This is a genomic window from Ktedonobacter sp. SOSP1-52 (assembly GCF_016587395.1).
Genome location: NZ_BNJH01000007.1, coordinates 341,001 through 395,953, shown reverse-complemented (window position 1 = coordinate 395,953; position 54,953 = coordinate 341,001). Strand labels below are relative to the sequence as shown.

61 protein-coding genes and 4 pseudogenes (2 of these 65 cut by a window edge) are annotated in these 54,953 nt (G+C 54.1%); 33 read left to right on the top strand and 32 right to left on the bottom strand.

Going from position 1 to position 54,953, the window contains the following annotated elements:
- Positions 1 to 61 carry the final stretch of a hypothetical protein gene (locus JMJ16_RS51390; protein ID WP_201394300.1) on the top strand. Its footprint begins 140 nt before the window's first position, so the window shows 61 of its 201 coding nt (coding positions 141-201); its start codon lies beyond the left edge, outside the window; it ends in the stop codon at positions 59 to 61.
- Between the two features lie 148 nt (positions 62 to 209).
- Here JMJ16_RS51390 and JMJ16_RS51385 read toward each other — a convergent pair whose 3' ends face one another.
- Together JMJ16_RS51385 and JMJ16_RS51380 are read right to left on the bottom strand one after the other, a co-directional pair.
- Positions 210 to 626 carry a cytidine deaminase gene (locus JMJ16_RS51385; RefSeq protein WP_201394298.1) on the bottom strand — a complete coding sequence of 139 codons (417 nt, stop codon included), beginning with the start codon at positions 624 to 626 and terminating at the stop codon, positions 210 to 212.
- Between the two features lie 93 nt (positions 627 to 719).
- Positions 720 to 1,274: a GNAT family N-acetyltransferase gene (locus JMJ16_RS51380; RefSeq protein WP_201394296.1), complete on the bottom strand. Its 555-nt coding sequence runs from the start codon at positions 1,272 to 1,274 to the stop codon at positions 720 to 722.
- A gap of 290 nt (positions 1,275 to 1,564) precedes the next feature.
- Between JMJ16_RS51380 and JMJ16_RS51375 the strand changes: the two genes are divergently transcribed.
- Positions 1,565 to 2,470, top strand: a complete 906-nt coding sequence (locus JMJ16_RS51375; RefSeq protein WP_201394294.1) for a C39 family peptidase — start codon at positions 1,565 to 1,567, stop codon at positions 2,468 to 2,470.
- 45 nt (positions 2,471 to 2,515) lie between these two features.
- Here the strand turns inward: JMJ16_RS51375 and JMJ16_RS51370 are convergent, their stop codons facing one another.
- Complete coding sequence (locus JMJ16_RS51370) at positions 2,516 to 5,359, bottom strand: tetratricopeptide repeat protein (RefSeq protein WP_201394292.1); 2,844 nt, start codon at positions 5,357 to 5,359, stop codon at positions 2,516 to 2,518.
- Between the two features lie 222 nt (positions 5,360 to 5,581).
- Between JMJ16_RS51370 and JMJ16_RS51365 the strand changes: the two genes are divergently transcribed.
- The 4 genes from JMJ16_RS51365 (at position 5,582) to JMJ16_RS51350 (ending at position 8,588) form a co-directional block, all read left to right on the top strand.
- Positions 5,582 to 6,019, top strand: a complete 438-nt coding sequence (locus JMJ16_RS51365; protein WP_201394290.1) for a CU044_2847 family protein — start codon at positions 5,582 to 5,584, stop codon at positions 6,017 to 6,019.
- Positions 6,020 to 6,174: 155 nt separating this feature from the next.
- Positions 6,175 to 6,594, top strand: a complete 420-nt coding sequence (locus JMJ16_RS51360) for a VOC family protein (protein WP_201394288.1) — start codon at positions 6,175 to 6,177, stop codon at positions 6,592 to 6,594.
- Positions 6,595 to 6,847: 253 nt separating this feature from the next.
- Entirely contained in the window at positions 6,848 to 7,165 is a 318-nt protein-coding gene (locus JMJ16_RS51355) for a PadR family transcriptional regulator (protein WP_201394287.1), read from the top strand.
- Positions 7,166 to 7,283: 118 nt separating this feature from the next.
- Positions 7,284 to 8,588 carry an amidase gene (locus JMJ16_RS51350; RefSeq protein WP_201394286.1) on the top strand — a complete coding sequence of 435 codons (1,305 nt, stop codon included), beginning with the start codon at positions 7,284 to 7,286 and terminating at the stop codon, positions 8,586 to 8,588.
- Positions 8,589 to 8,678: 90 nt separating this feature from the next.
- On the opposite strand, the gene JMJ16_RS51345 is transcribed toward JMJ16_RS51350, so the two are convergent.
- From JMJ16_RS51345 to JMJ16_RS51330, 4 genes are all read right to left on the bottom strand, one after another.
- Entirely contained in the window at positions 8,679 to 11,780 is a 3,102-nt protein-coding gene (locus JMJ16_RS51345; protein WP_201394285.1) for an FtsX-like permease family protein, read from the bottom strand.
- Between the two features lie 34 nt (positions 11,781 to 11,814).
- Positions 11,815 to 12,294, bottom strand: a complete 480-nt coding sequence (locus tag JMJ16_RS51340) for a YbaK/EbsC family protein (RefSeq protein ID WP_201394284.1) — start codon at positions 12,292 to 12,294, stop codon at positions 11,815 to 11,817.
- Between the two features lie 179 nt (positions 12,295 to 12,473).
- On the bottom strand, positions 12,474 to 13,883 hold the full coding sequence (locus JMJ16_RS51335) for a CUAEP/CCAEP-tail radical SAM (seleno)protein (protein WP_201394283.1): 1,410 nt from the start codon (positions 13,881 to 13,883) through the stop codon (positions 12,474 to 12,476).
- A gap of 17 nt (positions 13,884 to 13,900) precedes the next feature.
- Positions 13,901 to 14,506, bottom strand: coding sequence for an oxidative damage protection protein (locus JMJ16_RS51330; protein ID WP_236602137.1), 606 nt, complete (start codon positions 14,504 to 14,506; stop codon positions 13,901 to 13,903).
- Positions 14,507 to 14,573: 67 nt separating this feature from the next.
- Here JMJ16_RS51330 and JMJ16_RS51320 point away from each other — a divergent pair, with 67 nt between their 5' ends.
- From JMJ16_RS51320 to JMJ16_RS51315, 3 genes and pseudogenes are all read left to right on the top strand, one after another.
- Entirely contained in the window at positions 14,574 to 15,521 is a 948-nt protein-coding gene (locus JMJ16_RS51320) for a methionyl-tRNA formyltransferase (RefSeq protein WP_201394276.1), read from the top strand.
- Between the two features lie 66 nt (positions 15,522 to 15,587).
- Positions 15,588 to 15,734: pseudogene (locus JMJ16_RS57765) on the top strand (class I SAM-dependent methyltransferase); the annotation flags it as partial.
- A gap of 215 nt (positions 15,735 to 15,949) precedes the next feature.
- Entirely contained in the window at positions 15,950 to 16,423 is a 474-nt protein-coding gene (locus JMJ16_RS51315) for an SRPBCC domain-containing protein (protein ID WP_201394274.1), read from the top strand.
- Between the two features lie 92 nt (positions 16,424 to 16,515).
- On the opposite strand, the gene JMJ16_RS51310 is transcribed toward JMJ16_RS51315, so the two are convergent.
- From JMJ16_RS51310 to JMJ16_RS51290, 5 genes are all read right to left on the bottom strand, one after another.
- Positions 16,516 to 16,977: an SRPBCC family protein gene (locus JMJ16_RS51310; RefSeq protein ID WP_201394272.1), complete on the bottom strand. Its 462-nt coding sequence runs from the start codon at positions 16,975 to 16,977 to the stop codon at positions 16,516 to 16,518.
- A gap of 66 nt (positions 16,978 to 17,043) precedes the next feature.
- Positions 17,044 to 18,684 (bottom strand): FAD-dependent monooxygenase, encoded by a 1,641-nt coding sequence (locus JMJ16_RS51305; RefSeq protein ID WP_201394270.1) that lies wholly within the window; start codon positions 18,682 to 18,684, stop codon positions 17,044 to 17,046.
- A complete protein-coding gene (locus JMJ16_RS51300; RefSeq protein WP_201394268.1) occupies positions 18,681 to 18,938 on the bottom strand; it encodes a hypothetical protein in 258 nt (85 codons plus the stop codon). The genes JMJ16_RS51305 and JMJ16_RS51300 overlap by 4 nt, the downstream gene beginning before the upstream one ends.
- Positions 18,939 to 19,040: 102 nt before the next feature.
- Positions 19,041 to 21,893 (bottom strand): LuxR C-terminal-related transcriptional regulator, encoded by a 2,853-nt coding sequence (locus JMJ16_RS51295; RefSeq protein WP_201394266.1) that lies wholly within the window; start codon positions 21,891 to 21,893, stop codon positions 19,041 to 19,043.
- A gap of 799 nt (positions 21,894 to 22,692) precedes the next feature.
- The gene (locus JMJ16_RS51290) at positions 22,693 to 23,925 is read right to left on the bottom strand and encodes an ISAs1 family transposase (protein ID WP_201381902.1); all 1,233 of its coding nucleotides are present in this window, start codon (positions 23,923 to 23,925) and stop codon (positions 22,693 to 22,695) included.
- Between the two features lie 294 nt (positions 23,926 to 24,219).
- Here JMJ16_RS51290 and JMJ16_RS51285 point away from each other — a divergent pair, with 294 nt between their 5' ends.
- The 7 genes from JMJ16_RS51285 to JMJ16_RS51255 all read left to right on the top strand — a co-directional run bounded on the left by JMJ16_RS51285 (position 24,220) and on the right by JMJ16_RS51255 (position 29,288).
- A complete protein-coding gene (locus tag JMJ16_RS51285) occupies positions 24,220 to 25,302 on the top strand; it encodes a phosphotransferase family protein (RefSeq protein WP_201394264.1) in 1,083 nt (360 codons plus the stop codon).
- Positions 25,303 to 26,163: 861 nt separating this feature from the next.
- Positions 26,164 to 26,715 carry a hypothetical protein gene (locus JMJ16_RS51280; RefSeq protein ID WP_201394257.1) on the top strand — a complete coding sequence of 184 codons (552 nt, stop codon included), beginning with the start codon at positions 26,164 to 26,166 and terminating at the stop codon, positions 26,713 to 26,715.
- A 41-nt stretch (positions 26,716 to 26,756) separates the two neighbouring features.
- A complete protein-coding gene (locus JMJ16_RS51275) occupies positions 26,757 to 27,080 on the top strand; it encodes a hypothetical protein (protein ID WP_201394255.1) in 324 nt (107 codons plus the stop codon).
- Between the two features lie 71 nt (positions 27,081 to 27,151).
- Complete coding sequence (locus tag JMJ16_RS51270) at positions 27,152 to 27,367, top strand: hypothetical protein (RefSeq protein ID WP_201394253.1); 216 nt, start codon at positions 27,152 to 27,154, stop codon at positions 27,365 to 27,367.
- A 72-nt stretch (positions 27,368 to 27,439) separates the two neighbouring features.
- Complete coding sequence (locus JMJ16_RS51265) at positions 27,440 to 27,604, top strand: VOC family protein (RefSeq protein WP_236602136.1); 165 nt, start codon at positions 27,440 to 27,442, stop codon at positions 27,602 to 27,604.
- 421 nt (positions 27,605 to 28,025) lie between these two features.
- Positions 28,026 to 28,274, top strand: a complete 249-nt coding sequence (locus JMJ16_RS57760; RefSeq protein WP_374229194.1) for a Tn3 family transposase — start codon at positions 28,026 to 28,028, stop codon at positions 28,272 to 28,274.
- Positions 28,275 to 28,529: 255 nt separating this feature from the next.
- Positions 28,530 to 29,288, top strand: coding sequence for an alpha/beta fold hydrolase (locus JMJ16_RS51255; protein ID WP_201394251.1), 759 nt, complete (start codon positions 28,530 to 28,532; stop codon positions 29,286 to 29,288).
- On the opposite strand, the pseudogene JMJ16_RS55665 reads toward JMJ16_RS51255, so the two are convergent.
- The 3 genes and pseudogenes from JMJ16_RS55665 to JMJ16_RS55655 form a co-directional block, all read right to left on the bottom strand.
- Positions 29,268 to 29,690: pseudogene (locus JMJ16_RS55665) on the bottom strand (ISAs1 family transposase); the annotation flags it as partial. The gene JMJ16_RS51255 and the pseudogene JMJ16_RS55665 overlap by 21 nt on opposite strands.
- Positions 29,691 to 29,708: 18 nt before the next feature.
- Positions 29,709 to 29,867 carry a hypothetical protein gene (locus JMJ16_RS55660; RefSeq protein WP_236602134.1) on the bottom strand — a complete coding sequence of 53 codons (159 nt, stop codon included), beginning with the start codon at positions 29,865 to 29,867 and terminating at the stop codon, positions 29,709 to 29,711.
- Between the two features lie 129 nt (positions 29,868 to 29,996).
- Positions 29,997 to 30,242, bottom strand: a complete 246-nt coding sequence (locus JMJ16_RS55655; protein ID WP_236602133.1) for a transposase family protein — start codon at positions 30,240 to 30,242, stop codon at positions 29,997 to 29,999.
- 137 nt (positions 30,243 to 30,379) lie between these two features.
- Here JMJ16_RS55655 and JMJ16_RS55650 point away from each other — a divergent pair, with 137 nt between their 5' ends.
- Positions 30,380 to 30,694: a hypothetical protein gene (locus JMJ16_RS55650; protein WP_236602132.1), complete on the top strand. Its 315-nt coding sequence runs from the start codon at positions 30,380 to 30,382 to the stop codon at positions 30,692 to 30,694.
- Positions 30,666 to 31,004 (top strand): hypothetical protein, encoded by a 339-nt coding sequence (locus JMJ16_RS55645; RefSeq protein WP_236602131.1) that lies wholly within the window; start codon positions 30,666 to 30,668, stop codon positions 31,002 to 31,004. Before JMJ16_RS55650 ends, JMJ16_RS55645 begins: the two co-directional genes overlap by 29 nt.
- Positions 31,005 to 31,105: 101 nt before the next feature.
- Here the strand turns inward: JMJ16_RS55645 and JMJ16_RS51240 are convergent, their stop codons facing one another.
- Positions 31,106 to 31,255, bottom strand: a complete 150-nt coding sequence (locus tag JMJ16_RS51240) for a hypothetical protein (protein WP_201394249.1) — start codon at positions 31,253 to 31,255, stop codon at positions 31,106 to 31,108.
- A 1,145-nt stretch (positions 31,256 to 32,400) separates the two neighbouring features.
- Between JMJ16_RS51240 and JMJ16_RS51235 the strand changes: the two genes are divergently transcribed.
- Positions 32,401 to 32,901, top strand: a complete 501-nt coding sequence (locus tag JMJ16_RS51235) for a VanZ family protein (RefSeq protein WP_201394247.1) — start codon at positions 32,401 to 32,403, stop codon at positions 32,899 to 32,901.
- Positions 32,902 to 33,423: 522 nt separating this feature from the next.
- Here JMJ16_RS51235 and JMJ16_RS51230 read toward each other — a convergent pair.
- The 3 genes from JMJ16_RS51230 to JMJ16_RS51220 all read right to left on the bottom strand — a co-directional run bounded on the left by JMJ16_RS51230 (position 33,424) and on the right by JMJ16_RS51220 (position 34,891).
- Positions 33,424 to 33,603, bottom strand: a complete 180-nt coding sequence (locus JMJ16_RS51230; RefSeq protein WP_201394244.1) for a hypothetical protein — start codon at positions 33,601 to 33,603, stop codon at positions 33,424 to 33,426.
- Between the two features lie 14 nt (positions 33,604 to 33,617).
- Positions 33,618 to 34,157 carry a site-specific integrase gene (locus JMJ16_RS51225; RefSeq protein ID WP_201394242.1) on the bottom strand — a complete coding sequence of 180 codons (540 nt, stop codon included), beginning with the start codon at positions 34,155 to 34,157 and terminating at the stop codon, positions 33,618 to 33,620.
- A gap of 131 nt (positions 34,158 to 34,288) precedes the next feature.
- A complete protein-coding gene (locus tag JMJ16_RS51220) occupies positions 34,289 to 34,891 on the bottom strand; it encodes a response regulator transcription factor (RefSeq protein ID WP_236602130.1) in 603 nt (200 codons plus the stop codon).
- Here JMJ16_RS51220 and JMJ16_RS51215 point away from each other — a divergent pair, their 5' ends adjacent.
- A complete protein-coding gene (locus JMJ16_RS51215) occupies positions 34,892 to 35,668 on the top strand; it encodes a S41 family peptidase (protein WP_201394238.1) in 777 nt (258 codons plus the stop codon).
- 419 nt (positions 35,669 to 36,087) lie between these two features.
- On the opposite strand, the gene JMJ16_RS51210 is transcribed toward JMJ16_RS51215, so the two are convergent.
- Positions 36,088 to 36,426 carry a hypothetical protein gene (locus JMJ16_RS51210; RefSeq protein ID WP_201394236.1) on the bottom strand — a complete coding sequence of 113 codons (339 nt, stop codon included), beginning with the start codon at positions 36,424 to 36,426 and terminating at the stop codon, positions 36,088 to 36,090.
- A 69-nt stretch (positions 36,427 to 36,495) separates the two neighbouring features.
- The gene (locus tag JMJ16_RS51205) at positions 36,496 to 36,873 is read right to left on the bottom strand and encodes a hypothetical protein (RefSeq protein ID WP_201394234.1); all 378 of its coding nucleotides are present in this window, start codon (positions 36,871 to 36,873) and stop codon (positions 36,496 to 36,498) included.
- Between the two features lie 763 nt (positions 36,874 to 37,636).
- On the opposite strand from JMJ16_RS51205, the gene JMJ16_RS55640 reads away from it, so the two are divergent.
- Genes JMJ16_RS55640 through JMJ16_RS55630 form a run of 3 tightly spaced genes read left to right on the top strand, consistent with a single transcriptional unit; the run spans position 37,637 to position 38,642 of the window.
- Positions 37,637 to 37,942, top strand: a complete 306-nt coding sequence (locus JMJ16_RS55640; RefSeq protein ID WP_236601631.1) for a helix-turn-helix domain-containing protein — start codon at positions 37,637 to 37,639, stop codon at positions 37,940 to 37,942.
- Positions 37,939 to 38,136 (top strand): winged helix-turn-helix domain-containing protein, encoded by a 198-nt coding sequence (locus JMJ16_RS55635; RefSeq protein WP_236601630.1) that lies wholly within the window; start codon positions 37,939 to 37,941, stop codon positions 38,134 to 38,136. Before JMJ16_RS55640 ends, JMJ16_RS55635 begins: the two co-directional genes overlap by 4 nt.
- A 26-nt stretch (positions 38,137 to 38,162) precedes the next feature.
- Positions 38,163 to 38,642 (top strand): transposase, encoded by a 480-nt coding sequence (locus JMJ16_RS55630; RefSeq protein WP_236601122.1) that lies wholly within the window; start codon positions 38,163 to 38,165, stop codon positions 38,640 to 38,642.
- A gap of 83 nt (positions 38,643 to 38,725) precedes the next feature.
- Here JMJ16_RS55630 and JMJ16_RS51195 read toward each other — a convergent pair whose 3' ends face one another.
- The 7 genes from JMJ16_RS51195 to JMJ16_RS51165 form a co-directional block, all read right to left on the bottom strand.
- Entirely contained in the window at positions 38,726 to 39,358 is a 633-nt protein-coding gene (locus JMJ16_RS51195; RefSeq protein ID WP_201394232.1) for a transposase, read from the bottom strand.
- A 139-nt stretch (positions 39,359 to 39,497) separates the two neighbouring features.
- The gene (locus tag JMJ16_RS51190; RefSeq protein ID WP_201394230.1) at positions 39,498 to 39,824 is read right to left on the bottom strand and encodes a hypothetical protein; all 327 of its coding nucleotides are present in this window, start codon (positions 39,822 to 39,824) and stop codon (positions 39,498 to 39,500) included.
- 46 nt (positions 39,825 to 39,870) lie between these two features.
- Entirely contained in the window at positions 39,871 to 40,221 is a 351-nt protein-coding gene (locus tag JMJ16_RS51185) for a hypothetical protein (RefSeq protein ID WP_201394228.1), read from the bottom strand.
- A 291-nt stretch (positions 40,222 to 40,512) separates the two neighbouring features.
- A complete protein-coding gene (locus tag JMJ16_RS51180) occupies positions 40,513 to 41,238 on the bottom strand; it encodes a VC0807 family protein (protein WP_201394226.1) in 726 nt (241 codons plus the stop codon).
- 51 nt (positions 41,239 to 41,289) lie between these two features.
- Positions 41,290 to 42,153 carry an SDR family NAD(P)-dependent oxidoreductase gene (locus tag JMJ16_RS51175; RefSeq protein WP_201394224.1) on the bottom strand — a complete coding sequence of 288 codons (864 nt, stop codon included), beginning with the start codon at positions 42,151 to 42,153 and terminating at the stop codon, positions 41,290 to 41,292.
- 51 nt (positions 42,154 to 42,204) lie between these two features.
- Positions 42,205 to 42,735, bottom strand: a complete 531-nt coding sequence (locus tag JMJ16_RS51170; protein ID WP_201394216.1) for a hypothetical protein — start codon at positions 42,733 to 42,735, stop codon at positions 42,205 to 42,207.
- A gap of 30 nt (positions 42,736 to 42,765) precedes the next feature.
- Positions 42,766 to 43,257, bottom strand: coding sequence for a hypothetical protein (locus JMJ16_RS51165; protein WP_201394214.1), 492 nt, complete (start codon positions 43,255 to 43,257; stop codon positions 42,766 to 42,768).
- A gap of 749 nt (positions 43,258 to 44,006) precedes the next feature.
- Here JMJ16_RS51165 and JMJ16_RS51160 point away from each other — a divergent pair.
- The 3 genes from JMJ16_RS51160 (at position 44,007) to JMJ16_RS51150 (ending at position 45,615) form a co-directional block, all read left to right on the top strand.
- On the top strand, positions 44,007 to 44,243 hold the full coding sequence (locus JMJ16_RS51160) for a hypothetical protein (protein ID WP_201394212.1): 237 nt from the start codon (positions 44,007 to 44,009) through the stop codon (positions 44,241 to 44,243).
- Positions 44,240 to 44,677: a hypothetical protein gene (locus tag JMJ16_RS51155; protein WP_201394210.1), complete on the top strand. Its 438-nt coding sequence runs from the start codon at positions 44,240 to 44,242 to the stop codon at positions 44,675 to 44,677. The genes JMJ16_RS51160 and JMJ16_RS51155 overlap by 4 nt, the downstream gene beginning before the upstream one ends.
- A 221-nt stretch (positions 44,678 to 44,898) precedes the next feature.
- Positions 44,899 to 45,615 (top strand): IS6 family transposase, encoded by a 717-nt coding sequence (locus JMJ16_RS51150; RefSeq protein ID WP_201394208.1) that lies wholly within the window; start codon positions 44,899 to 44,901, stop codon positions 45,613 to 45,615.
- A 76-nt stretch (positions 45,616 to 45,691) separates the two neighbouring features.
- Here JMJ16_RS51150 and JMJ16_RS51145 read toward each other — a convergent pair whose 3' ends face one another.
- Entirely contained in the window at positions 45,692 to 47,446 is a 1,755-nt protein-coding gene (locus JMJ16_RS51145; RefSeq protein WP_201394206.1) for a PEP/pyruvate-binding domain-containing protein, read from the bottom strand.
- Complete coding sequence (locus tag JMJ16_RS51140) at positions 47,443 to 48,180, bottom strand: TetR/AcrR family transcriptional regulator (protein ID WP_201394204.1); 738 nt, start codon at positions 48,178 to 48,180, stop codon at positions 47,443 to 47,445. The genes JMJ16_RS51145 and JMJ16_RS51140 overlap by 4 nt, the downstream gene beginning before the upstream one ends.
- A 699-nt stretch (positions 48,181 to 48,879) precedes the next feature.
- On the opposite strand from JMJ16_RS51140, the gene JMJ16_RS56360 reads away from it, so the two are divergent.
- Positions 48,880 to 49,014, top strand: coding sequence for a hypothetical protein (locus JMJ16_RS56360; RefSeq protein ID WP_255553335.1), 135 nt, complete (start codon positions 48,880 to 48,882; stop codon positions 49,012 to 49,014).
- A gap of 281 nt (positions 49,015 to 49,295) precedes the next feature.
- Here the strand turns inward: JMJ16_RS56360 and JMJ16_RS51135 are convergent, their stop codons facing one another.
- The gene (locus JMJ16_RS51135; protein WP_201394202.1) at positions 49,296 to 50,177 is read right to left on the bottom strand and encodes an alpha/beta fold hydrolase; all 882 of its coding nucleotides are present in this window, start codon (positions 50,175 to 50,177) and stop codon (positions 49,296 to 49,298) included.
- 440 nt (positions 50,178 to 50,617) lie between these two features.
- Here JMJ16_RS51135 and JMJ16_RS51130 point away from each other — a divergent pair, with 440 nt between their 5' ends.
- The 3 genes and pseudogenes from JMJ16_RS51130 to JMJ16_RS57755 form a co-directional block, all read left to right on the top strand.
- Positions 50,618 to 50,956 (top strand): hypothetical protein, encoded by a 339-nt coding sequence (locus JMJ16_RS51130; protein ID WP_201394200.1) that lies wholly within the window; start codon positions 50,618 to 50,620, stop codon positions 50,954 to 50,956.
- A 192-nt stretch (positions 50,957 to 51,148) separates the two neighbouring features.
- Positions 51,149 to 51,866 (top strand): annotated as a pseudogene (locus JMJ16_RS51125) (IS6 family transposase).
- Between the two features lie 101 nt (positions 51,867 to 51,967).
- A pseudogene (locus tag JMJ16_RS57755) lies at positions 51,968 to 52,099 on the top strand (Tn3 family transposase); the annotation flags it as partial.
- A gap of 51 nt (positions 52,100 to 52,150) precedes the next feature.
- On the opposite strand, the gene JMJ16_RS51120 reads toward JMJ16_RS57755, so the two are convergent.
- Positions 52,151 to 52,642 (bottom strand): Rrf2 family transcriptional regulator, encoded by a 492-nt coding sequence (locus JMJ16_RS51120; protein ID WP_201394198.1) that lies wholly within the window; start codon positions 52,640 to 52,642, stop codon positions 52,151 to 52,153.
- Between the two features lie 127 nt (positions 52,643 to 52,769).
- Here JMJ16_RS51120 and JMJ16_RS51115 point away from each other — a divergent pair, with 127 nt between their 5' ends.
- The 3 genes from JMJ16_RS51115 to ltrA form a co-directional block, all read left to right on the top strand.
- Positions 52,770 to 53,258: an alcohol dehydrogenase catalytic domain-containing protein gene (locus JMJ16_RS51115; protein WP_201394196.1), complete on the top strand. Its 489-nt coding sequence runs from the start codon at positions 52,770 to 52,772 to the stop codon at positions 53,256 to 53,258.
- Positions 53,259 to 53,304: 46 nt separating this feature from the next.
- Positions 53,305 to 53,718 (top strand): zinc-binding dehydrogenase, encoded by a 414-nt coding sequence (locus JMJ16_RS51110; RefSeq protein ID WP_201394194.1) that lies wholly within the window; start codon positions 53,305 to 53,307, stop codon positions 53,716 to 53,718.
- A gap of 726 nt (positions 53,719 to 54,444) precedes the next feature.
- A protein-coding gene (gene ltrA / locus JMJ16_RS51105) for a group II intron reverse transcriptase/maturase (RefSeq protein ID WP_201394192.1) crosses the window boundary here: on the top strand, positions 54,445 to 54,953 show its 5' end (the start). 1,270 nt of this gene lie beyond the right edge of the window; only the first 509 of its 1,779 coding nucleotides appear in the window; it begins with the start codon at positions 54,445 to 54,447; its stop codon lies beyond the right edge, outside the window.

The window sequence follows — 54,953 nt, the reverse complement described above, 5'->3', positions numbered from 1 at the left end:
AGGGCAAAGGCCTGATGGAACCCTGGGCCGTGGTGCCCCTCTACCGTATAGTCAACGTTAAATTGTGCCTGAAGCTAATCAAGCATGTGTTGGAGGAAGAGGCATGGAAGCTGTAGCGGAGTAGGATTTTTCATTCTCGCTCAGCGCCAGGACTGTACGCTCCTACATGACCCGTAGGAGCGTACAGTCCTGGCGCTGAGCTTCATCACTTATTGCTCTGTTGTAAAGACCTTAAACCAGTAGTAGGGTTGGACTTCGGCGAGCTTTTTGGCTATCCATTTGCTCGTATCCTTTGGATCTGGTACAGCAACTTCAACATCAGGTCCCCACATGAATAGGCGTTCCTGACAAATTCCGCAGGGTGTGAGAATGCGAATCGTCTCAGCATTGGCTGCTCTGTTGACACAGACCGAAGCGGTTACCTTCTTGTCTAGTTTATAGGCCTCGCAGAGCGCTCCTGTCTCATGGCATAATGCTGCAGCCCCATTAGGGATATCGGGCGAAACACTGGTGAGTATCTCCCCATCTTCGGTATACATAGCTGCGGCACCTGCCTCCTCATCTTTAGGAAAACGTTTGTTCATTAATTCTATGGCGGCATCAACGAGCCTTTGATCAAGTTTCATATATGCTCCTGAGAAGTTTTTGCTGATATAGAATTAGAGGCTTTGAGGGAGGTATGTTGGAGTATCTCCCTTATCCTGACAAAAGTAGTGTTTTTAGCGAGAAGATTGTTCGCGCCATTCCTGTGCTAGCAAGGAATAGGTCGCGATGTCGATAAGTTGGCCCTTATACTCCAAACTTTGGCGACGGATGCCTTCAAAGGTAAAGCCCAGGCGCTCCGCGACGGCACGTGAGCGGCTATTGCGTACATCGGCCTGGAGACCTATGCGATTGACATGGAGGAGATCAAAGGCATAGTGTAGCATTGCCTTAAGCGCCCGTGTCATCAAACCATGGCCAGTCGCACGTTGACCAAGCCAGTAACCGACCTCAGTTGAGTGGACGCGGGGATCGATGGGAGAAAAGTGAATACCACCAACCATACGCCCGTTGAGCCAGATTCCCACCCAGGGAATGCCGTCATCGCTGAAGCGCGAGAGGCCTCGTTTAATGAAATTCTGTGCATCCTCTAGCGTCTGCATAGTTGTGTCCCAGCTCATCCATTCACCAAGGTAAGCACGATTTTCATCAACAAATGCAAGAAAATCAGGAGCGTGACGCATCTCAAGAATCTGCAAGGACGCTCCGTCACCTAAATCATATATAAACATAAGGCTTCCCTCCTTAAAATAAATATTGTGCTTTTTACTGCCTGCTTAGTATCGCACATTTTAGTTGGGCGAGTGCTATGCCAGTTGTTGCTCGAAGGCTACGCGGGCCGCGGCGGTGCGTGTGGTAAAGATGCCCAAAAAGAAAATAGTTCGAACGTCTTATTTACAGCGATATATACTTATCTTTTTATATAAGCGCTAAACGCCTAAACTAAGATCAAGCACCTTTTGAAAAACGCTCAAGCCAATCTTCAGCGCTGGCAACTCACAGTTTTCCTGAAAGGAGAAATATGTCTGAATTAAAAGGATTTCCGTTTCTTTCCCAGTTGAACATCTGGAATACCACCAACGATAGGCCTAGTGAGAACTCTAAATTCAATTGCGTGCCCACCAGCATTGCGGCGGGTATCCAGTATCTCACTGGCAAGCACTTGTCACCTGATGCGATGAAGGACGAAGTATATGGCGAGGGCTGGGTAGACATGGGGACGGCTGCCAGTGCTTTCGTGAGTATCGCTGAGCGCAACGGCGTGAAGCTTTATGCTCACGGGGGCGATTGCGTGACTATCGCGCATGAAGAACTGGCGAAAGGGCATCCAGTCGTCTTCACGCAAGTGGATGACTATGCGCCCGGACATCCAGAGTGGACTCATGTTGCGGTCTGGTATAAGGATGGCCCTGGTTGGTTATCAGCCATGGATCCCTTTGGTGGCAAGGAAGTGCGCTTTGATGACGCAACATGGCGCAAGCGTATGCGTGCAAATGAAGTATGGATATTGGCTAGGAAAGACGAAGGAGACGAAGGAGACGACATGGCAATTGATATTAATAGCCCCGACGTCAAAAAATACTTTAAGGAGAGTGATCATTCCCACTGGGCATGCACCAATGGACAAAACATTGCCTTTGGGATTCTTGGATACTACAAACGGACCAATGGCTTGCTCATATACGGGTTACCACTTACTAGCGAGATCTATCCCAACCCGGGAACTGCCTTTCAGGTCTTTGAGCGGGGTATCATCGTGTATGACCCCAAGAAGCAACTAGACAACCCTCCTGGATCGGGAGATTGTTACCCTATGCATATCAACCAGGGCCTGGGTTTCGAGGTGCTCACGAAATCGCTTAGCGAGAAGATCGCTGCTCAACAGACACAGATTGATGCTCTTAAGCATCAACTCCACCCGGCGTAAATAGATGCCATATTCACAACACCAATCTTTCTGGCTGTGTGAGCGCTATGCCAGCTGTTGCTCGAAGGCCACGCGGGCAGCGGCAGTGCGTGTAGTGACGCCGAGCTTTGCGTAGATGGAGCGCAGGTGCGTGTTGACGGTGCGGCGACTAAGTACCAGTTCCTGGGCGATGCGCGCATCGGGATGCCCCTGGGCCAGCAGATGCAGGACCTCACACTCGCGGGCCGTGAGATGGAATGCATTGGCGGCAGGAGGTGTGAGGGATGGCGTTTTCGTGGTGTCTTGCGCGGAAATGGTGATGTGCGAGACGAGGTCAACGACCTGGGCTAGCAGGAGGGCGCAGCCGACATTCCAGGACTCGCTCCACGTCTCCGGGCTGATCTCTTTTTTTAGGTTGGCATAGAGCTGCTGGTGCATGGCCTGGTGAATGGGCGGGAGTGGGGTCTGGAGCTTCTCGCGCAGGCTATGAGCGCTGGCGAGAAGCTGGACTCCCAACTCGGGCTGGCGCGTGTCGAGGCAGAGTTGGGCCACGCTCTCTAGCTCGCCCGCGAGCGCGACATGGTTGCCAGTTTGCCACGCGAGCTGAATACTCTCCTGAAGCAGTGTGCAGGCGAGTTGATATTCTTTTTGTTCAAGAGCCAGCCTCCCTTGCGCGCAAAGGATCCGTGTACGTGTGAGCTTATCGTTCATACGTTGGGCCAGCTCCAGACACTGGCTGTAGTATGTCTGGGCGCTCTGGCGGTTGCCGTGCAGACGTTCAACCTCGCCCAGAGCCAGGAGCACATAGGCTTTGCCGGGCAGATTCTTGAGCTGGTTGGCGAGATGCAGGCTCTCTTTCAAGGTTGCAGCGATCTCACTCAGTTGCTCCTCCCCCTCCTGCCACTGGTTAAGCCGGGCCATAGCCAGGTAGCTCAGGGCGCTGGCCTGCCCTTCGCGGTCGCCTAATTGCTGGGCAAGCGTGAGTGCCTGCCCCAGGTATTGCTCGGCTTCGGTGTAGGCCCCTTGTGCGCTGTAGGCGGCTCCCATTCCATTGAGACAGCGTACTTGTCCCCAGCGATCCTCCAGGGCTTCAAAGTAGGTCAATCCACGTTGATAGAGGTAATGTGCGCTGCGTAGCTTGCCACGCAGGTGCATGATCGTAGCCAGGCTGATGTAGACCTCGGCTAGTCCGCGTTTCTCTCCTACCTCGCGCAGTAGCATCAGGCTCAGCAGGTAGTGCGTCTGGGCCGCGTCGACATCGCCCTGCTTACTGGCGATATTGCCGTAGATACGGTGCAGGGCGGATTTGCCCCATTTGTCGCTGGTCGTGCTGAGCGCCTGTATGCCCTTCATGGCCAGTTCGCGTGCCTGGACGTAATCTCCCCGCTGCATGGCGAGCATGCCCATCTCGCCCAGGGCCAGTGCCTGTGTACGCAGATCGCTAATCTGTTTGGCAAGCTTAAGGCAATCTTCCAGGAGCTGATTGGCGCGAGCAGTGTCTCCTTGTAAGCGTGCCTGGCAGCCCGCGCTATAAAGGATGCGCACTCGGTAGGGGAGTAACTCCGCGCTCACGTCGAGGATCAGGATCTCTTCCAGCCAGTTATGCTGTGTATTCTGTGTATGGCGCAAGAGGAGGTAGTCACTCAGGGCGCTCCCAAGGCGCAGAGCTAACTGCGCATCCTGCCAGATAAGGACGCGGCGCAGGGTCAGGAGCAAGTTGGGTGACTCCTGATCCAGTTTTGCCAGCCAGCGTTGTTGCTCTGGATCGCGCAGGTTGGAGTCGGCCTCCTCCGCCATCCGCAGATAATAGTTGGCGTGCCTGCGTTCGCTCTCTTCCTGTTCTCCACTCTGCTGGAGGGAGGCAAAGGCGTATTCGTGGAGGGTTTCTAGCAGCATAAAGCGCGGCTCGTCTTCCTCTGATGTCAGGGGGCGCACCAGGCTCTTATCCACCAGGGAGGAGAGCATATCCAGGGCCTCACTCTCTTTGCCTATAGCCATACATGCCGCCGCTGCCCCCAGGTCCCAGGTGCCGATCAGGCAGCCCAAACGGCGGAAGGCACGCCGCTCTTCCTCGCTGAGCAGGTCATAGCTCCAGTCAAGGGCATTGCGCAGGGTTTGCTGGCGCTGTGGCAGGTTGCGTGGTCCCCCGATCAGTAGTGTAAGGCGACTGCTCAGGCGGGTGAGGAGGGCCTGGGGACTCAGAATCTTGATGCGGGCCGCTGCCAGCTCAAGCGCCAAAGGTAGGCCATCAAGGCGCTGGCAAATCTCGGCCATGACAGCATAGTTCTCCTCAGTTAGTGTGAAGGAAGGCTTAACGGCCCTCGCCCGCTCAACGAAGAGGTGCAGGGCAGCGCTTTCTTCTCCCGGTACAGATACACTCTCCGACTGGCGTGGTAGTGGCAGTGGAAGTACCTCTATCTCTTGTTCACCATATAGATGGAGCGATTCGCGGCTGGTCACCAGGATTTTAAGCTGAGGAGCCGCAGTCAATAGCTCGGCAACGAGGTCCGCGGCCTCAAGGAGGTGCTCAAAGTTATCGAGGATCAGGAGACAGCGGCGTTCATGCAGGTAGGACTCCAGGCGCTCCGTTAGCGCCTCCTTGCCCCCCTCATGGACGCCAATAGCGCTGGCAATTGCTAGTAGAATCTGTGTGCGCTCGCGGAGAGGGGCGAGCGAGACGAAGAAGATCGCGTCAGGGAAGGCGTGGTGCAGGGTGCGCGCAACCTCCAGGCTCAGGCGCGTCTTTCCCACGCCCCCAGGGCCAGTCAGCGTCACCAGGCGTGTGTTCTCCATGCACACCAGGCGGCTGACGGCACAAATTTCTTGTTCCCTGCCAATGGTAACCGTCATTTGTAAAGGCAAGCGTGCAGACGCTATCAATTTGAGGTTGGCGTGGCCATTTCTATCCATATGCGCATATCCCGCATCGTTTTTCGCTTATTGTTCTATACAAATTATAGCTGAGAGAGGGGGTACCTATGCAAGAGGCAGAGGTATGACAAAAATCAATGTAGTTGTATTGTTCGCGAAGAGAAGCATATAATTGTGGTAATAGCAGCAGAGAGCGATGTTTGGTTGTCGTGTGACCTGTGCGCTAATGCAGGTACAAGTGAGATGCTGGGTGGAGGATGTATGGCTATCATTCGTGATACGGTGCAATGTAATGGGCAGGAGATTGAGGTCTTTATCGAGGTGGGGGACCCGGTAGATACACAGACCCTTCTGTCGAGGCATGATGGGGCATTCCCTCCTGATCCATTGGGCGCGGTGCAAGGGGGTGTCCACCAGGTGAAGAACGCCTTTGCCAGCGCCCGGGATTTGATCGAAGCCTGTGCCTCGAATGTGAGCGAGGCCGTATTAAAGATGACGGAGAAAACACGCCCAAGCGAGTGGGAGGTTCAGATTGGTATCAAATTTAACTCGGAGCTCAACGCCATTCTGGCGAAGTCGCAGGGCGAGGCACAACTCGAGGTCACCCTCAGGTGGCAGCCAGGAATGATGCATGGTGGCGCCTTTTGTAGCGCCATGATGAGTCCAATAGCGAACCCGGTGACGGACCCGAAGGAATAGAGCCTGCCCATTGGGACAGGAGGCTACGTAAGCGTTTTCTGTCCCAATGGGCGGAGAGGATATTCCTCGTATGCTTTATACTCAAGGCGCTTGCTAAAACTGGCTTGATATTGGCATCGGCAGGCATATTTCCTGTGGGAACGAGGAAAATTACCTTGAGTGAGCATTGGCCTTCTGATCTACCAGTTGCCCGGGTGCGGGTGGCGCGCCCAACGGATCGCCTGGGCGAGGTAGTCGCTTTTTACCGAGATGGTGTGGGCCTCCCCTTTATCGAGCGCTTTGAGGGCGCGGGCTACACTGGTGTTCTCCTTGGATTGCCGGGGACTGATTACCACCTGGAGTTTACCCAGCACGTGGATGGGAGTCCCTGTCCCGCCCCCTCGCGTGATAATCTGTTGGTGCTATATATGCACGACAGAACGGCGATGGACCGCGTCGTGGAGCGGCTGGCTGGAATGGGATATGGCTCTGTTTCGCCAGAGAATCCCTACTGGAGCCCCGACCGCAGCGTAACCGTGGAAGATCCCGACGGCTGGCGCGTCGTCTTGATGCAGATCAAACAGCCAACAAATTAATCTTCTTTGTGTGTGAACGAGAGAAAAAGCAACCTGCTGTGACATGCTCACAGCAGGTTGCTTTTTCTTATAGCGAATTCAGGTTATAGTAATAATAAGTTGGGCAAGCTTTATCAGTTCCTGTTATATGTTTGGCCTTGAGGTCTCCGCCGTTTTGATTGGCTATAGCTTTTTAAGCAAGCAGCTCGGTCTTTTTCGCCGCAAGGCGTAAGGGGTGTTCACGAAATCCAGAGAGTGCAAAGAGGTGCATTGTATGAGTGGTATACTCGACCTTGGACGGTTTTCTGACCCATCTATTCTGATCCTGGCAAGCCTGGTTGGCGGGAAAAAGCATGGCTACGCCATTATGGAAGACATAGAGACGATGGCCCGTGTTCGCCTGGGAACGGGAACACTCTATGGAGCCATCGCGCGATTAGAAGAATATGGCTTGATTGAGGCGTTGCCCTCCGAGGAGCGTGGGCGACGCCCATATTGCCTGACATCTGCGGGAATCGCCTTCCTCCGCGAACAGCTCACGAGTATGGAGACCTTTGCAGCGCTTGGTTTACGGAGGTTGGCAACGCTATGAACGTTTATAAGCTACTGCTTCTCCTCTATCCCCGTGGCCTGATCAAAAAGATCAGCCACTAGAAAAGAATCAAAATGTAATACCAAAGAGTGAGCACCCTATTTAGAAAGGCAGATCCTTGACTATATCACCTCTTATTGCCCCACTCTCGCTGGCTGGACTTCGCTCCGGCCAACGAGATTTGCTGACATTCATCAGTGAAGTATGCGATCGTATTGATGCGCTTGAGCCACAAATTCAGGCGCTTTTGCCTGAGCCTGGGCGCCGTGAGCGACTTCTGGCGGAGGCTGCCAGTTTGCAGCGGCGTTTTCCCGATCCTGCGTTGCGCCCGCCGTTATATGGTGCCTTGCTGGGAGTCAAGGATATCTTTAGGGCCGATGGTTTTTTGACGCGGGCGGGATCAGGATTGCCTCCGACTCTCTTTACAGGCCCGGAGGCAAGTAGCGTCTCCAGGCTGCGTGAAGCGGGAGCGCTCGTCCTTGCCAAAACGGTTACAGCGGAGTTCGCTTCCGATGAACCGGGGCCGACGCGTAATCCTCATCATCTAGCGCATACTCCTGGCGGATCGAGTAGCGGTTCTGCCGCCGCCGCCGCCGCTGGCTTCTGCTCACTGGCGTTGGGCACTCAGACTGGAGGCTCCATCATTCGTCCAGCCGCTTTTTGTGGCATTGCTGGTTTTAAGCCTACCTATGGTCGTATTGCCATAGATGGTATTATTCCCTACGCTGCCTCGCTTGATACCATCGGTCTCTTTGCGCAGGACATAGCTGATATAACCATGGCAGTCTCGTTGCTCTGCGATGACTGGAGAGCAACGCCGGAGACCAATATCCTCCCGGTGTTGGCTGTTCCAGATGGTTCCTATCTTACTCAGGCCTCGCCAGAGGCCCTGGCATGCTTTGAGCAACACCTGGCGTGGCTGGCGAAGGCCGGGTATACGCTCAAGCGTGTGCCTGTGCTTAACGATATTCACGTCCTCAACAGAATGTACCGAGAGCTTGCTAGCGCGGAGCTGGCCCAGGTCCATATGAACTGGTGCGCAACCTATGAAGCACTCTATCGTCCACGCACAGCCGCGAAAATTCGCGCCGGACAGCAGGTGGGCCTGGAGCAGGTTGTACAGGCTCGTGAGTACCGCGAGATAATCCGTGCCGAACTGGAGACTTTGATGAGCCAGGAAGGGATCGACCTCTGGGTATGTCCCGCTGCCACTGGGCCTGCGCCAGAAGGCCTCAACAGTACCGGGGATACCGCCATGAATCTCCCCTGGTCATACATGGGTATGCCCGCGTTGGCACTGCCTGCAGGACGAGCCAGGAATGGCCTACCGCTGGCCATACAGGTTGTTGCCCCGGCGATGACTGATGAGCAACTCCTGCTGTGGGCAGCACCACTGGCCAACGTGCTGCTGGAACAGGTTTAGGTAAAGGCGCTTTAGTAGGTAAATAATGCTACCAGCCTACCATTTCTGGCTGCAAAAACTTCTCCTGGCTTACACATTTTCTTGTAAGTGCTAATCCTTATTCAAGCGCAGTGCTTGCGCGGGTAGCAGGTGTAGCACGTGACGCGTGACGAGGAAGATAATGAGTACGCAGACAAGAACAAAGGCCAGGAAGGCCAGGAGCAGCGAAGTGGGCGCCTGAACCTGGACTTGAATGGTACGTTGCAGCATGTAAAAATCCAGGCTCGTGACGTTACCCAGGGTGTTATTTATTGGCGTACTGCTGATCATGAGCTTGGGAATCAGGGTAAAGGTAAAAAGCAGGCCGAAGACGACCCCGAAGAAGAGTGCGACCAGGTGCATAACTCCCTGTTCCCAGATGAGGATGCGTGCCACCAGGGGCGGCTCTGTCCCCAAGGCCCGCAAGACCGCGAAACTAAGTTGCCGCTCGTGAATGCTATTCCAGGTAATTAGTATGTTTCCACATAGACCCAGCAGGAGCGCGATAGCCGTGCCAAGTGCGAGGAGCAGCAAGAGATCCAGGGTCAGTGGGTCTGTACGGAGCGCCTCAAGGAGCGCGCGCCGATCCTGAAGGTTCGCCAATCCTACTTCTTCATTGGAACCGTTCAATTGCGCACGCAGGCGAGCCAGGAGAGCAGGATTATCGCTTGTTCGCAACCACGCGCGTGTGAGAGGAAGTGGCTGCTTATCGGTATGCGCGTGATAAGCCGCGAGTGTCTGGTAGTCCACCAGGAGCGCTGGCCTCGCAGACTGATCGGTAGAGGAGGGTGAATCGTACATCCCTTCAATCATATTGACGCGTGCAAGTGCTTTATAGGTAGTGGTATAGGCGTGACCAGAATCATACGAAGTCAGCGTAAAGGTCTTGCCTGGCGAAAGATGCAACTGCTCCCAGCTCAGCGTATCAACCAGGGCAGGCACCACTTGAGGGGAGCCTGCTGCGGGCCGTTGTCGTGCGAGCTCACGCGTCAGAGCCTCAAGAGGTTGCTCGGAGTTTTGCGTGCTCCAGTAGGTGGCTCGCGCGTAGGTTGTGGCATCGACGGCGCGAATGTGGAAGGAGTGGCTCTTATCCTGAAAACTGACGATCTCGCTACCAAGCGAGACAGAGCTGACTCCTGGAAGCGCGTTGTATGTCTGGTATGCACTTATGATTGATGGTGTGACCTTTCTCACAAAAGAGCCACTGAAGTCAGCGACGCTTTCATAGCGGGCAAGTTCCGTGAGCCGTTGCTGCTGTGAATCGTTAAAGATAAGCGTCAGCATGATGAATGAAGATGCGAGTGCGAGCAATAACGTGATCTGCAAGGGCCGTCCTGGCGAACGCGTCATCTGGGCCAGCGCGAGCATGGGGGGAGCAGTTCTCCCGCGATGGGCTAGCCGGGCCAAAAGATTGAGTCCACGAGGCGCGAAGCGCAGGAAACAGAAGAGGATGCTGAGCATGAAAAAGAACGGTGCTAGCAGAGCAACAGGGGTAGCAATGGCGTAAATCGTGTCATCTAAAAGCAAGCCCTGGAGTTGAAAGACATAGTTCGCTATGAGATAGAGTACCAGCGCGATAACTGCGGAGATGGCATCCAGGTAGAAGCGTTCCCAGTAGGGGCGTTGCGTTACGCGTGCGCTCTCGTATCGCTGCGTGAGCACGTTCAAACGCAAGCTTTGCGCCAGGGTGAAGAGCATACTCCCCATCCCCGCGAGCAGCGCGAGGAGCGCATATGGAATGACGCTTTGCAATGTCACCATTGGCTGTTGCCAGAGGATCATTGCGGTGTCTTGAGCCAATGATGGCAAGAGTGGCCGGGTAATCGTGCTTACTACCAGGGGAGCGAGCAGTATCCCAACAATCAGAGCCATAAGTGATACTATCAGGCCTTGTAGTGAAAAGGCACCTATGATCTGAAAGGAACTCGCTCCCCGACTGCGAAGAAGGGCGATGCCCGATGATTGGCGCTCAATGAGCAGCGAAATAAGTACGCTCATGAAGAAGAGGTCAAGCAAGATGGTAGGAAGCGAAATAATGAGAACCGGGACGTGAGAGAGCGTTATATGCGTGCTCAACTGGTTGAGTACTGAGGGACCAGTGCCCACCAGGGGACTACTATAGCTCAAGTTCAGTAAGTAGGGCGATGGCAGAGTATATAACGTATAGCTCTGTAATGCAACTCCATTGTAGAAGTCCAGGTCCGTGCTTCTCAACGCCTCGCGAAAACTGGTATAGCGATCAATAGACAGGTGCGAAGGATCAATAAACAGGTCCCAGTAAGCGAAGACGGTGGAATCAAAGACAAACGCCTCTGGCGAGTAAGGCTGGGAGTTCGTTGTGTCAGCCGCTTGCGCCTGCAAGAATTGCTCCTGGCACCAGGCGCCCAGCGCATCGCTTGAGAGCAACAGGGGGAAGCTTAAGGGTCTGGTATAGTTAGGGATGAGAGGCGTGGGTAGAAAGCTTGTCCCATGCCAGAAAATGTCGCTTGTATTGGCTGCGATAAGGCCCACGACGCGTAGCGTTAGCGAGGTCGTACGCTTATAAGAAGTATCGCTGAAAGGTGTCTCCTCCTTCGCTTCCACGCTGGTATAGTAGCCTACGCTGGTCGTTATGATTGAGCCAGGCGATACGCGCAAAAGCGCGGCGGACTCCGGAGTCAGAAGAACTTCAATCTCGCTATGCTGCTGACTGGAAGGGAATCGCCCACTGAGCAGGCGTATATGCGAGCGCATCTGCTGGATACTGGTAGAGATGAAGCCGAGTTGATCCTCGGGGTCGGGTCCAGTCGGTGTCACGAGCGGGAAGCCATGCACCAGGTATTGCGCCGACTGATCCTGTGTCAGGTAGGGGGCAAGATGCTCTTTAAACGGGGCTGTGCTCGCTGATGGCATTGAAGCCAGCAATTGAGGGGAGAGAGCCTGTGCCTCCGCACTGATTGTAATGCGTGTATTTTCGGGCGAGACGCGCAGGGCCTGGCGCAGACTGGCTGTGCCTGTGACTTGTTCAAGGAGCGGAATCGCGCATAGCAAAAGCACCGCCGCGCTCATACCCAGGCACATTGTCAGGAGCAGTAATCTATTTGGGCGCCAACTCCACCGCGCCAGGCTGAGTGCCAACAATATACTCTGATACACGGAATGAATAGGAGGCCTGAGCCTGGATGTGAAGCGCATGATAGATAGTCCTTTATCATTTCTCTATGCGTAGTTATTTGACGTCAATAATCTCGCCGCCGGTCATCTCCTTCAAATCCTGGGGTGTAAGGCGGAAGACAGCGTTGGGCGTGCCTGCCGCAGCCCAGATCTCTTGATACTGGAAGAGGTCGGCGTCGATAAAGGTCTTGAGTGTAGAGGTGTGACCGATAGGCGCAACGCCCCCAATGGCGAACCCTGTGCGCTCGCGTACAAAATCGGCGTTGGGCTTCTCAATACCCTCACCGACAGTGGCCTTGAGGCGCTTCTCATTGACGCGATTGGTACCACTGGCAACGACGAGGATGGCCTGGTCGCTCTCCTTGCCCCGGAAAATAAGGGATTTGACGATCTGCCCTACGGTGGTGCCAATAGAGTCCGCGGCCTCCTGCGCGGTCCGCGTGGAGTTGGGAAGTTCTAGAACCTGGCAATCAAAGCCACGCTCGCTGAGGATATCCTGTACACGTTGTGCGCTTGCACTCAATGTTTGCGTCATGCTATAAAATTCTCCTTTATTTGATGACTTCTCGCGCCTGCGGCGCTCGCCTGGGGAAGTGGTATGTGGATGCTGGCGGCCAGTGACCGCCAGCATCCACATACCACTTCCCCAGCTAAAGGGTTGTGACACCAACTCGTGAAAGGTTATAGGGCCAACTGGTCCTTGGTGGGCTCTGCTCAGCAGAACCAGGATTCGGTCAGGTGGGGGAGGATATCGCGGGGCCCGTAGGCGCTGAGCGCCTGTGCAGGTGAGAAGTCTTGTCCTAGCATCGCGAGGGCCTGGGCCTTGACATTAAAGAAGGTCTCGCTAGAATCGGCCTGGCAGTTCTCGCCCTGCGCGACAATGGCGGAGACTCGTTCGTGTAGTTCATCCATGCGTGGATCGGGATGTTGCCAGCGATAGGTATAGTTCTCGGCATCCAGGTCGCGCAACCAGTTCTGGCTCTCCTCCTGCGCTAGGAGCGCGGACCCGGGTGGGATGAGCAGGCGAATCGAGAGATGAACCGGGTCGAGATGCTCGATGGCGTGCTGCTGCTCAAAGAAGTCAAGGAGTTCGATATAGCTCTCCAGCGTCTCCCAGGGGGAGAAGGGGAGCAGCGAGGGACGCAGCACGATATCGGCCTCCCGCGTCAAAGCAAAGGCGCGTCGCACATCGGCAGCTGTATGCCCCTTATCGAGCCGCAGCAGTGCCGTATTATTGAGTGACTCCACGGCGGAGACGATGAAGACACAGCCCAGTTCGCGCATCTCAGGCAGCAGTGATGCATGCTTGAGCAGGTGCTCAATCTTGATCGTGGCGTCGAAGGTTACCTCGGGGAACTCAGCGTGGAGTGCGCGAGCGATGCGTATCGCGTGTGTGGGACCGTTCCAGAAATCGGGATCGCCAAAGGTGATGTGGCGCGCCCCCTGTTCCACCTGGGCGCGGATGTCGGCCAGGACAATTTGCTGGGGGATAGCGAAGAAGCGTCCCTGGTAGACGGGTGTGACGGGGCAGTGCAGGCAGGTATGTTTGCAGCCACGTGTGCTCTCAGTATAGCCTACGATGCGCAGATCATCTCCCCATTGCAGACGCGCATAGCGGTCCAGGGTGGGAAGCTGGTGGCGCTGTGGCACCAGGAAGGGCGTGCGCGTAATCCAGGCTCCACTGACATGTTCTCGTGTGTGTACGCCGGGAATAGCTGTGTCTTGCCCCTGCTCACAGGCCTGCACGAGGCGTAAGAGTGGCTCTTCATATTCGCCACCAATTGCCGCATCGATAGTTCCTTGTAGCAGGTGGTTGGCATTGAGCAGGGCATAGAGACCGTAGAGGCAGATAAATGCCCCTGGATTGACTGAGCGTACGCGGCGCGCCACGGCCTCGCCCAGGCGCAACGCCGTGTGCATGGGAACGGATATGGCGATAAAGCGGGCCTGCTGTATGGCCTCGTCGCTGAGCGTATCGATAGCGGTATCCACGGCGTGGGGCGCGAAGCCATCCTGTTGCAGGATGGCGCTCAGCGAGGCGAGGTGGAAGGGCTGATGTCCCTGCTCATAGCAGGAGAGCAGCAGAATGGCCCCTGGTTGTCGCCAGTTTGATATTGCTGACATTGTTCCCTGTCGCTTCCTTACTTTTTGCGTGCCGCGCCACCGCCGCCGCCCTTACGGCTGGCGCCACCTCCTCCTGCGCCTGCGCCGACCTCTTCAGGTGCCCAGCCCTCGGGCATGCGCGCATCCTTGCCGAAGAAGAAGTCCTCCATCTGCTCGCGCAGGATCTTGCGTGACTCGGGATCGGCCATGTTCAGGCCATAGTGGTTGATGATGAGCGTGCTTTGCGCAGGCCACATATCCCAGGCCTGTTTGGAGATACTCTCATAAATGCGCTGCCCCAGGGGACCAGGGAAGGGTGGCTTATCCAGGCCGGGAAGCTCGCGTTGCAGCTTAGCACAGAAGACGAGGTGCGGACCAGCCTGCCCGGCTTGAGCGGGTTTGGCCTGCTCACTCTCGCCGAAGAAGAACTTCTCCATCTCCTGGCGCATGGCTTTGCGGGCCTGGGGATCAGCCATATTCAGACCCCGGTCGGCGATAATCTGCATACTGCGGTTGGGCCACATCTGCCATGCCTGCTGCGAGACATTATCATAGATACGCTGCCCAAGCTCGCCAGGGAAGGGCGCTTTGTCCAGGCCAGGGAGTTCCTGCTTTAGTTTGACACAATAGACCATTCGTGGCATGATGAAAACTCCTGTTACGCACAAACGAGACTGAATGATATTGAGATACTACAAGATGCAATCGACGATGTCAAATAGCTTTGAGCAGGGAACGGCGCCGCGTGTGCTCTTTTTCGGTATGCAAGGAACATTCTCGGCTCTGGCGCTAAACGCGCTGCTGGAGGCGGGAATCGACGTCCGCGCCGTGGTGCTACCTATCAATGCCGTCCCTGGGAGAGCCGTACCCGCCATTACGCGCTATGAAAATTCGCTACCAGTACGTACTATGCTGCCACTCGCGCATACTTCGCTACATACCAATATTGTACAAATAGCAACGAAACGACACCTACCACTCTGGCAAATGAGCCGCTTAAATGACCCTACCACCCACGCCATCCTCGCGGACTATGAACCCGACCTGGCCTGTGTCGCCTGCTTCTCTCGCCTGATTCCCACGCGCATTCTGGACCTACCCCGCCTTGGCTGCCTCAATGTCCATCCCTCGCTCTTGCCCGCCAACCGGGGACCCGAGCCACTCTTCTGGACCTTTCGCGAACACAAGCATGAGACCGGCGTCACCATTCACCTCATGGACAAAGGACTGGATAGTGGTCCCATCGTGCTGCAAGAGCGCATTGCTGTCCCTGATGGTATGAGCTATGGGGAGCTAGAGACGCGCTGTGCTGAGCGTGGCGGCGTTCTCCTCGCCCAGGCCGCCTGGCAGCTCTACCGCGAAGAGGCCCAGATCACCGAACAAGACGAGGCACGCAGCAGCTATCACTCCTTCCCAGCGTATGAGGACCTCGCCATCCCCGTTGACCAGTGGGACGCGCGGGAGGTCTACAACTTCATTCGTGGCGTCGGCCACTGGGAGTCCCCCCTCCATATAGAGGCCCCCGATAGCGAAATGGATATACTCGAAGTGCGCAACTGCTATGAGTATAGCCTCGAACCGCTAGAGGACACGCGTCGTATCATCCACGAAGGCGACAGCTTCATAGTGCGCTGCAAACAGGGCTGGGTAAGCGTTTAATAAGGTGAAGTGGAATGGCTCTGGTCGCCGCAGGCGCGAGAAGCCAAAAAGATAAGGAGCGTAAGCATTCGTAAGGACTTGCACGAGGAGAACCGCCTCTCCTGGAACGCAGCGACCGACGCCCATAATAGTCATAAGGCCGACCAGGCCGCCTTTTTCCGGAATGGTGGCAACAAGCTTCATGCTGAGCAGAAGGCTTTACTGGGTGATATATATACAAGAGTATCCCTATACGCAAAACTTCAAACCCTTCGCGCAGATGGTACGCGCAGAGGGACACTGGCACTTTCCCCCTGATCAACCCAACCTGCCCTTGATGTTATCCATACCGCCCAGAAGCCCGCGTAGTGAGCTAGCATGAGGCACATACCTGGAGCTACCTTTGTGGTATGCTTGCTGTAGAGTACAAACAAAGGACGGACCCTTGCATGCGACAATCACTCGCTCTAAAGTCTGGCTGGTTTACTGTTCAGGCTCGCACGACTATACAGGCGCCAGTCGAGCGTGTCTGGTCGATTCTGACCGACCTTGAAAAATATCGCGAATGGAATAGCTTTGTCCCCTCTATGCAATCCGACTTCCAGGTCGGCTCACTGCTGACGATGCGCGTGCAGATGCGCGAAAACTTTATGACCACCAGTGTCGAGACGATTACTGCCATCGAGCCAGAGCACCTCCTGGCCTGGAAGACACGCTCGCCCGCCTGGTTTCTGCGTGGTGAACGCCTCCAGGAACTCAAACCCATCGATACCGGGACCACCGAGTATTTTACCCGTGAGACGTTTACGGGCCTCTTTGCTCCCGTGCTCCAGCTCATGTACGCACGCGACTTACAGCATGGCTTCGACGCCGTGGCACGGGACCTGAAGGTGCGTGCCGAAACAGTAGGAAGAGGTGAATAGCGTAAATGAGATATACAGTGGAAGAGTAGATCAAGCAGGACGGATCGGCAAGCCAGGAAAACAATCCCGTTTCCCTGGCACACACTTCAGGCTCAGCATTCCGATGAACTTGCCTGCTGTACCCGGCTGGCAAGGAGGGACTTGAGGGCTTCGGCATTCTGCGGCTGTGACTTCTTCATCTCTTGTCGCATGAAGAATTCCGCGACCTTTGGAACATTGCCTACCTCGACCGTGATCGTCACGCGGCAGCTTCCTGCGGAGAGTGGCTCGATGTGATAGCTCTCGCGGAATGGATTGCTCGCCCCGTCAGGGGTAGCCAGAACCAGCATGCGATCTTGCTCAAACTCCGTGACGCTCATCGTCTTCTCGCTCTTGAAACCAGAGAACTTGCCCACTTCGTAGTAACTGGTTCCCAGGTGAGCGTGACCAGCAGGAGTCACACGGGCCTCAAGGAGCCCTTGAATCCAGGTGGGCCGTACCTCCAGATCGGTCAGCAGCGCGAAGACGGAAGCCGGCGCGTAGTCAAATGTATCAGTATATTCAAAAGTCACCATTTCTTTTCCTTTTCTTTCTGTTAGCGATCACTCTTTGCGATCAACAAATTGCTTTGTTGTTTTTGATCAACGAGAGAGAAGCGTGGAGAGAGCCTGAGTCAAGGCCTGCCGCGCTTCTTGCGCGTTTTCATTCGCGCCCTTGCTCCGCCACCCAATAAAGCCATCGGGGCGTATGAGTACCGCTCCAGAATTGGTGATCCCATAGGCCTCACAGAACCTGTCCTCCGTGTCGATGAGATCGCCTGCTTCGACACCAATCTGATAGCAGGAAAGCTCAAGATGGAGAGTCTCTTTTGCATGCTGAGCAGCCTCTTTCCAATGGTGTCCATTCGGGCCTGCGAGCAGGACAAAGTGGAAATCGATCAGGCCCAGCGTCGCGATCGGTTCGTCCGCTTGTTCGAGCACGAGATAGGCGGCATGGGTTCCTGGCTGTCCTCGCCACTCCTCCGGGCGTCGGGCCAGGGGGAGATGCTCATCACCCTCTTCTCGCGCTAATGCTCCCGCGCCGTAACGATAGCCCATATTGACATCTCTGATACTCACGGTAATTCCGGCTGAGCCCTCTCCCTGACGCTGCTGGGAAAGGAGCGCCATCTGCTCGGCGGTATAGTCTGCCACCGGGCGACGCTCCGCGTCATACGAGGCGAGCAACGCCTCGCCCGCCTCCCCACGCAGGACGGCCGCCAGTTTCCAGGCCAGATTGTGCGCCTCTGCGATGCCAGTATTACCTCCCAGACCGCCGCTGGGTGGTTGGGTGCGCGCGGCATCACCTACCAGGAAGATCCGACCCTGCTGCCACTGATCAGCCACAAGCGCGTTCATCTCCCATGTCAACCTGGCTTTGAGCGTGATCTTCAGATCCGGGATTCCGGCCGCCGCCCGAATCAGGTGGAGACAGCGCTCCTCAGGATAGTCGGCAAGAGTCTCTTCCTCTGGGTCATAACCCACATCCAGCCTGAAGAGGTCTCCTCGCCCCGCAGAGCCTGGATAGGGAACAAACGATCCAATCGCGACTTGCTCGTTACTGAGGAAACACATCGCCGCCTGCCGCTCATGGAAGATCTTCATCAGATCCGCTTCAAAGATCAGGCTGACGAAATGCCCCATGCTGCCAGTGCCATGCTGGCCGATGCCAAGCTGCTTGCGAATCGCGCTCTGGCTGCCATCAGCGGCCACCAGATACTGTGCGCGAACCGTGCGGATGCGCTGGCTGGCGCGCTCGCGGATTGTGGCCGTGACGCCCTCTTCGTCCTGCTCGAACGCGACCAGTTCGGCTCCGAAGTGTAGATTTCCACCGAGCTGCTCAGCCCGCGCGCGCAGCACTGGCTCTAGCAGATCTTGAGCAATGGCGCTACCGCGTACGGGGCTGCTGGCATCGATGAACAACGAATCGACCTCTTCCTGGAAACAGTCAAACTGTTGACCCACCAGGCTCTCGACCAGGAGCACCTGATTGCCCTGAGGGATAGGTGGTTCGACTCGGCGAATAGCCTCCTCAATGCCAAGAGAATGGAACAGTTCCATTGTGCGCGGGGTAAAGCCCATGGCACGCGGATGGATCGCGGTCCCCGGATGACGTTCGACCAGCATCGAGGAACTGCCGTGCCAGCTCAGGAAGAGGGAGGCTGACAGGCCCACCAGACCACCTCCCACAATCAGCACGGGCGTGGTTTCATCAGCGTCGGGATGAGGTGATGGCATATTCATTTCTGCTCCTTCTTTTTGTTTTCACGCAGGAAAAAGAGAGACTCCTCGCCCTGGGACGCTTCATCTGTCTGCAGAGAAAGCAGGCTCAGATTCAAACGGCGCAGGGTCACCAGCACCCCATGTAGCGCGGCCTGGTCGGGCAGCGTGCCAGTGAGCAGGGTCGTACCAGAGGCTTGCTGAAGAATAATTAATCCTCCCAGCCATTCTTGCCAGGACGGGTCCAGATGCCCTTTGAGGTGAATGCGACAACGCATCTCTTGTCTCCTCTCTGTTCCGCTTGGTTTTTCTGAACAAGAGTGTAAAGCACAACCGGGTGATTGGGCATCATTCGATTGGGTGATTGTGAGGAAGGAAGGTTAGAGCAGGTGGAGATCGCGAGCAGCAGTGCTCGCTTCCACACGGTTTGTCACGCCCAGTTTGCGATAGATACTCTGGACCTGCGTCTTCACCGTATTGACGGAGACGACCAGTTCGCGCGCGATCTCCGGGTTGGAGCGCCCAGCAACCAGTAGGCGTAGCACCCGCTGTTCCTGCAGACTCAGCGGTTCGATCAACAGAGCCTGGGGATGAGGAGAGGCCATTGCTTGTGGGTGGGACAGCACTGCTTGTGCGGACATGCGGGGAGTGGATGAGGTGGCTGTTCTTGGTGAGCGCCGCTGTGCTTCTTGCTCGAAGGCCTCCAGCAAGGTGGAGATAAACGCGGGGGAGGATTCCGTCTCCTCACCTTCCTGCAGCAGCGTCGCCTGGAGATCCTGGAGCGTGCAGCGCATCGGTTCACCTTCATCCAGGTAGAGGCGAAGGAACCCCTCTGCTTTCGTCAGGGAGAGCAGACGCCTGAGAACCACGCGTGCCTGTTCATCCCTGCCAGCCTGGGCGAGCGCGACCACGAAGAGGGCCAGAAAATTCAACGTGCTCTCAAGGGATCCTGGCCGCTCGAAATGCTTCTGATAGCTCTCAAGCTGGGCCAATGCTTGCCTGAACTGCTGCTGGGCAAGCAGCACGCGAATAGATGCCAGGATGATTTCCTGCACCCAGGGCTGCCAGTGGAGGGGGAAGAAGCCTCTCCGCGTAGCCCAGTTTGTAGCTGCCTCCAGATTGCCCACAGCCAACCAATACTGGATGCGATGCGCTGCCAGCCAGGACTGATGGAAGTCGCTCTTGAAGCGTTGAACCGCTTCTTCCGCTTGCTGAAGCAGATCCTGCGCGACGTCCAGTTGCCCTGCGGCCAGTTCAATCTGAATCAGTGTCAGCAGGCCAGAGATATACAGGTCGACCTGCTGCCAGCCCGCCGCCTGCTGGACCAAGTGACGCGCAAGGCCCCGAGCCTCTTCCAGGTGATTCCACTGGTAGGACACATTAGCGAGACAGAGGGAAAAATACCCGGTTAGCTGGGGGTATTCTCCTATCTGGGAGAGCAGATCAAGGGCGTCCAGGCACACCTGCCGCGCTTGGTGCAGGCGTCCTGCATCGCAGGCACTGAAAGCCAGCCATTGCATCGTCTTGATCCTGGCATAACGATTCCCACTCGCGCGGGCGCACTGCTCCGCCTCCAGAAACTCCGGGAAGAGCAACGCCCCTTCCCGTAGAAAGGACTGATGCAGCACAAAACGAATGGAGAGTGGCACCATCTGCCAGAGGATCTCCTCGTCTTGCACCTCCTGTTGCATATGTGCGGCGAGCAGGTGCAGTTGCTCTGGATCCCGCTTCGTTATCGCATCAAACGACGCAATCCACCAGCGCAGCAGGCGCATTCGTCGCTGCAGCAAAGCCGTTTCCGCATCCGAGCGCAGTTCTCCAGCCACAGAGGAACCCTCATCCTGGCGTTGCCACATGGCCTCCACTCGCGCCAGCAGACGCTTTCCCTCCTGCATCGCTGGCAGCCGCTCTCCCTCTGCCAGCTGACCCGCGCTATTAAGCAGATAAAGCGCGGTGATTAACACCAGGTGTGGATGCTGGTGCACCACTCGATCAGGCAGCACCATGACCCAACGGGACAGGGCTTTGACTTCCCCTCCAAGCCACAGGCTCTCCGCGACACGCTCCATGAGCGCAACTGCCTGCGAGAAGTTCCCCGCTGCAAGCCAGTGTGCCAGCGCCTCGCGCACTTCGTCCCGCTGCTCATACCAGCGGGCCGCACGCTCATGGAGCGTGGGAAGCCGGGCGGGCTGGGTCATCTGGAGGTGGGCGAGCAGGATCTCGCGAAAGAGATCATGCAGGCGATACCAGTGCCTCTGGGTGTCCAGCGGAACCAGGAAGAGGTTCTGACGTTCCAACGTCTCCAGCAGTTCCTGGCTGGTTGGCTCCTCGGTCACGGCCTGGCACAGTTCCGCATTCATGCGCGGGAGAACGGCGATCTGGAGCAAGAACTGCTGCAAAGCCACCGGCAGGCGCTTGAGAATCTCCTGCTGGACATAGTCCATCAAATAACGATGGCTGCCTGTAAACGCCTGGAGAAACGCCGCACGCTCGTTGTGTTTGCGCAGAGCCAGCGCAGCCAGTTGCAAACCAGCAATCCAGCCTTCGGTGCGGCGTTGAAGTAACTGGATCTCATCTGTCTGGAAGGGATCTCCGGACACCTGGGTGAGAAAGCACGCCGTCTCCTCCTGACGAAAAGCCAGGTCAGGATCGCGTAGCTCGACCATCTGACCGCGCATGCGCCAGCGAGCCAGCGGCAAATCTGGATCGACACGAGTGACCAGCACCAGGTGCAGGTTGGCAGGCACATGATCGAGCAGGAAGGTCAGGGATTCATGAATGACCTGATCCTCGATGATGTGATAGTCGTCCAGAACCAGGATCATCTCGCTGCCCTGCTCCAGAAGTTCATTGATGAGGATAGTCAAGGCAGTCGAGAGTGGGGCAGGCTGTGGACTATGGAGCAGATGAAGCGCGGCTGAACCGAGCGTCGACAGGCGCGTGCGCAGGGCTGCGATGACCGAGGTCCAGAAACGGGTGGGATCATTGTCCAGGGCGTCTAGCGAGAGCCAGGCCACCTGCCGCCCGGTAGTGTGCGCACTTCTGGCCCAGGTCGAGATCAGCGTCGTTTTTCCACTGCCTGCGGAGGAGGAAAGCAGTGCTAACCGATGAGCGGTCATGGCATCCACCTCCTTGAGCAGCTGCGGACGACTGACGAGTGTCAGAGGAAGCTGAGGCGCAACAAATTTGGTGGCAAGCGGTGGGGCGGGGCTCTTATTTTCCGTCTGTGACATCGATTCCTTCCGCTCTCTTGTGTTTCATATACCCATGATGATGAGCATATCATGAAAGAGTCACGGAAGCAAGTTGGGGCCGTCGCAGAGAGTAGCAGGAAACCCAACAAGACGCGCCTCTCTCAGCCCAAAACAAGGCTGGAACAGGGCAGCAGAAGCTCACAATTCAAGCAAAATTGCTCGTGAATTTACACTAAGTGATTGAGACAAATACCGTTGGTGGCAGCGCTGGCGTCTCGTTTGTTTTTCTGACATACACATTTCTTTTTTCTGAGAAATGACCCAACGCTCTCTGCTTCTGTTGGCAGAAAGCGTTGGGGTTCTTCATGTGAAAGCTCTGCCTGACGCCAATCAGAAGCAATGTGTTCTCGCGCCGGAAAAGCAGAGCAAAAAGTGTCAGAAAACGGACCAGCCTGTTGAAAAAGTCGTTGAAGAGCTTATGGAGATAGTGATGAGCGAAAGATTTCTGGTCTCATTGTGACGGAGCAAGAAAAAATAAAACGAACGAGATAAGGGATAAAAAGGGCAGTAAAACTGGTCATGGAGCGCATCATACGTGAATTGCGCCGATCCCTAATAGCCAGCGCGTTGCCCTCTCTCAGCAACAGGAAGGTACGCTCGAATGTGGGCATCTTCCAAGGCTTTGATGATCTCGATGGTTCCGTACATCATGTCACCTGTTGCCAGCCTGTTGAAAAACAGGCTGGAAGGTTTTGGCGATGTGTGAAGGTTGTTTTCGTCTTAGTTTTTCCACTCCACAAGTCGATGTGCACCTCCAGGGCTTTTTGGTTTACCCGTATTACCGTGATAACTTGCCACACAGCAGTTGCAAGGCCTCGCGAGGCTGAGCACAAAAATGCCGCATAGCAGAGGCGACATTGTTGACCTGCAACCAATCCATCATGGCGAGTACCCCTCCATTAAGGGCTGCTAACGCCGCTGGAGCCCCTGCCAAACGGACTTGAGAGGCATCTTCACCCATCGTCACATCACGCCGATAGTGGAGGCGGTTTTCAATACACCAATGGGCTTGCTGCAACTGGAGTAAGCGTGCTGCGTTGGCCAGACGAGGCGGCAGATTGGTGAGACCATAGACGATCTCCTCACGCACCTTCCCATCCTTTCGATGCGTCGTGTGCCTGCGCAACCGGAAGACCTGTGCCACACCTGCCCATTGCGGCTCAAACCAGTCATTCATCAGCGTGCTGCTCCACAGTTCTCTGATTTCCAGACGTCCATGCCCCTTTTGAACGCTCTTGACATACTGCCACTGCTGGCGGGGAGCGTCTTCTTCCTCAAAAAAGTCGCGGAGATCTTCATAGAGTTGTGGCTGATTAAGCTTGGCAATCAGCAGATAGTAGCCTCCATAGCGCTCAACCGCCGCACACCACTTTGTTTGCGTATGCATGGCATCGGCACTAATGATACGCCCTTTGACCAAGGCGGGATGCAACAAGGCAGCCGCCGCACTGATCTCATTTTCTTTGCTGCGAACCTCACGTTGGGCGAGGACAATGCCGCTTTGGCACTCATAGAGGCAGAGCAGATGGACAGGAGGCTGCTCACTGCTCTGGTGTCCTAAGGTTCCTCGCATCTGTTTGCCATCCATGGCTGCCTGAATGAGCGGCTTCTCTTGACCTGGCTTGGAAAGCCGACCAGATTCCTCACCGCAGTGCTCAACCGCTCTGGCTTTCAGTACAACACCAGCCAAGACGGTGGCAATCTCCTGGTCATTACACTGACTGAGTGCAAAGGTGTAGGTCGAATTCGTTGGAAAGCGCCTCGGCCAGCCCAAATAGCCCTGAAGCTGCTCCTTTCTCTCGTCAATCCACTCCACAATCCCGTGGATACTGCTCTCTCCTGCCAGCTTTCCTAACAGCAGCAGCGTCAATATCAACGGAAGGGGATAACGTCTCCCTCGTTTGCCACGTCGATCTTTCACCTGAGCAAAGGCGGCGTAGAAGGAGGTGGGATCCACGTGAAGCGCTTCGGGAAAGGCTTTTTTCATTTCGTCAGATATGGTAAGGTACATCCAAGGTCATTTCTCGCTTTCTTAGGGGTGTTTTGAGTTTTCCTAAGTGTAGCAAGAAATGACTTCTTTTTCACTCTTTTCGGGTAAACCAAAAAGCCCTGTGTGCACCTCTATCTGGCTTTACATTCCCTGTTGGTCCTGCTATACTCTCCTCCAGAAGTTTTTGATGAAAGCCGGGTAGAAAAAAAGCCGCCCGGTCATGAAAAGGACAATACAAGCCCTTTTCATGACCGGGCGGCTTTTTTTCTGAGAAACACAGACGATTAATCAGAGCCAGAAAGGAGCCTGTCTGTTATGACAGAAAGAGAGTATTCACAGCGTCTTGGGATGATTGCTGATACCCAGTTTCAAGCGGCCCTTGACCGCTTCCAGTTAGGTCGCTTTATCCGGGCGGAAGCGATTCCTTTTGGAAATTTTGGACAAAATGTCTTTGTGGAGAGCAGCACAGGAGAATATATCTTGCGCGGTAGCCCCCATTTCTGGTGGCAGTTTCCGACCGAGCAATTTTTTGCCCACCAACTGCATACTCGTACTCACGTTCCCGTTCCCTGGCCCTATCTCGTTGATCCCACTGAGGAGATCTTTGGATGGAGCTTTGTGATCATGCCCCGGATGCCAGGTCTGCAATTAGCCGATGCCGAGGTCAAAAAGCAGTTAGGGTCGGCAAACCGACGCTTAATTGCTCAGGCACTGGGGGAAAACCTAGCACAGATGCAGCAAGTGACCTGGCCTTTTGCTGGTCGGTACAATGCTGTCAGTAACACGGTTGAGCCATTGGAATTAGCAACGGAACTGGCTTGGCCTTTTAAGAGCGACTCAGATGCCAGACTCTCCGGAATAGAACCAATGCTGATCACCTACAGTGAAAGGGTCAAGGGATGTCTTCGCCACAAATTGACTCAGGCTCAAGAGCACAATGCCGCCACCACCACCGAAGAGGATCTCCTCTGGGTCGAGGAGCGTATCGCTGAGGCTCTTGACGCACTCGATGAGCCCTACGAGCCATGCCTAGTGATGGAAGACTACAAGGAAGGAAATCTGGTTGTCACACAATATGGCAAACGCTGGCAGGTCAGCGGGGTGTTTGACTTGATGCAAGTTCATTTTGGGGATGGTGAGGTAGATCTCTCTCGTCAGCTTGCTGAGTATCTGGATGAGAACCCACAACTTGCAGGAGCGTTCTTCGCGGCGTATCATGCACACACATCGCTGCGACCTGGTTTCGTCAGACGCTTTCCCATCTATATGCTGCTTGATCGTGCGATTGTTTGGGAGTTCTTCCAACGTCGAGGATGGTGTTGGTGGCCCCAAGAATGGACGTTTCATGATTGGGTTGAGCACTATCTGTTCCCTCCCATCATTTTCGACCAACTCTAATGCTCTTGAGGACGAAACAGGAATGCTGTTCCTGTTTCGCCTCTTCTTCCCTCTTACATAATTCTCCAATACATGTGTGATTCTCATATCCAGTGAAGGAAGGAGAAAAGCCAACTTCTCTGCATATGCCAAAATCGACCGCAGCTTGTTGAAAAAAGCCTCTAATGGATGAGCATATTCTACGATATTGCTACCATTTATGCTCGAATTGTGTGCTCCAAGGGTAAAATGATGAGATTATCTGGACTTTTTCAACAGGCTGGGTCGTTTTCTATACTCTACAATTAGAAAGCCATCATCATCCAGTAGGCTCGCTACCCTGCTCATCTTGAGCAAATGACAGGACGCTAAACGCGACGCTTCTGCTCGTTGATCAGCCTCCTTACTTTTCAAGCAGGAGGCTGATGATCATTTCTAAAAAAACAACTGACGCGGTTCTCCTCGCCTGCAGGGGTAGAGCTCATATAATAATTGGCAGAAGAATGCACGATGGCAACTCATTCAAGGAGTAGAATGATGGAGGTAGCGGGAGAGAAGCCATAAGATTTGTCAAGCTCTGTGCAAGGAAGACAAAAAAGCCTTTGGGCCGAGAAAAAAAGATAACCCCCTTGCGCTTCAGAGCAACGTCCTGAAGCGTTCTGCAAGCGAATCCCTATGCAGAAACGTGAGGATCGCACAGCGTATCTTGAGACATTGACTGGTAGCCAGTGATATCTACTGGACTATGTACAGGAGGACATCCTGGCACGCCTGTCCCCCGATACGCGCGACTTTTTACTCCATATCGCCATTCTCTCGCACCTGGACGCTTCTGTATGTCAGGCTGTCACCGCCGCGCCAACGCGGGCGGTCAGCCAGCACATGCTCGCGTTGCTAGAGCGAGCGAATCTCTTCCTGGTACCCCTGGATGAGGAGCGGCAAACCTACCGGCTGCATGATCTCTTTCGTGAAGCTCTGCTCTCAGCGCTTCACACCAGCCAGCCAGAGATGGTGCCTCTCTTGCATCGTCAAGCCGTCGACTTTTATGAGGCTGAGGGACAGTGGGCTGAGGCCATTACTCATGCGCTTGCCGGAGCTTCCTTCTCCACGGCAGCGTGGCTAATGGAGCAAACCGTCGAGCAGTTCTGGATGCGTGGAGAGGCGGCAACAATGGCGCGCTGGGTACTGGCGCTGCCTGATCCGCTGGCGCATGAACACATTCGCTTGGCACTCACCGCAGCGCTCTACCTGCTTCATCCCGTCACCTATTCGACCCGCGATCAGCGCGAAAGTCGCTACCAGCAGGTGCGGCAACTCATCGAGCGAATGAGACCAACCAGGAGACCTCAGCGATTCCATCCATCGATCAGGAAGCTCTGCTGCATCGGCGCCTGCGCCTATTACGCGCGGGGATGGCCTTGTATGAGGCCATAGAGATCTCAGATTTTGAGCGCTTGCCCTCCCTCCATCAGGAGATGCAGGAGCTTGATCAGGATGAGGAGGTCATCTGGCACATGCTTCCACTCTTTTGTAATGTCGTCTACTACACGGCTCGACAAGAGAGAGCGAAGCTTTTGCCGCAACTGTTAGAGGCCAGACAGCGAGTGCGCCAGTCGGGAAGCCACTTTGCTGCCACCAGAGTTATACAGTGGTTGGCGCTCTCAGCAGAAGAGGCGGGACAGTTACACCTGGCCTATCAGGAGAGCCGGGCTGTCCTCGACAGAATCGAGCAGACGGCAAGCTATGCTCTGCTTAAAGGGTACTTTAAGGATGTCCTGGCGGTTCGGCGATCCTGGTGAACTAAAATGGCTCGCCTTTCCGAGCACGGCGCGCAGGCCGTGAAACGCGAGAGATCAGCGGAGGGAGGCAGATGTACTACACGATACGGATCCAAGGACACCTGGACCAGTCCTGGCAAGATCGCTTTGGCGGGCTTTGCATCGAACAGCAGGAGACCGGGACAACGCAGCTCTCGGGGACGTTGCCGGATCAGGCCGCGTTGTATGGAGTGCTCCTCCAGATCGTCCGTCTTGGACTGACACTGCTCTCACTTGAAACGCGCGAGAGCAAAAGGAATAATGCTTGAGCATGTATGCTCAATTAAAGCTAAGAATACACTGTTTTATGATACCTGAAAGGTTGGTCAGGATCGATGAGGATGTACCTCTCAACTTCAAACATTGAGGAGACCTACAACAGGCTCAATGCAAAGGGTGCTAAGGCCAATGATATAAAGGATGATCTGTATGGCCCGGGGTCTGGTGTCAAGTGGTTTGACCTCCGTGATCCCGATGGCAACTTGTGGCAGGTGGTTCAGTCCTAGTCGCAACCTTCTGGCGATCATCATTGCATAATCGCGGTGACCAACCTGATGGGGGCTGGCAGTCGCTCCCATCGGGTTAGGAGTGGGTCAGAACTGCTCAGAATTCAGCTTCGAGGATAGCGCGAATCTCGACGAAGGTGCCATGTGGGCGACCGCCTTCGCGCTGGAGGGGTTGACTGCTGAAGTAGAGGCGAAGATCGCTGCGCTCGTGAAGAAAGCGGTGAGCTGAGGACTGAACTCGCCACTGGCGTAAACGTGGACGTGACGCTGTCGATTTTCGGGTAAGTATCCTCGCGATTGCCTTGCTCCTATTTTGGCCTCTTCAGGCGATTTCGTGCGCCTCTAGCCAGGAAAAAGGTTCTCCCATCAGCAGCGGAATTCCCGAAAATCGACAGCGTCACGTCCACGTTTACACTCTTGTATCGTTGGTGCCCGCTCCTTTTGGAATACCCGCTACATGCAGGCGGCACTCGATCACCTGCAAGCCACCGGCTATCCGGTCCAGGACAGCAACCTGGAGCATCTGTCGCCGATTACCTCAGCCCATATTCATTTGCATGGCTCGCATCATTTGGACTTGCAGGCTCTCAAAAAGCGCAGAGGGCAACTGAGCCCCTTACCAGGGCTTGTGAATTCTCAGAGAGAAAAGTGCCCTGTTGCAGAAAGATAAACAGGTGGTAGCCACCCCTGACAGATCCAGTGTGATTGCCTCAGCATTGATCCCATGATATGCTGGACGTGTTGCAGAGGAAGCAGGTTGTTCATACAGAGATGAGAGGAGATTTAAGATGCTGACAATCAAAGAGGAAACATTTGAGGGAACGTACCCGTTTGCTCCACGGTATTACGTGAACCGTAACTTCGAAATGCACTTTGTTGATGAGGGTCAGGGAGAGCCTGTGGTACTGCTCCATGGTGATCCTACTTGGGATACCTGTACCGCAACTTCATTCCGTCTCTGGCTCGGCAGTATCGTTGCATTGTCCCCGATCAGATAGGAATGGGCAAGTCGGTGGTCCCTCAAGATCGCTCGCTGTATCGCCTGGAGCAGCATGTGAGCAATCTGGAAGCACTGCTTTTGTCTCTGGATGTGCACGACATCACGCTCGTCTTGCACGATTGGGGTGGACCGGTCGGGCTCGGATTTGCCACTCGTCACCCTGAGCGCATCAAACGTCTGGTCCTCATGAACACGTGGGCTTTTGCTCCCTGGCCTGGAGGACCTTTTCCACTCCTGCTGGAACTTATTCGCTCAGAACGGGGAGAGAGCTTCGTATTGAAGAAGAGTGGCTATCTTGAGCCTGCCATCAAGGGCACCACCCATCACCCAGAGCATCTGACAGAGACGATTATGCAGGGGTATCGTGCACCCTTTCCTACCCCGGAATCTCGCCTGGCGATGCTCTGCTGGTCACGGGACATTCCTGTTCAAGAAACCGATGTTTCCTATGCTGAGATGAAACGAATCGAGCAGAGCTTGTCTCTTTTTCGCCACACGCCTCTTCTCCTTATCTGGGGGATGCAAGACCCGGTGTTTTCTCCCGCCGTGCTTCAGCTCTGGCAGCGTTTGTATCCGCACGCCCAAACCTATGAACTAGAGGATGCGAGCCACTTTCTCCAGGAAGATGCGCCTGGACGTATTGTGCAGCGAATTGAAGCCTTTTTACAAGCTACTCGTGTCTGACCAATCAGGGCTTGTGAAGCCACCGGCACCAAGGCTGCGCCCCTTTTGAGGCAAAAGGAGAGTCAAAGCCTCGTGAGGATGATAGGAAAAATGCCGTCGAGTGGTGGCAATCTGAAACTGGTCACTGCGATGCATCAGAGTAATAGCGAGATTGCGCAAAGCAGCCATAACTTGGGGAGCCTGACCGGTGCGGAAACGAGAACGATCTTCGCCAAAGGTGACATCACGCACATAATGAAGTGAATTTTCGATGCACCAGTGCCCGCGTACGAGGCCGAGCAAGCGGCGGGGAGGAGCAAGATGAGGTGAGAGCGTGGTGATGAGGTAGACGACCTCCCGAGTCGTCTTGTTGGTCCGGCGGATGGTCACCGTGCGGGTTACTTGGGCAACCTGAGCAAGGTGAGGCCAGGTGGGGGAAAGTTAGCCATTAAGTTCGGTGCTGACCTTGATAGAGCGCACTTCAATGCGCCCTCGGTGATAATCTGTGGTCATGTCCTGCTCAAAGGATGCATAGGGATCAGTGAAGAAGGTTGCCAAGTCGGCGTAGAGGGTTGGTTGGTTAGCCTTGACGGTCAGCACTACGTCTCCTTGTCAGGCGTGGACTAATCAGCTAACGCCCATTCTAGGTGTTCGGCACTCAGGCGGGGTAAGAGCACGCGATAGAGCGAATCACTGGGGCACAGAAAGCGTCGGGACCAAAGATCCGTTCTAAAAGGTCAGGTTTTCTCGGCACCACTCGCCTACTGCCAGCGTGGAGTTACAATTGCACAGCAGGGCCGCTACCAGACAGGTCAATAAATAGGGCAATGTGTAGCGCTGTCCTGACTTGCAGCGTGGGTCGGGAAGCGTCTCAAACAACTCATAGAGACTACAGAGCGGATGATCTTCCAACAGGTGGGTGCGCTGGCTATTGGTCAGCGCGGGTAACGTCAACGAAAGTGCTGTAGAATGCATAGAAAGAGAAAGGCCCCTTCTTCTGATGAGATTGGGTGTTTTTTCTATCTTAATTCCCTCGCTTGTGCCTGGTTATGACCCCTCTATTTCTTGTTTACGCTTGTTGTACTTGTCTATGTCCAAAGGAGGGAACCACTATGCCTGCCATGCCCGACGAGAAGGAGCCTCGTCTCGCTCCACGAAGCCTCATCGTACGTCGCCGCCCGCTGACTGGGCCAGGAAAATCACTAGCGGTCCAGACGGCGCGTGCCTCCCAATTCGCCAAACCACGAGCGCGGCGCCCCGTAACCACTGAGGAAGCGCCGGAATTCTCGCGCTCGTCAGCGCCACAGCCAAAAATACCCCAGCGAGGGAGCTGGCTTCTTCCCCTTTGGGCTAGGAATGTTTTGTGCGCTGCTCCTCGTCCTCGCCGGGTCAGTGGTGATGTCGTGGAGTGGTCGGCTCATCGATGATATTCGTTATGGGTATCCCCGAACGACCCAGGTAGACCACATGGTGGGTCATGAACTAGATCCTCGCATCGAAACCCATTTCACCGCCATCAACTTGAAAGGGCAAGTGCTCATCTTCGAGGTGTCTGGCGGCGATCCCGTACACGCGCGTCTCCTGCAAGGCCCGCATCTGGTTGGCTCTGGCGCTGACCTAGCACCAGTCAGGCTTACGTTCGCAGGCGATACCCACCACCCGGATCTGGTGGTCACCGTCAATGGACTACAGGTGCTATTCCACAATACCGGAACGAGCTATGTTCCAATGCGGTAGAGAAACGAGGGCATCACCAGGTCATGATACCTCGCGGTCATAGTAAAGCATGGTGCCCTCGATCCGCACGTTGTAGTACACCCAAGACTCGTCATCCAAGCTCACTTCAGCCTGGCCAGCACGCACCTGCCCAATTGCCACGATGCCACTGGGGGCGCCCCCAGTGGCATCGTGGCAACCATGGGGATCGTGGCAAAAGCTTGCTTATCTGTTGTAGCTCCAAACAGGCGTACCTCATGCGTTGGTTTCATCCGTGCTCTCCACGCCCTTGTGTTTCCCCGCTCCTATTCTATCAGTTTCGTGCTTGTTGTTGTTTTTTACATGATAGGTGATGGGCCTAGTAGTGGTAGTTATTGGGGAAAGAAGGCATTTCTGTTGGTGGAGTAGCGTTCTTGTTGGCTCGCTCTGCAATGCCACGTAATACGCTCAGCGTGTTTTGTGTATCATCAATGGCGCGATGATGGATACTTTCCTGAATCTCTAGTTCGGAGCAAGCCCATTCGAGCGTCTGCCATCGATAATCATTTTTGCCATTGCTCCACTCTCGACGGCTTGGCAGTGCCTCGATTCCAGCTTGCCAGTGGTCTCAGTATCAAGAACGTAAAATGGCGTGCGCTCTGCAAAGAGCGTGTGTAGCTCCTATTCAATACGTGCTCGTGTCTCGAGCCATCTTCGGAATATGAGGTTCACCCCACGCAGCTAAAGAATTGGCGGGCACAGGCATTGGAGGGCCTCCCAAGCCTGTTTGAAAAACAGGACTCAACTGCTGATCTGAAAACTGCTTATGAAAAACAACTTACTGACCTCTACGCCGAAATTGGGAAGTTGACGACGCAGATCGCCTGGCTCAAAAAAAAAACTGGCCTTGAGCCTCCCTCGTGATGAGCGAGTAGCTTTGATTGAACGTGGAGAGAGCGAGCTGCCTCTCAGTGTGCAAGCAGATTTGTTGAATGTGAGTCGTTCCAGTCTCTCTTACCAACCTCGTCTTCCATCCGAGGAAGAAGTGAGGATCAAGCAAAGCAAGTACATAGATAGCACGATGAAACATATGTCGGGACGTTGAAAGATGAAAAGGAGAAAGTAGCTCTTATTTCTGGCGACCTTACTGTCTTGACATTGCGGGCCTCTTTATAACAAAATAGGAGATACTAAATGAAGAACCAAACTATAAAAAATGACCCCGGTTACAGAGGTCAGAACGATAAAAATGACGTTGATGCGCAGTTGCGTCGGATTTGGCTGACCGTGTCGGTCTAGAACCCTCTGCCACAAATTTCGCGAATTCCCCGTCGATTCTTAGATTGTATGAAGATGACATCATACCTTTTGTTTTTTTCAGCCTATTTGGTCCGACGAAACTACGCTATAATTGCTAAAAGATTCAGAGGTACCACAAGTGAAGTCATTATCTAAAATATTATTAGCCGTATACCTGCTAATCCTGCTATGGATAATTTTGTTCAAACTTTCAATTGATGTGGCCCCGGTATTAGATTATCAAACCAGAAATCTTAACTTGATTCCATTTGCAGGTTCTTCGCGAGATAATTTGAGAGAGATAATCTATAATTTTGTCGTTTTTATTCCTTTTGGTTTGCTTTTAAGTGTCAATCTCAAACGGGCTAACATTTGGCGAAGGCTCGCTTTGGTATGCATCTTTAGCCTTGCCGCCGAGATGATTCAATTTGTACTCGCGATCGGAGCAACAGATATAACAGACGTGATCACGAATACTACTGGTGGGTTTCTTGGGTTGATACTCTATGATTTAAGCAATAAGTATGTTGATAATGAAAAACGAGACCGATTTATTGTTGTGGCTGGTACAATTTTACTCATATTGTTTATCTTACTTCGTTTCCTATTCTTCAAGGTAAGGTATCAATCGGCGCACTAGGCTGGAAAGCAGAAATCGCGAACATAAATGCTCGCGATTTCTGCTTGGCTGGCCATTGTTGACGAAGTTCGCACCGTGATTATAGCTTGCTCTGCCGTATACACGCAACAATATCAATGCTAGCTATTGGCGCCTGCAAGGCCATATGCAACGGTCTTAGGGCGATATTATAGTTCATTAATCACCTATCTGAAGAGCTCTGAGTATCCGATTCAGTGATTTATCGTAATTTTCAGGATTTTGCCACCCTTTGAAATTTAGGTAACAGTATGTGGGGATTTTTGCATAACCCCCCGAAACGGTGCACTCGGCTTCACCCAGGCATCTCCTTCGTCCACATCGAGAGGATGGGATGATGCGCTAAGGCTTCGACGGTCTCTTCCATATTGATGGACTCTGACGCTTTGGTAAACTCATACCGACCATAGAAATTAATACGTTGTCAGGCCACCGGGGAGACGTGGGCAATGTGTGCCATGTCTTGGGCGGCCTCTTGACGTGCCCACAATAGCGACAAGATGGTCATATTGTAGAAGATGATTCAGTTGGTGACCAATCGGCTACACTCATGCCAGAGGTGTTGGTCATCTTCTGACGTGACAGGAGACATGCATCAACGGTCGGCGTGTACAATTTGTAGGGTTCCCGATCGGTGGGTACGGCTTTGAGCTGCCGATAGGCAGTCTCATCGATTCGAGGCATAGGAAATGATCCTTCTAGTGGTGGCGGCGTTCCCACTCACGGGCTTTGCGTTTGGCCGCTTCGCGGTTGTCAGCGATATAGCGTTCCAGGCTGCGGAGGGAGGTATGGCCGCTAAAGCGCTTGAGATCCACCTCGGTGTAATCATGCGCAGCCCGCACGCTGATCGCCGTATGGCGGAGCTGGTGAAGATCCCAGCCCGGCGTATATTTCTTCCAAAGGATATCCGCCTGGCGATAGGAGAGGCGGACGTACCCGTCGGGCGTGAGGTCAGCGCGCTGGGGAAGTTGGGATCTTCTCTGGGTGACAAAGAGTGGACCAGAGAGCGGAGACTCACGAGTTAGCAAATATTTGTCGAGGAGTGTCCCAACGGCACGGGAGAAAAACATCTCGCGTGGGCGACCGCCTTTGCCATGAATAACAATCGAACGATCCGGCCAGGAGATGTCTTCAATATCGATCTCCAGCACCTCCTGGCAGCGCAGGCCGCCATCATAGATCAGCCAGAACAGCGCGCGGTCGCGCGGATAGGTGATCTGACGCAGGACTGATTCCACACGCCCAGCGTCTAAGGTCCTCCCTGAGCGAGAACAGTGTACTGTTTTCGCCCCAAAAGGCAATCTATCGCAGCTAATAGCCCATTAGCTGCGATAACCAGAGGGAAGTGAGGCTTTTGCTCTTCAGGTTATCACGAAAGCAGACCGCGCTTAATGCCAACAGCCACTGCCGAGGCACGCGAATCGATGCCGAGCTTCGTATAGATACTCGTGAGATGTGATTCAACTGTGCGTAAACTGATCCCAAGCCGATAAGCAATCTCTTTGCTTCGTTCGCCGCGCGCCACCGCCCGTAACACGTCACATTCGCGCTCAGTCAACTCCTTCTCCCCCTCTGCTTGAGATCTTGAGGGTGTTGGATGAAATGCATCGGTGGTTCGGACCAGAATGCGTGCCATGATCTCTGGCTGGAGAAACATATCACCACGAGCTGCCGTGCGAATAGCATGAAACAATGTCTCACGGTCTGTATCCTTCAGAAGATAACCGCACGCGCCTGCACGCAATCCTCGCAGCATCAAATCATCTTCATCATAGGTAGTCAGGATGATGACTGCGATGTGCGGCCACTGCTCCCGTATCTGAGTGATCGCCTCCAGGCCATCCATGCCTGGCATGAGCAGATCCATTAGCACAACGTCTGGCTGGAGTGCTTCTACCACCCGCACAGTTTCTGCCCCTTCGGCCGCATCGCCAAGCCAGGTAAAGCCCCCTCTAGCGATTTCCAGCATCATATGCAGCCCTTCTCGCACGACAATAGCATCGTCACGATCAACGGCTTCCCCCCTTTTATCGAGCAAGAACTCGTACCGCAGGTAGTCAACCCGCTCCTGAATTCGGAGCCGGTCCAATTACAGATACAGCACCCGAGTGCTCCTGACACAATCAGCATCCATCTCGCTCCTGCTGCTTATCCAGCCACTCCTCTCGTTTCCGCACGTATGCTGCCTGGAAACATCCTGTATGTGCGACTGACCCGATTTGGACAAGGAGCGTATGACCAGATCAACAGCGCCGTGCAACAGGCCGGGGCGCACCTGGGGGGCCTGATTCTTGATCTGCGTGGGAATGGCGGGGGAGACGCCGAAGAACAGAGACGCATTATCAGTCTGTTTGTCCACCACCAGGTCATCGGGACGCTTGCCGACAGGCAGGGACAACGCACAGATGTAAGGACGGATGAGAGTGTGCCATTGCTCCATGTTCACCTGGTTGCTTTGATTGATCGAGGCTGCGCGTCTGCCTGCGATGTGACCGCTATGGATATTCGAGAGCTCCATCTGGGACGCCTGGTGGGAGAAAGAACGGCGGGAGCGGCCTCTGGACCAGCCCAGGGTTTCTTTCTCGACGATGGGAGCGTCGTCGTGATGCCTCTTGCATTTATGCAAGGGCCTGCCGGAGAGATTGTTGATGGCATTAGCGTGCCACCTGACGAGGAAGTATCTCCCACGCCAGCAGATCTGGCTGCTGGCCATGATCCCGTCCTCGAGCAAGCGCTTCAGGATCTCTAGCAAGGTCTCAGGTTCGAGTCAGGAAGAAGGAGATGCTGGTGCTTTGAGATCCAGGCGAGTGGAACAAGCTAATGATCGATGAGGGGCGGCTCTCTTTACCTTGGGCTATTAGGTAGGGTGTTTTCCCTCATCGAGAATCCGCCAGGGCAACGAACATTCTTCATCACAAATGTGTCACTTTGGAGAGACTCATCCTCTTCTCTCAAGCGAGGATTGGCCTCTCCCCACTCCCCTTTGCCTAGAAGAGGACGGGTATCAAGGGATCAAAGGATTGGAAGAACCGGATGACCAGTAAGGGGTTGTTCTAAAAACGGGACGCTCTGCTTGCGGAGCGTGACAAACGTGATGGACTCCTCCCAGCGAAATGGCCCATTTTTGTACGAATCCTTGTACTATCCCTAGTAACTAATAGTGCTAGTTTAGAGGCTAAACTCAGCAATGCTCATCTGGAAGGGATCCGCATCAGGATGAAGCAGATGAAACAAGATCATCAATATATTGAACAAGGCGGCTACCGAGGCCAAACGAGCCTGAATGTAGGCTTGCAGGCGGTGGTGAATTCGCTTGAGGCCACAAATGACTGTCATCAAGGAGAACGAGATCTCCACGCTCATGCGATCATTCCAGGTGCCTTTGGCACACAGCTTGCAGTTCTCTGGCACGCCGTCTTTGCTGCGAAAGCCGTAATCAGCCAGCACGATACTGCCCCCGCTGAATTGCTGGCTGAGTGGATGAAACTCCTTCTCGGCAGTATTCATCGTGCCCCAATCCCAGTCGACCACCTGGCCGAAGCGGTTGAGGAGCCAACAAAGCTTGATGCCAATGCTCTAACGCCCCTTGTCTTTGGATTTTTTGCCAACTTGCTGCGCGCTGCGCCCTTCCCGAATGGGAAACAGCAACTCAATGGGGTAGCTATCAATCACCAGGAAGAAGCTGGGATCAGCCAGAAACCGCTCGTTCCAGTCCCGATGGGTGACCAACAAGCGTTGCAAGCGAGTGCGATCAGGCAAGCCAGCAAACAAGGCTTCGTAATCCCGTTTGAGCCAGCGATAGAAAGCGCGAAAATAGCCTCCTTTGAGCGCAAAGAGCAAGCCGATCGTGACCAACTCACTGGGATACAATTTGGCTTGACTATGCTTGGGAACCTTTTTCATCTGGTCATCGACAAGGCAAAAAATTTGGATGATAATGTCTTGAGTGGTCATCTTGATTCGTCCTTTCGAGAGGTGTTTTGTTCTTCTCTCTCAAGCACGATTCTTGTGACCACTTTCAACTAGCGCCATTGGTTAGTAGCTGCGATAGGAGCGCCGCTTTCCTTATCATTCTCATAGGAGATCCCTGAGATACAAGAGCAAGGTCTGTCTCGTAACCTCCATCTTCGATAACGCCGCCCAGATCCTCCTACAATATGATCTCCTTTGATGACATTGGACTACTCTCAATGATGCTCCATGTCATTTGTCAGGATTGCTGACCTGTCTGCCAAGAAAAATGCCACATTGCCAAGCGCTTTCAGCGGGTTGCCTCTGCCCTATAATCTGGCCTGACACCGTTTTCTTGCTTCGAGAAGCTCATAACTCATCTGTTTGGCTGCGTTTTTGGTCTCCTGGCAACATACGAGGCGGAAGGGCCATGTTACTTGGCAGAAAATGAAGTCGCTCCACAAGCCGCTTCCTGCAACTCGCCTGAGAGCAGAGGCCAGCATATGAGGCAAAATCGACGTGTTTGCCAGCGTTGTCAACGCCGGTGCAAAGAGCCAAATAGATGAGCTACAATGACACAGGCACATTCTCTGGCAGAAACGTTCATCAAAAATCGCCTCGAAAGGCCTCTCAAGCCAATTGTCGGCATGAATCATGGCAGAAAATGGTCACTAATCTGGTTCATCCCACGGGATACGCAACGAGATGCAAGCAAGCTAATTACTGATGTCGACGGAAGCAAGTAAACTGTGATAGAATCGGCAGCATGGGAGCACCAAAGAAAGCCGATTGGCGAGAAGAACGACGCAAACAAGCATGGAAACTGAAGCAACAAGGATGGCAACAAAAGGATATAGCCAAAGCACTAGGGGTAAGTAAGGGAGCCGTGAGCCAATGGATGAAACAAGCAAGAGAAGGCGGCATAGAAGCACTCAAAGCACATCCTCCTAAAGGCGTGAAGCCAAAACTGTCAATTGAGCAACAAGCGCAGATTCCTGGCTTGTTGGTGGAGGGGCAGAAGCCTATGGATTTCGGGGAGATGTCTGGACAGGGAAGCGGATCGCGGAAGTGATCTATCGCAGCTTTGGTGTCCGTTACCATCCCGATCACGCCGGACGACTGTTACGAGAAGCTGGTTGGAGTCCTCAACAGCCAATCGAACGGGCGACGCAACGGAATGAAGAAGCTATCAAGCAGTGGTATGAAGATCGTTGGCCAGCGATTAAAAAAAAGCCGAAAACGAGAAATACACCATCCTCTGGGTAGATGAGGCTGGGTTCTATCTGCTGCCAATGGCGGTTCGTACTTGGGCTCCGCGCAGGCAAACGCCTCTTCTGCGCGTGAAACTGACACGGGATCACCTCTCCGCGATCAGTGGGATTACCCTGGATGGGCGGCTTTTCATGCAAGTGCGCCAGACCTCCTATGATGCGGAGGCAGTGGTCGGATTTCTGAAAGTGCTGTTGCGTAAGATCAGCGGCAAGGTCCTGATCATCTGGGATGGCTCTCCCATCCATCGCAACCATGAGATCAAGACCTTTCTCAAAACGAAGATGGGCAAACGACTGCATTTGGAGCAACTTCCAGGCTACGCTCCCGACCTCAACCCAGATGAGGGCATCTGGCAGTATCTCAAGCGCGTCGAGATGGGCAATCTCTGTTGTCGGGACCTCGATCACTTGTATCAAGAGCTGCTTCGAGCAAAAGAGCGATTACGTCACAAACGCGACATTATTCGTAGTTGTTCACTGCAATGCGGCTACTCAGTTTAGTTTCTTATCACGATGTCAGTAGCAATGAAGTAATGGAAGAGATTGTTGGAAGTAGACAGAGACTCTTTGCCCTCATGACCGGCTCAGAGGGGAGATGACACCTGGTTAAAATCGCCTGTTTGTGAGCTCGTTCCTCCTGTGTTACTTGATGGCGAGAACGGCGGGACACCTGCGACGGTCACACGCAGTTGCGGAGGTCCCCACCAGGCGTTACATGCCAGTCGATCAGACCAACTCCAGCGGTAATGCGAACGCACTGCACGAGGGGGACGTGGTGGAGGAAAAACCTTCTCAGAGTTCTCGACAAGTGGGATGATCTCGGTGTGTTGACGACGCCAATGAGTGGTCCAGGTATGGCGAAGCGTCCTGCCAGCCACATCCACCCATCGTATTGGTCCGAGGAGAACTGGCTTTCGCTCACACTCAACCGAAGCAGGTGGGGGCAAAAGACGGCGCACCGCACTGACTCGGCGAGCCCGATCACCTTTGGCACCTTTCGCTAGACATTGCTCTCGGAGAGAACATCGCTGACAATCGGTCTGATAAGCAAGGTAGACGGCGCGTTGGGTGAACGCATTTTCTTGACGCACTTCGCTCAACCAGAGATAGGCACCCGCAGGACAACGGAGCTTGCCATCCTCTTGTAAAGTGAAAGGCATCTGCTCCAAAGCGCCCAGTGGCTCGTCCGAAGGCTGCGGCCCACTCCCAGGGCCCATACTCCTCAGCTGGCTCTTCAATGGTGAGGAGTAGAGGAGGTGTCTCTTTCGGGGATGCCCACTCGATCTCGCGCAACGCAGCTTTTTGCATGGTCTGTCCAAGAGAGAGTCGAAGGTTCCACACCCGTTGGCACGCGATCTACCAGAGTTCTTGTCCACATTCTGTGTACGAACACCAGCGGTCTGGCTCCTCTTCGACATCTTCATCCCCAAGTACGGCCTCGAAGGCTCCCCGTCCATGATAGAGATCAAGCACATCTTCGACGAGGAAGCCATCAATGGGCAGGGTTGTAATGAAGATCTCATACACCCACTCACCAATGCATTTACCCACCGAAACTCTCTTGCCTGATGCAGGGGCGCGGTGTCGAGCCACAATGACACGGGTCCCAGACACTGCGCCATCCAGTTGCAGCCAACCTCCGTCAAACAACTCGACTACCTCATCGCTGTTGACTCTGGTCATGCTCGCGGTTGGTGGGTGAGCCAGCACGTGTTGGAACGGATCGGTGCTAGAGGACCCGATACCCTCTCGCTCGTGTGACCAGATGCACCCCTGCTCCAATGAGTTGAGTAATGGCTACGGTATCACCATATTGCCCGTCGAGGCGAACGAGAGCAACCTCTGGAGTAAAAGCAAAGAACTTCAAGTAGGTCGTAATAGCTTGGAGCGCTCTTGTGAGTTCACCTTGATAGTCACCATTGCCTCGATCCGCATAGGTGTCGATCAATTGACGGGTATGCATCTGAAGAGCGACGGTGCGTGTGCGAACAACTTCCCCTCGTTTTCTTCCCGTATAGCCTGGCGTACAAACAGCATCGAGTCGGCGGTGAGGAGGAGGCAGAGTTGGATCACAAGGCAACGCTCGTTATCATATGCAGTGAGACCTCCTTTGGAAGAAAGATGTTGTTATTTCTTCATTAGAGGTCTTTTTTCTTTTAAACTACTAGCTTGCTTGCATCTCGTTGCGTATCCCGTGGGGTCTTGCTCACTTTCGGTAGAGGTTACTTGCATTGGAATGGAATACGCGTCTCCTTGAGCACGAATCGGTGCAGGTGCACTCATATCCCTATGAGCTTTTCCACCGAAAGTGAGCAAGACCCTCAACAATCGTCGAACATTCACGTTATTTACCAGCCCTGACACGTGCTCGTCAGGGTTTCTCCGTCCCGGCACGCGTTTGTGACACGTTATTCTGTGTGCTCCGCTTGCGCAGACGCGCTCCTAAGCGGAAGGTCAGCACGCTGGCCAGAATGGTGAGTGCGTAGAAGAGGATGGATGAGAATACCAACACCTGGGAAATGGTGAGCGTGTAGACCATGGCCAGGCGAATAAGAAACTCGATCGTGTAGAGCACGCCCCACAGGATCGTCACTGTGCGGATATAGCCCCGGAAGGAGCGAAATTTCCAGGCGGCCTCATACGCGAGCATTTGCTCGGCATTGTTGCCTACAGTAAAGTATCGGATGATATAGAACCAGATCGGTTTGGGGAAGAGCAGCGAGATCAGACAAATGACGCCGAAGAGGACTGTCAGCAACGATTCGCGGATCAGGAAGAGTTTAGCATCACCAGTCAGGAAGGTCAGACCAATCGATGCTACAATCGTGATGAGTGTGAAAGCTCCCAGCACATCGACGCTGCGTTGCCGGATCAGAGTGATGAGTGTACCGACCAGAGCGGGCAGAGCCGAGAGCGCTAGCGCGGTCACGTCGGAAACCGAGGTAAAAGCCTTCATCAGCTGGTAGACGACGATGACGCACACGCCATTGAGGAGAATGCTAGGCCAGAGGCTAATGATCAAGCTCCACAACGAGGGTGACTTGAATGACTGAGCGAGCTCCGCGTCGGTCGCAGAAGGGTTGAGCGTTGCGTTCACGATGTTTTTTCCTTTATTCATTCTATTTACAGAACTTCGCGCATCTGTCTTTTATTTTGGTAAAAGCAGGGTAGGATTGCGCAGCGTCAGGATATCTTCCATATGGACCTGGATGCCCCCTTTGAATTCAGGAGGATAGATATAGAAGCGTCCCTCGCTCATGGCGGTAAAGGTCATGTCGGTGAGTTGCTGAGGCGACATCCCCGCGCGCAGGGCTTGCTGCAGCAGTTGTCCACCCTCCTGTTCTGCCCGCGACGGCTGCTGCACGGGTGAAACAGGCGCATCTGGCGCGTTCTGCAAGCGAGCTGGACGGTTGCGCTCCGCGTCCTGAATACGGGTCTTGACGAAGCCGGGACACAGAACGGAGACGCCGATGCTGGCCCCTCTGAGCGTCAGTTCATGATAGAGGGTTTCGGTCAGGCTTACGACCGCGTGTTTGCTCGCCATATAGACGCTCAGACCAGGGCTGGAGGTCAGGCCCGCCATCGAGGCGGTATTGACGATGTAGCCATCAACGCCACTCTCCAGCATCCTCGGCACAAAGGAGCGAATGCCATGAATGACTCCGTAGAGATTGACACCCAGCACCCATTCCCAATCAGCCAGGGTACTTTCCCAGGCGGTCTTGCCTGCTCCAACGCCCGCGTTGTTGAATAACAGATGCACCGCTGAGTAGGTCTCGAACGCTTTCTGCGCAAGCCTTTCCACATCTCCAGCCTGTGAAACATCGGTCTGCACGGCGAGTGTCTCGGCACCTTGGGCGGCGAGATCTCGACCGGTTTGCTGCAAGGCTTGCTCTTCTACGTCGGCCAGGACGACTTTCATGCCTTCCTGGACGCAACGCTCAGCCAGGGCACGACCAATGCCACTGGCCGCACCGGTAATCACGGCGACTTTTCCTTGAAATGCTTTCATCCTTCTTCTTGCTCCTTTTTTGGGTCTCTGTAGAGATCGAAAGATCTCTCACTAGACTCTTCCTTCTGTGCTCTTATTCACGCTTTTGCGTGGTAAGGACGGGACCGCGCAGTGGAATGTCGGTGCTGGGCGGGGTGCCAAAGCGGTTGGCGAGGTCGGCAGGCAACTGCCGGGCAAGTCCGGCCAGGTGGACGGCGACCTGCTCAACCTCGTTGGCGGTGAACGGCTTGGAGTCCCCCGCTCCAGGATCAGATCGCGACCCTCGATCCGCCAGCCGACCAGCTCGAACTCCATCGTAGCTGAGCGGACCTGCGGCGTCAGCGGTCGCCGCGTGCAAATCGTCGGGCGGAAGGAGGCTTCACGAACGCGGAGTGCAGGTCGTCCCCCTCGCAGTCTGTTCTCCTTGAGCGCGGAGAACAGGCCGTCCGGCAACCTCGCGCGCACTTGGACACGCGGGTAAGCGACCGGTAAGTGGATGGCCCAGTACGTCCGGCGCATCTTCGCGCCTCCTGGCTCACTATCAAATGCCGTGAATGGCAGCCCATTCACCTCGCCCGCCAGCACCCCGAATGGACTCATCATATAGGCTTCCTTCTTGCCGAACAAGTCCTGCTAGCGCAGCCCCAGTTGACTGTTCTTGTCCCCATAGAGCCAACCATGTTCCGCAGCAAACTCCTTGCGGTCGGCAACACAGCGCAATTGCCGCCGCGGGCCAATCATGATTGAGCCTATCAGTGCTACTACTAGCACGCCGCCAAAGAGCAGCCATCCATACAACGGAGAGGTCAACTGGCCGAGCGCGACCGCTCCGATGGTCAGCGCTAACGCCAGTTGGGGAACGAACCCGTACTGCATCGGCACCCCGAAGGAGGTATGCCGTTTGGGCCACTTACGCCCCGTAGGCGTCTGTTCAGGGGTAAGCGCCAGACCGAGCAGCCAGTGTAGCGGTGCCAAGAGCACTATCAGGCCTGCTCTGACCAATATGGCCGCAGGCATGCCGCCGCCTCTGGTGAGGATCACCCCACTGTACACGCCGGCGCAAATAATGACGATCCCGAGCCCTGGCAACAGGCATCCGAGCCCTGTCCATCTCAGGTAGATCACGGCTTTCCCCTCCGGGAAGGAAGCATGTTATCTTGCATAATGATCCGTAACACCCCATCAAAACTCCAGGCTGGTATCCTCCATGGAAGAGTTCCTTGTTCTATGCTACGATAGCACCATCACAGTGCTGCTGTGATTCACTATGATTTTCGTCATTTGACTGAATTCTTGGCGGCTTTGCCAGATAATCTGCCGACGGTTTTAGCGCCCGCAAGCAGACAGGCAGTGCCGCATAACTTGGCAGTACATCGATGGAGAAGAAAATCATGCATCGCACCTGTTCTCTCCTAAAGCGTTTCTCATCATCGCGCCAAATTACCTAGCAAAGAATTAGGTCGGTCTAGGAGCGGCTTCACCGGGACGATGCGCCATTTTATGTGACAGAGTTGACGCATTTCCTGGTGCTTTCTTTCCTGAAATGCTCCGCATCAAGGATCACAGGAAAGTTGAGCAGAAGCGCCGCCATTTGGCTCTTGACCACTTTGGTTACTCCCTTGAAAAAGGAAACCTCTGAGAGGAGGTACGCAGAGCACAAAAAAACCTGTAGCCGGCTGGCACGCCAAGTCGTCGGCTGGCTTTGAGCTCGACTTCGTTTGTTTGTTCAAGCTAAGCTGCTGGGGAAGTTGGCTCTAACTTTACCTCGTAGCCGAGTTTCTCTAACCGGCGAACGAGTCGCTTCTGGACCGCTTGCCGGTCCCATTCATCGAAGTAATTGCCTCCTAATTCTTCATAGTCTGGTGTCTGTTCCGGTGACAGAGGGAGAAGAGGAGGAGGAATTACCACTGAACCTGGTGCGCCTCGATCCTGGTCCAGTTGGGGTGGAGAACGCACTCTTAGAGATTGCTAAGTTGCGCTCGCTGCGTGCCATCGGCTTGCCACCGGACCTGTTCAAGGATATGCTCCAAAGCTGGTGGAACGCTTGCGGCGACGTATTGCAGCTGAGTCTCCTTCCCATATTCGCCAGCATACCCAGGCGATTTGCATGACGCTGTTGGCTGCCCTGGTCTTTCAGCGAACCCAGGAAGTCACTGATACCCTGGTCACGTTGTTGATCCAAATTGTCCATCGCATCGGCAAACGAGCGGAACACCGCGTCGAAGCGGCCTATATCAATGATCTCAAGCGAGTTGCCGGAAAAACACGTCTTCTGTATCGGATTGCTGATGCCGTACTGGAACATCCGGATGAACCTGTCCGAGAGGTGGTCTTTCCGGTCGCAAATGAGCAGACGTTACGCGATTTGGTGGCTGAATACAAGGCACAAGGGGGAGCCTATCGGCAAAAAGTGCAAGAGGTGATGCGCTCCTCCTATCGTAACCATTATCGTCAGATTCTTCCAGCCCTTCTGGAAGTGCTCGACTTTCATTCCAACAACACCGCGTATCAGCCAGTGGTTGAGGAGCGGCTCTGTTGCAAATAATTTCAGAGGGAGGTCAAAAGCAGGAAGCAACCTTTCTTGCCGTGTTTAGGCAACCATCCCGAACAGAGTGGCGATAAAGGAGATTTGGGCAAGTCTATTCCCTTTCTCTCCTCTCTGTAGTTGTCCTTTGCGAATCATATTCATACTCTCATATCCTTGTAATGTCCGCCATGGTATTGCCAACTTGGCAATAGAGCTGAACACGATGCTAGAATAGCTGTATGAAAACAAACAGCCTTGCTCCCGATTACAACGGTTACCGCTTCCCGCCGGAAATTATCAGCCATGCGGTGTGGTTGTATTTCCGCTTCTCGCTCAGTTTTCGTGATGTGGAAGAGCTTCTGGCACAGCGCGGGATTGTCGTGAGCTATGAAACCGTACGTCAGTGGTGCTTGAAGTTTGGGCAGACGTACGCAAACGAACTCCGCCAGCGCCGCCCTCGGTGTGGGGACAAGTGGTATCTGGGGGAGGTCTTTCTCACCATCCGGGGAGAGAGACACTATTTGTGGCGAGCAGTAGATCAAGATGGCAACGTGCTGGATATCCTGGTGCAAAGCCGCCGTAACAAAAAAGCAGCGAAACGTTTCTTCCGCAAGCTCCTCAAGGGACTGCACTATGTCCCACGTGTGATCATCACCGATACACTGAAGAGCTATGTAGCAGCCAAACGCGAGATCCTGCCCGGCGTGGAACATCGGCAGCACAAAGGCTTGAAGAATCGAGCGGAGAACTCACACCAGCCCGTGCGACTGCGCGAGAAGAACATGCGGCGTTTCACATCAGCCAAACACGCGCAACGTTTTCTCTCGGCTTTCGGCCTCATTTCTGGCCATTTCCAACCACGAAGGCACTGTTTGCGTGCTGGGGAATACCGTGCCATTTTACAGACCCGATTCCAGACCTGGAATGAGGTTACCGAAACAAAAACTGCGGCATAGCACTGCATCGTTCATTCCTCTTCTTCTGCTTCTTTTCTTTCCCTCGTCCTTCTTTTTTACAAACTCTTCCATTCTTTCAATAAGTTGACAATACCTTCCACGTGTGTTCATCGCCACCGATCTCCTTTTCTCCATCGGTAGCAATGGTCGCCAACTCGCTCCTCGACAACTCTGCGAACCTGGCGGCTAGGGCTGGCTGCTCGCGTACCCATTGTGCCAGATCATAGAGCGATTGCTCGGCCCGTATCGGCTCACTCTCAAATCCGAGCAAGAAGGTCAGCGCTGGTGGATCATCGCGGCGCTTGATGAGCCTGGTATAGATCTGGGTGAACAGGGCTTCGCTGAGGTATGCTCCGGGTACCACACCGTTCTCGATTGTGATGTAATAGCGAGCCGCTTCCTCAACGATCTCGTGGGTACCGGAGAGCAGGTCATGTGCCCGCGCGGGAGCCACCTCGACTGCTTGCCAGCGCTTGACAACCTCTTTGTAGGTGGCATGGGCCTGTTGCCAGCGTGCCCGCGCGCTCCGCAGAGAACGGAACAGCATCACCAGCAACCGTGGCGCGGCCAGGACCACTTTTGCCGCCAATGCCGGGGGATAGGTCGCATCAAAGTAGCCATAGCCGTTGATTATCGTGAGGGGATCATCCGGGTAGGGGATGCCTCGCGCTTTGCCGAGCGCCACGGTGGCTCTGGACCAGATTGGGAGTCCGAGCGTCGCGAAGAGCGGCGAAAGCGGATCAGGCAGCAGTTCAATGGCGCCAGCACGGATATACTTTCCTTTCGGGTTGGGAAGCTGCCACTCCACTGCTCTTGACTGCGGGACGTCGGGCAGAGCCGTAATCGGGCGCGCCTGGACGACGGAGAAGCGACCATCGTGGAAGACCCATTCGATATCCATGGGCTGGCCATAGAGTTGCTCGATCCGCAGACCAAGGTGAACTAGTTCAGCTGCCTGAGCCGAGCTGAGTACCGCCCGGGTGCGCATCTGCGCAGGGACTGGCTCCTCACGCGTGCCGACAGGCGTGCGTACCGTCATCATCTCCTTCTCACTGACCTCCTGTTGAATGATCGTTCGGGCAGGCTTGTCAATGAGAAGCATATCGGGCGTGACCTGCCCACCAACGAGAGCTTCTCCCAATCCCCAGGCGGCGTTGATCATCACCTGATCGTGTGCCCCAGTCAGTGGATTGGCAGTGAAGAGAATCCCGGCGGCCTCGGCGGGAACCAATTCCTGTACCACGACAGCCAAGCTGACATCAGCGGGCGCGATCTGGTGATGGGCACGGTAGCCAATCGCCTGCGCGGTCCAAAGCGAGGCCCAGCAGCGTTTGATCGCGTCGAGGACCATCTGCTCACTGTGCAGGTTGAGATAGGTCTCCTGCTGGCCGGCAAACGACATCTCTGGTAAATCTTCAGTGGTGGTCGAGGAACGTACCGCAACCGGCAGGGCACCTTCACCCAGCCGGAAGTAGGCATCTCTGATCGCCTGCGCCACCTCCTCGGGCATGGGGTGCTGAGCAAAGAGCGTGGCAACTGTCTGAGCAGCCGCTTCCAACGTCGCGGGCTGATCAGGCGAGATCGTCGAGACGGCTGTCAGAATGGGCTCTTGCAGCCCATGTCTGGCGACAAAGGCGTGGTAGGCAATCGTGGTCACATGAAAGCCAGGAGGCACTGGCAGACCGGCTGTCGCCAGCCGTGCCAACGAAGCTCCTTTTCCTCCTACACGCTCTAGAGAAGCAGAGGCGTCATCCAGAGCCAAGACAAAAAGGCTCGCCTGTTCAGAAGTGTTGTCAACATCTCCTGGAGTGCTCGGCGCTTGTTCGCTCATCGTTCTTCTTCCTCTTTCCATTGAGTCTGCTGCTGTTTGATGATTGCTCTGAAACGCACTCGCGTTTGCTCCAGCCCCTGGCGCAGGGCGGCTTTCCCTGCTTCCAGATTGGCTCCCTCAGGAGGCGTTACCATGCGTTCAAGCATCTCGGCAATCGTTTCAAGCAACTCGTCATACGTTGGCTCGCTCGAATCTCTGGATGCCCCATGCGATTTTGCCACACGAGAAGAAAGCCTCTCCAGAATGGCAGGCGTCAGGGCATCCAAGATAACAGCCAGAGCTTTAATATTGACATCCTGGCGGACCACACCCACCTCTTGCATGGCCAGAAGAAAATCACGGGTGAAGCTGGTGGGTGGCCAACGGGTGAAGAGATTGCCCGGCTTGCGGAGATATTTCCCGAACGTCCGCTCGTCTCGGGTGTGAATCGCCGCCCTCAAGCTGTTGCCCTTGACAACATGCACCATGCTGCGATAGATGCTGGCAACGGCCCCCCCCAAAGGATCAGCATCAAGAGAGGTGTTCCACTCGTCCATGTACCTCTCCAACTCGCGGACGATGAGAGCTTCGACTAATGCATCTTTGGAGTTGAAATGGGGATAGATCAAGGCTCGATTTAAGCCCACGGCATCGGCCACGTCGCTCATAGTGGTTTTGTCATATCCCTGCCAAAGGAGCAGTTCGCTGGCTGCGTCTAAGATCGTTTGTTTGCGCTCGTTCTCATCAATACCCATATTTATCACTTTAACAAAATCTGAAAATCTGTTAAAACTAAAGGCCAAATTTTGTCGCGTGTCAAGTCTTCTCTCGTCCAGATGATGGATCAGTCTATTGGGGAGGAGAGCGTATGCAGCTATGCACGCGAGCTCTTCGCTATATGCCAGAGCGGTGGGGCCAGGGGTGGATGGGTTCTCGTGCACGCAAATCAATGCGATATCGCATTGATTTGCGTGCACGATGGATGACGGAGAGGAGCGAGGCTCCCTGTGTGTGGAGGAAAGTGAAGGAGCAGGTGAGAGAGGGTGTGTGCGCGTGTGTGTAGAATGCATGCGATATCGCATTGATTTGCGTGTAGTCATATTGCTAGGGGGAAATGTCTAGAGGCGGCGAGCTGTGTCATTGGAGGCTTTTCTTGGAGAGCCAGGCGCAGAGGAGAGCCAGAGCAGAAAGGTGTGGAGATACAGTTCGGAAGAAATTGGAGGAGTTTGGGGTGGAGTGCGAGCAGGGAGGTGGTGTACGCTCTTGATAGGCCATGGATCCGAGGGTGGTCCCTGTGTAGCAAGAGCCTATGTTGGGTAGAAAAGAAAGGTGAGAGATGCGTCTGTTGAGGAGGCGAGAGCGCCGGGTTATGCTAGATATTCTCCAGGCGTTAGCGGTGCAGGGTGTGGTGTTGGTTGTGTGGCATTGGCTGCACTGGTAAGAAGGAGCAAGGGATGCAGACCAAAGATGGGGTGATCTGGTATAGCAAAGAGGAATTATTCGCCACTGTGCATGCGCGGCGGCTGACCCTGGATGAGTCGCAGTTTGAAGACTGGCAAAAGAAGGGGGATTGTGTCGTTGGGGCGTAGGATCGGGCGAGGACGGAAGAAGGGGGTTGGGGCTGTCTGGTCAGAGGCGCAGGTCGCGCTGGTATGCAAGATATGCGAGCTGCGCCAACAGCAAGGGGTGCGAACGGTGGCTACGCAATGCAATGTCCCGGTGCGGGCCTGGTTGTACCTGGGCGATGCGTCAGGAGTGGAGTTGGTGCAGTTAAGGCGGGTGATGCGAACGTGGGCGCAACGGCAGGTGCAGGAGTCCAAAAAGCGGCCCATTAGCTTGGCAGTTTCCCTTATTGAGCTAAGGTGTGTGTTCAGACTTTCTGCGGCTTCTTCTCTCCGTCCACTCCAATAAACCGTGCAATCTCCGCCCATACGGCCTCCGGATTCTCCTCCGGCGTATAGTGCCCGCTCCCAGGAATTCGTGTGGCCGTGACAGAGCTGATCCCAACCATGTGGAAGCCGTTGACGTACTCATCCATATCACCCTCATATTCGCCACGCAAGTAGAGCAGTGGCGTGTCAATTGCTGCCGTGTCCTTGCTATTGACCTGGGCATCTTTGCCGAAGGCACGGTACCAGTCAAAGCTAGCTTGTAAAGCTTGAGATGATCCATATGCAGACGCGTAGTGAGTACGTGCTGCATCGTCAATGGCTGAATGGTCTTGGGTCAGCAGATCAAAGAAGTGATCGAAGTAGATTCGCTGTTTTCCCATAACCAAGATTTCGGGGAGTTTGGGAGTGCTGTGGAACGCAAAGTGCCAAATGAAAGGATTGGCCAGGACTTTTGACCAGGGTTCGACTCCTGGAATAACTGAGCTGAGCAAAACGGCGGCCTTGATTTCTGCTGGGAACTTTCTCAGATAAGCGTAGGCTACCATTGCACCAACATCGTGGCCGACGATCAGGTAGGTATCGAGTCCCAAGACCTGGATTGCTTGATGAATGGTATCAGCAAGAACCGCCTTTTCACCTCCTGGCCCTGTTCCATAGGATTCTCCAACCCCCGGCAAATCAAGCGCAACGACATGGTGGGTCTTGTATGCCTGCTCCATAACCCCCTGCCATTCCGTCCAATCCTCCGGCCAGCCGTGGAGGAAGACCAGGCTGTCAGGGTGATCTTGCCCCGCTTCAACAATGTGGAGCGAACTATCTCCTACAGGTATATGTTTATGTAGGAGTTCAGATACTGCCATCGACTTTCTCCTTTTCTGGATATCAATAGTGCCTACTCATTCTTGGATGTTGAGATAGAGATAGTCTCTCCTCAAAGGAGGACAGAAGCGCCCCCCCTTTGAGGAGTGTTCCACAAAATCCGACCTTTTTGCCATGTATGTCTGGTATGTCTGAGCTTTTCTCTAGAGCGGGAAACCAGACGCATGTGAAAGACAAAAATTGGTGAGGTGCCTCAAAAAACGTACCGATATCAACGTTTCGATGTTCCTTCGTGGTGTTTCTTATAATACTTTCAACTTTATTATAATACTTTTTGCTGCACTATGGCTATTCAGTGCAGCGAATAAGCATGCTTTCTCACATAAAATTTCCTGTTGGTTGTTTGCGTTGTTTCTTGTGTGCCAGAGCCACACAAACGGTGTTTTTCTCTTCTTTGCGTAAAGTTATGCGAGAAAAAGCAATGCGTTTGCATATTCGCCATCTGGCGACGAAGCCCGCAAATGTTGAGTGTGGAGCAGATGCTGCCTGGGTTCTGGGGGCTGTGTTACCGGTGGTGTTTACGGGGTTGGGGCTGCTTTTTGGCCTGTTGCAGTGGTATATGCACCTGCGCCATTCTTCGGGATTGATGAGGAACTGGACGAGAGACGGGGGGGAATGGACCTGGGAGTGGAATGGAGAGCAGCAGCGATACAGTCAGGAGACGGCAGGGCACGTGGTGGCAGAGGTGTTTTCGCTTGATAGGGTGGGAACATTGGTGTCCTCGGCGTGTACGGAAGATAGATTGGCCTCAAAGAAATAAACGATGCAACATGAGAGAAAACAAGAGTATTCTCCTTTTTCTACATCATATCAAATCCGCCGAAGTGGTATTTGATATGATGTATGTGGAACTCGCAGAAAAGGAGAGCGAGATTGGACAGGTGGTCAAAGGAGCCTTTGTGAGGTATTGTCAACTTGGTAGCGTAGCTGAACACTGTGCTAAAATGGCTTCATGAAAACACGCACCACTGCTCGCAATTATAAAGGCTTTCGCTTCCCACCTGAGATTATCAGTCACGCGCTTTGGCTCTATTTCCGTTTTTCGCTGAGTTTTCGTGATGTCGAGGAACTTCTGGCACAGCGCGATATCGTGGTCACCTATGAAGCCGTGCGTCAGTGGTGCTTCAAATTTGGGCAAAGGTATGCCAATGAATTGCGTCATCGTCGCCCTCGCTGTGGCGGCACATGGCATTTGGATGAGGCCTTCCTCACCATCCGTGGCGAAAGACACTCCCTCTGGCGAGCGGTGGATCAGGATGGGAATGTGCTTGATATCCTGATGCAGAGCCAACGCAACAAACAAGCGGCCAAAAGATTTTTCCGCAAACTCCTCAAAGGGCTCCAATACGTGCCACGTGTGATTATTAACCGATAAACTGAAGAGCCATGGGGCGGCGAAACGCGAGATCTTACCTGGCGTGGAGCATCGGCAGCATAAAGGATTGAACAATCGGGTAGAAAACTCGCATCAACCCACGCGGCTACGAGAGAAGAAAATGCGGCGCTTTACATCAGCCAAACACGCCCAACGCTTTCTTTCCGCCTTCGGTCCGATCTCGGGACATTTTCAACCGCGAAGACACCGTCTGAGGGCTGGGGAATACCGTACCATTTTACAGACCCAATTCCAGACCTGGAATGAGGTAACCAAAATAAAAACTGCGGCATAGCACTGCATTGTCACTCCTCTTCTTCGGCTTCTTTTCCTCTTCCTTCTTTTTTAGCTCTTCCATTCTTTCGATAAGTTGACAATACCAGCGTGAGCGCGCTGCTGATGGTTGAATGGTATATTCAGTATCGCGGACCTTGAGTGACGATTTATTGGCATATTGAAAGGAAATCTACCTGTATTTATTCTCAACTCAAAAGCTGCTCGTCATGTGAAGCATGTGAAGCGATGATCAATTGTCCAATCTTGTTTTCTCTAGTTTTGATGCAAAAGACGCGTTGCCTTCTATTTTCGGATCACTTTCTCCATATAGGCATTGATCAAAGCTTTTTTCTCAGGTTGTAACGTTGCTTTATACGGTTGGATAACACTGGCAAGGGTTTGCTCCTGCAGCGCATCACGCCAGGCTTTATTCGCTTTCAGCATAGCCACATGGATATCGCAGGGGATATCAAACTCGCCCCGGGAACAGGGGATGGGACTGCGCTGGCGGATCTCTGTACAGCGGAAAATGGGCTCTTTCCCTTCAATAGCGTCAACAATATCCAACAGGGTCAACTCCTCCGGCTTTTTCAACAGATAGACACCGCCCTTCGGACCTGGCACCGAGCCAATAATCCCCCCATTCTTTAATGCTTGTAAATGCTTGGCGAGATAGGTTTCCGAGACCCCATGGTATTCCGCCAGCACCTTTGTAGGAAGCACCGCCCCTTCAGGCAGGTCCGCCAGCATCGAGGCGCAATGGATCCCCCACTCAACCCCTTCACTTAACTTCATGAAGAGGACCTCCTTTCCTTTGTCTTCATCATATCCCATATTCTTGACAAACTTTATCCTGGATTATACACTATTCTTGTTGGTAAATCCAGGGTAAAAAATATCCTGGATAGAAAAGGAGAGAGGAATGAAAGCTATTGGCATTCTGTCTGAAAACATTGGTGGTCCCGAGCTTTTGGAAGTGGTAGAGATTGTGAAACCGGTACCCGCTGCCGGGGAAGTGCTCTTGAGAGTGAAAGCTGCGGCTTTAACACCTGATGAACTTACATGGCCGGAAACATGGTACAACCATGGAGATAGCGCCCAGCCACGATCACGCCCTATTATCCCCGGCCACGAGGTTTCCGGGGTTATTGAAGCAGTTGGTGAAGAAGTGACAGCGTTTCAAGTAGGCGATGAAGTCTATGGGCTTCCCCGCTTTGATCATGATGGTGTCTGGGCTGAATATGCCATTGTCACCCCCGATCGGATTGCCCGACGCCCCCGATCAGTCAGTCATGACGAGAGTGCAGCTCTTGCCCTCTCGGCGCTCACCGCCTGGCAGGCACTCTTCAAGAAGGGGAATCTGCAAGCGGGGCAGCGTATCCTCATCCACGGGCCGCTGGGGGGTTGGTAACTATGCCGTCCAGCTCGCTCATCGGAAAGGCGCATACGTGATCGCTGTGGCTTCTGGACAGCATCGCGAGACTCTACTCGGCCTCGGTGCTGATGAAGTGATCGATTATATCACGACCAACGTTGCTGAAGCAGTGAGTGATATCGACTTTATCTTCGATGTGGTGGGAGCCTCGGTGATTGAAGCGAGCTTCAAATTGCTCAAACCAGAGGGGACCTATGTAGGGATTGCCAGCAACGCCTATAATCTGGTGGGTAAATATGCCGAGCAGTACCAGAAGAAAGGAATCTGGTTCATCGTTGAAGCCGACACCAATGATCTTACCCAGCTTGCTCACCTCACCGATGAAGGGCATCTAAAACCACGGATCGAGAAAGTGTACCCTCTGGAACAAGCTCGTCAAGCCTACGAGCGCCTCTTAGAAGGTCATCTGCGCGGGAAAATAGTTCTGAGTGTCTAGAACAGACGCAAGCATTGTTTGGTCATCTGGGTGAAAGTTGCGCCTTACACAATCTTAGGGATAAGTTCTTCAATACGAACCTGGTTCTATGGATATCGTGCTCAAAGAAAGAGATGCCTCGTTCAGATAAGCTCATCCTTCACCAAGAGTGTATAAGAACGTGCGAATCGTTTCCTCGAAACAGGTAAAATCACCTGAGGATGAGGAGGAAGGAAAACATCCTTTACAACTTGAGAATCGAAGTTGGGCGCAATTCCCAACCTCGTGTGAACCGAGAAATGCATTCTCCCCAGGGTAGCGACTGACCATCAATCCTTGAAGCGGGAGAAAAACCGAGGACGTTCAGAACCCACCTGAGCCACCTTTGGAAGCAGGTCGTCATGGCTAGCGCAAGCGAAGGTCTTGTGAGGCATCGTTAACAATAACAAGCTTACGTGGGTTATCAGCTTGCCCAAAATGGGAAAGGATAAGGGCCTGGCACGCGTTCTTGTGACCAGGGTTCACCCCACAAACCCCCGGTGTAGAGGACCAGCCTACCGCGACGCAAAACGATTCTCAGGAACGAGATAACTAGCCATCTCTTCTCAGCAAAGCTGAGCAGGTGTCAACCACATAGCATGGCTAGAAGGATTCCACAAGAAGCAAAAGCTGAGGGTAATGCCTCAGATACGCTGACGTGTGGACGATGGTTTGGACGATAGAGGTTCAAGTAGGAGTCCAGATGTTATGAACACGGAACAAAAGCCGATGTATGAATGGAATACCTTACCGTGGCGTGTCATCGAACGGTCGGTATTTAAGCTCCAAAAGCGCATCTATCAAGCCTCACAGGCAGGTGACACTGATCGCGTCCACAAACTGCAACGACTTTTACTGTCTTCCTGGTCCGCGAAATGTTTAACAGTCCGTCGGGTAACCCAGGACAATCAGGGCAAGAAAACGGCTGGAGTAGATGGGATAAAATCCCTCACGCCTCAACAGCGTATACATTTGATTCAGAGACTGCGTGTTGACCTGAAAACCGATCCGGTGCGACGGGTCTGGATTCCCAAACCCAATAACCCGGCGGAAAAACGGGGACTAGGCATTCCCACGCTGTTCAATCGAGCAGCACAAATGCTTGCGAAACTCGCCCTGGAACCTGAATGGGAAGCCAAATTCGAGTCAAATAGCTATGGGTTTCGACCGGGACGTTCCTGTCATGACGCGATCCAAGCGATCTATGGCAGTATCAA

Coding starts and splice junctions, on each gene's coding strand:
- JMJ16_RS51385 (WP_201394298.1), bottom strand. CDS start 626: ATGAAACTTGATCAAAGGCTCGTTGATGCCGCCATAGAATTAATGAAC.
- JMJ16_RS51380 (WP_201394296.1), bottom strand. CDS start 1,274: ATGTTTATATATGATTTAGGTGACGGAGCGTCCTTGCAGATTCTTGAG.
- JMJ16_RS51375 (WP_201394294.1), top strand. CDS start 1,565: ATGTCTGAATTAAAAGGATTTCCGTTTCTTTCCCAGTTGAACATCTGG.
- JMJ16_RS51370 (WP_201394292.1), bottom strand. CDS start 5,359: ATGGATAGAAATGGCCACGCCAACCTCAAATTGATAGCGTCTGCACGC.
- JMJ16_RS51365 (WP_201394290.1), top strand. CDS start 5,582: ATGGCTATCATTCGTGATACGGTGCAATGTAATGGGCAGGAGATTGAG.
- JMJ16_RS51355 (WP_201394287.1), top strand. CDS start 6,848: ATGAGTGGTATACTCGACCTTGGACGGTTTTCTGACCCATCTATTCTG.
- JMJ16_RS51345 (WP_201394285.1), bottom strand. CDS start 11,780: ATGCGCTTCACATCCAGGCTCAGGCCTCCTATTCATTCCGTGTATCAG.
- JMJ16_RS51340 (WP_201394284.1), bottom strand. CDS start 12,294: ATGACGCAAACATTGAGTGCAAGCGCACAACGTGTACAGGATATCCTC.
- JMJ16_RS51335 (WP_201394283.1), bottom strand. CDS start 13,883: ATGTCAGCAATATCAAACTGGCGACAACCAGGGGCCATTCTGCTGCTC.
- JMJ16_RS51330 (WP_236602137.1), bottom strand. CDS start 14,506: ATGCCACGAATGGTCTATTGTGTCAAACTAAAGCAGGAACTCCCTGGC.
- JMJ16_RS51320 (WP_201394276.1), top strand. CDS start 14,574: ATGTCAAATAGCTTTGAGCAGGGAACGGCGCCGCGTGTGCTCTTTTTC.
- JMJ16_RS51315 (WP_201394274.1), top strand. CDS start 15,950: ATGCGACAATCACTCGCTCTAAAGTCTGGCTGGTTTACTGTTCAGGCT.
- JMJ16_RS51310 (WP_201394272.1), bottom strand. CDS start 16,977: ATGGTGACTTTTGAATATACTGATACATTTGACTACGCGCCGGCTTCC.
- JMJ16_RS51305 (WP_201394270.1), bottom strand. CDS start 18,684: ATGAATATGCCATCACCTCATCCCGACGCTGATGAAACCACGCCCGTG.
- JMJ16_RS51300 (WP_201394268.1), bottom strand. CDS start 18,938: ATGCGTTGTCGCATTCACCTCAAAGGGCATCTGGACCCGTCCTGGCAA.
- JMJ16_RS51295 (WP_201394266.1), bottom strand. CDS start 21,893: ATGTCACAGACGGAAAATAAGAGCCCCGCCCCACCGCTTGCCACCAAA.
- JMJ16_RS51290 (WP_201381902.1), bottom strand. CDS start 23,925: ATGTACCTTACCATATCTGACGAAATGAAAAAAGCCTTTCCCGAAGCG.
- JMJ16_RS51285 (WP_201394264.1), top strand. CDS start 24,220: ATGACAGAAAGAGAGTATTCACAGCGTCTTGGGATGATTGCTGATACC.
- JMJ16_RS51280 (WP_201394257.1), top strand. CDS start 26,164: ATGCTCGCGTTGCTAGAGCGAGCGAATCTCTTCCTGGTACCCCTGGAT.
- JMJ16_RS51275 (WP_201394255.1), top strand. CDS start 26,757: ATGCAGGAGCTTGATCAGGATGAGGAGGTCATCTGGCACATGCTTCCA.
- JMJ16_RS51270 (WP_201394253.1), top strand. CDS start 27,152: ATGTACTACACGATACGGATCCAAGGACACCTGGACCAGTCCTGGCAA.
- JMJ16_RS51265 (WP_236602136.1), top strand. CDS start 27,440: ATGTACCTCTCAACTTCAAACATTGAGGAGACCTACAACAGGCTCAAT.
- JMJ16_RS55655 (WP_236602133.1), bottom strand. CDS start 30,242: ATGCATTCTACAGCACTTTCGTTGACGTTACCCGCGCTGACCAATAGC.
- JMJ16_RS55650 (WP_236602132.1), top strand. CDS start 30,380: ATGCCTGCCATGCCCGACGAGAAGGAGCCTCGTCTCGCTCCACGAAGC.
- JMJ16_RS55645 (WP_236602131.1), top strand. CDS start 30,666: ATGTCGTGGAGTGGTCGGCTCATCGATGATATTCGTTATGGGTATCCC.
- JMJ16_RS51240 (WP_201394249.1), bottom strand. CDS start 31,255: ATGAAACCAACGCATGAGGTACGCCTGTTTGGAGCTACAACAGATAAG.
- JMJ16_RS51230 (WP_201394244.1), bottom strand. CDS start 33,603: ATGCCTCGAATCGATGAGACTGCCTATCGGCAGCTCAAAGCCGTACCC.
- JMJ16_RS51220 (WP_236602130.1), bottom strand. CDS start 34,891: ATGATGCTGGAAATCGCTAGAGGGGGCTTTACCTGGCTTGGCGATGCG.
- JMJ16_RS51215 (WP_201394238.1), top strand. CDS start 34,892: ATGCAGCCCTTCTCGCACGACAATAGCATCGTCACGATCAACGGCTTC.
- JMJ16_RS51210 (WP_201394236.1), bottom strand. CDS start 36,426: ATGAATACTGCCGAGAAGGAGTTTCATCCACTCAGCCAGCAATTCAGC.
- JMJ16_RS51205 (WP_201394234.1), bottom strand. CDS start 36,873: ATGACCACTCAAGACATTATCATCCAAATTTTTTGCCTTGTCGATGAC.
- JMJ16_RS55640 (WP_236601631.1), top strand. CDS start 37,637: ATGGGAGCACCAAAGAAAGCCGATTGGCGAGAAGAACGACGCAAACAA.
- JMJ16_RS55630 (WP_236601122.1), top strand. CDS start 38,163: ATGGCGGTTCGTACTTGGGCTCCGCGCAGGCAAACGCCTCTTCTGCGC.
- JMJ16_RS51195 (WP_201394232.1), bottom strand. CDS start 39,358: ATGGGCCCTGGGAGTGGGCCGCAGCCTTCGGACGAGCCACTGGGCGCT.
- JMJ16_RS51190 (WP_201394230.1), bottom strand. CDS start 39,824: ATGACCAGAGTCAACAGCGATGAGGTAGTCGAGTTGTTTGACGGAGGT.
- JMJ16_RS51175 (WP_201394224.1), bottom strand. CDS start 42,153: ATGAAAGCATTTCAAGGAAAAGTCGCCGTGATTACCGGTGCGGCCAGT.
- JMJ16_RS51170 (WP_201394216.1), bottom strand. CDS start 42,735: ATGATGAGTCCATTCGGGGTGCTGGCGGGCGAGGTGAATGGGCTGCCA.
- JMJ16_RS51155 (WP_201394210.1), top strand. CDS start 44,240: ATGACGCTGTTGGCTGCCCTGGTCTTTCAGCGAACCCAGGAAGTCACT.
- JMJ16_RS51150 (WP_201394208.1), top strand. CDS start 44,899: ATGAAAACAAACAGCCTTGCTCCCGATTACAACGGTTACCGCTTCCCG.
- JMJ16_RS51145 (WP_201394206.1), bottom strand. CDS start 47,446: ATGAGCGAACAAGCGCCGAGCACTCCAGGAGATGTTGACAACACTTCT.
- JMJ16_RS51140 (WP_201394204.1), bottom strand. CDS start 48,180: ATGGGTATTGATGAGAACGAGCGCAAACAAACGATCTTAGACGCAGCC.
- JMJ16_RS56360 (WP_255553335.1), top strand. CDS start 48,880: ATGCAGACCAAAGATGGGGTGATCTGGTATAGCAAAGAGGAATTATTC.
- JMJ16_RS51135 (WP_201394202.1), bottom strand. CDS start 50,177: ATGGCAGTATCTGAACTCCTACATAAACATATACCTGTAGGAGATAGT.
- JMJ16_RS51130 (WP_201394200.1), top strand. CDS start 50,618: ATGCGTTTGCATATTCGCCATCTGGCGACGAAGCCCGCAAATGTTGAG.
- JMJ16_RS51120 (WP_201394198.1), bottom strand. CDS start 52,642: ATGAAGTTAAGTGAAGGGGTTGAGTGGGGGATCCATTGCGCCTCGATG.
- JMJ16_RS51115 (WP_201394196.1), top strand. CDS start 52,770: ATGAAAGCTATTGGCATTCTGTCTGAAAACATTGGTGGTCCCGAGCTT.